At 67.5% G+C, this 55,502-nt stretch carries 52 protein-coding genes (2 of these 52 cut by a window edge); 31 read left to right on the top strand and 21 right to left on the bottom strand.

Going from position 1 to position 55,502, the window contains the following annotated elements; all coding sequences use genetic code 11:
- Window positions 1–232: the beginning of a CDP-6-deoxy-delta-3,4-glucoseen reductase gene (locus B9N43_RS11770; protein WP_145842383.1), read on the bottom strand. Its footprint begins 782 nt before the window's first position; the window shows 232 of its 1,014 coding nt (coding positions 1–232); it begins with the start codon at window positions 230–232; its stop codon lies off the left edge, out of view.
- Between the two features lie 14 nt (window positions 233–246).
- Here B9N43_RS11770 and B9N43_RS11765 point away from each other — a divergent pair, with 14 nt between their 5' ends.
- From B9N43_RS11765 to B9N43_RS11730, 8 genes are all read left to right on the top strand, one after another.
- Complete coding sequence (locus B9N43_RS11765) at window positions 247–1,140, top strand: NAD-dependent epimerase/dehydratase family protein (RefSeq protein ID WP_145842382.1); 894 nt, start codon at window positions 247–249, stop codon at window positions 1,138–1,140.
- Between the two features lies 1 nt (window position 1,141).
- Window positions 1,142–1,558: a CopD family protein gene (locus B9N43_RS11760; RefSeq protein ID WP_145842381.1), complete on the top strand. Its 417-nt coding sequence runs from the start codon at window positions 1,142–1,144 to the stop codon at window positions 1,556–1,558.
- Entirely contained in the window at window positions 1,555–2,862 is a 1,308-nt protein-coding gene (locus B9N43_RS11755) for a class I SAM-dependent RNA methyltransferase (protein WP_261379317.1), read from the top strand. The genes B9N43_RS11760 and B9N43_RS11755 overlap by 4 nt, the downstream gene beginning before the upstream one ends.
- A complete protein-coding gene (locus tag B9N43_RS11750; RefSeq protein WP_145842380.1) occupies window positions 2,859–3,512 on the top strand; it encodes a cell division ATP-binding protein FtsE in 654 nt (217 codons plus the stop codon). The genes B9N43_RS11755 and B9N43_RS11750 overlap by 4 nt, the downstream gene beginning before the upstream one ends.
- Window positions 3,509–4,417, top strand: a complete 909-nt coding sequence (gene ftsX / locus B9N43_RS11745; RefSeq protein WP_145842379.1) for a permease-like cell division protein FtsX — start codon at window positions 3,509–3,511, stop codon at window positions 4,415–4,417. Before B9N43_RS11750 ends, ftsX begins: the two co-directional genes overlap by 4 nt.
- A gap of 301 nt (window positions 4,418–4,718) precedes the next feature.
- The gene (locus B9N43_RS11740; protein WP_186453798.1) at window positions 4,719–6,908 is read left to right on the top strand and encodes a TonB-dependent receptor plug domain-containing protein; all 2,190 of its coding nucleotides are present in this window, start codon (window positions 4,719–4,721) and stop codon (window positions 6,906–6,908) included.
- 124 nt (window positions 6,909–7,032) lie between these two features.
- Complete coding sequence (locus B9N43_RS11735; protein ID WP_145842377.1) at window positions 7,033–8,160, top strand: sialidase family protein; 1,128 nt, start codon at window positions 7,033–7,035, stop codon at window positions 8,158–8,160.
- A 9-nt stretch (window positions 8,161–8,169) separates the two neighbouring features.
- Window positions 8,170–8,646 carry a TlpA family protein disulfide reductase gene (locus tag B9N43_RS11730; protein WP_145842376.1) on the top strand — a complete coding sequence of 159 codons (477 nt, stop codon included), beginning with the start codon at window positions 8,170–8,172 and terminating at the stop codon, window positions 8,644–8,646.
- A 23-nt stretch (window positions 8,647–8,669) separates the two neighbouring features.
- Here the strand turns inward: B9N43_RS11730 and B9N43_RS11725 are convergent, their stop codons facing one another.
- The 4 genes from B9N43_RS11725 to B9N43_RS11710 are packed head-to-tail and all read right to left on the bottom strand — an operon-like array spanning window position 8,670 to window position 13,427.
- Entirely contained in the window at window positions 8,670–9,353 is a 684-nt protein-coding gene (locus B9N43_RS11725) for a sulfite exporter TauE/SafE family protein (protein ID WP_145842375.1), read from the bottom strand.
- Window positions 9,346–10,398, bottom strand: a complete 1,053-nt coding sequence (locus tag B9N43_RS11720; RefSeq protein ID WP_145842374.1) for a 4Fe-4S binding protein — start codon at window positions 10,396–10,398, stop codon at window positions 9,346–9,348. Before B9N43_RS11720 ends, B9N43_RS11725 begins: the two co-directional genes overlap by 8 nt.
- The gene (locus B9N43_RS11715; RefSeq protein ID WP_145842373.1) at window positions 10,399–11,310 is read right to left on the bottom strand and encodes a DUF4198 domain-containing protein; all 912 of its coding nucleotides are present in this window, start codon (window positions 11,308–11,310) and stop codon (window positions 10,399–10,401) included.
- 8 nt (window positions 11,311–11,318) lie between these two features.
- Entirely contained in the window at window positions 11,319–13,427 is a 2,109-nt protein-coding gene (locus B9N43_RS11710; protein ID WP_145842372.1) for a TonB-dependent receptor, read from the bottom strand.
- Window positions 13,428–13,616: 189 nt separating this feature from the next.
- Here B9N43_RS11710 and B9N43_RS17415 point away from each other — a divergent pair, with 189 nt between their 5' ends.
- Both B9N43_RS17415 and rpoH read left to right on the top strand, forming a co-directional pair.
- Entirely contained in the window at window positions 13,617–14,300 is a 684-nt protein-coding gene (locus B9N43_RS17415; RefSeq protein WP_222428719.1) for an energy transducer TonB, read from the top strand.
- Between the two features lie 83 nt (window positions 14,301–14,383).
- Window positions 14,384–15,256, top strand: a complete 873-nt coding sequence (gene rpoH, locus B9N43_RS11700; protein ID WP_145842371.1) for an RNA polymerase sigma factor RpoH — start codon at window positions 14,384–14,386, stop codon at window positions 15,254–15,256.
- Window positions 15,257–15,527: 271 nt separating this feature from the next.
- Here the strand turns inward: rpoH and aroE are convergent, their stop codons facing one another.
- From aroE to B9N43_RS11680, 4 genes are all read right to left on the bottom strand, one after another.
- Window positions 15,528–16,343, bottom strand: coding sequence for a shikimate dehydrogenase (gene aroE, locus B9N43_RS11695; protein WP_145842370.1), 816 nt, complete (start codon window positions 16,341–16,343; stop codon window positions 15,528–15,530).
- A 19-nt stretch (window positions 16,344–16,362) separates the two neighbouring features.
- On the bottom strand, window positions 16,363–17,187 hold the full coding sequence (locus B9N43_RS11690) for an energy transducer TonB (RefSeq protein ID WP_261379316.1): 825 nt from the start codon (window positions 17,185–17,187) through the stop codon (window positions 16,363–16,365).
- Between the two features lie 67 nt (window positions 17,188–17,254).
- On the bottom strand, window positions 17,255–19,243 hold the full coding sequence (locus B9N43_RS11685; protein WP_145842368.1) for a ribonuclease catalytic domain-containing protein: 1,989 nt from the start codon (window positions 19,241–19,243) through the stop codon (window positions 17,255–17,257).
- Window positions 19,244–19,375: 132 nt separating this feature from the next.
- Window positions 19,376–20,200, bottom strand: coding sequence for an undecaprenyl-diphosphate phosphatase (locus tag B9N43_RS11680; protein ID WP_145842367.1), 825 nt, complete (start codon window positions 20,198–20,200; stop codon window positions 19,376–19,378).
- Between the two features lie 233 nt (window positions 20,201–20,433).
- Between B9N43_RS11680 and B9N43_RS11675 the strand changes: the two genes are divergently transcribed.
- Window positions 20,434–20,853: a hypothetical protein gene (locus B9N43_RS11675; protein ID WP_145842366.1), complete on the top strand. Its 420-nt coding sequence runs from the start codon at window positions 20,434–20,436 to the stop codon at window positions 20,851–20,853.
- A 26-nt stretch (window positions 20,854–20,879) separates the two neighbouring features.
- On the opposite strand, the gene B9N43_RS11670 is transcribed toward B9N43_RS11675, so the two are convergent.
- On the bottom strand, window positions 20,880–21,383 hold the full coding sequence (locus B9N43_RS11670) for a MarR family winged helix-turn-helix transcriptional regulator (RefSeq protein ID WP_145842365.1): 504 nt from the start codon (window positions 21,381–21,383) through the stop codon (window positions 20,880–20,882).
- Between the two features lie 128 nt (window positions 21,384–21,511).
- Here B9N43_RS11670 and B9N43_RS11665 point away from each other — a divergent pair, with 128 nt between their 5' ends.
- The 3 genes from B9N43_RS11665 to B9N43_RS11655 all read left to right on the top strand — a co-directional run bounded on the left by B9N43_RS11665 (window position 21,512) and on the right by B9N43_RS11655 (window position 25,751).
- Window positions 21,512–22,825 carry an IS1380 family transposase gene (locus tag B9N43_RS11665; protein WP_145840817.1) on the top strand — a complete coding sequence of 438 codons (1,314 nt, stop codon included), beginning with the start codon at window positions 21,512–21,514 and terminating at the stop codon, window positions 22,823–22,825.
- A 275-nt stretch (window positions 22,826–23,100) separates the two neighbouring features.
- Window positions 23,101–24,084, top strand: a complete 984-nt coding sequence (locus B9N43_RS11660; protein WP_145842364.1) for an IS481 family transposase — start codon at window positions 23,101–23,103, stop codon at window positions 24,082–24,084.
- A 185-nt stretch (window positions 24,085–24,269) separates the two neighbouring features.
- Window positions 24,270–25,751 (top strand): protein adenylyltransferase SelO, encoded by a 1,482-nt coding sequence (locus B9N43_RS11655; protein ID WP_145842363.1) that lies wholly within the window; start codon window positions 24,270–24,272, stop codon window positions 25,749–25,751.
- Window positions 25,752–25,776: 25 nt separating this feature from the next.
- On the opposite strand, the gene B9N43_RS11650 is transcribed toward B9N43_RS11655, so the two are convergent.
- Window positions 25,777–26,223 carry a lipocalin-like domain-containing protein gene (locus B9N43_RS11650; RefSeq protein WP_145842362.1) on the bottom strand — a complete coding sequence of 149 codons (447 nt, stop codon included), beginning with the start codon at window positions 26,221–26,223 and terminating at the stop codon, window positions 25,777–25,779.
- A gap of 242 nt (window positions 26,224–26,465) precedes the next feature.
- Here B9N43_RS11650 and B9N43_RS11645 point away from each other — a divergent pair, with 242 nt between their 5' ends.
- Window positions 26,466–26,918 (top strand): MaoC/PaaZ C-terminal domain-containing protein, encoded by a 453-nt coding sequence (locus B9N43_RS11645; protein WP_145842361.1) that lies wholly within the window; start codon window positions 26,466–26,468, stop codon window positions 26,916–26,918.
- Between the two features lie 45 nt (window positions 26,919–26,963).
- Here B9N43_RS11645 and B9N43_RS11640 read toward each other — a convergent pair whose 3' ends face one another.
- From B9N43_RS11640 to B9N43_RS11630, 3 genes are read right to left on the bottom strand one after another with little or no spacing between them, the layout of a single operon-like run.
- Complete coding sequence (locus tag B9N43_RS11640) at window positions 26,964–28,883, bottom strand: ATP-binding cassette domain-containing protein (protein ID WP_145842360.1); 1,920 nt, start codon at window positions 28,881–28,883, stop codon at window positions 26,964–26,966.
- Window positions 28,880–29,431, bottom strand: a complete 552-nt coding sequence (locus B9N43_RS11635) for a 1-acyl-sn-glycerol-3-phosphate acyltransferase (RefSeq protein ID WP_145842359.1) — start codon at window positions 29,429–29,431, stop codon at window positions 28,880–28,882. Before B9N43_RS11635 ends, B9N43_RS11640 begins: the two co-directional genes overlap by 4 nt.
- Window positions 29,431–31,062: an ABC-F family ATPase gene (locus B9N43_RS11630; RefSeq protein ID WP_145842358.1), complete on the bottom strand. Its 1,632-nt coding sequence runs from the start codon at window positions 31,060–31,062 to the stop codon at window positions 29,431–29,433. The genes B9N43_RS11635 and B9N43_RS11630 overlap by 1 nt, the downstream gene beginning before the upstream one ends.
- 70 nt (window positions 31,063–31,132) lie before the next feature.
- Here B9N43_RS11630 and B9N43_RS11625 point away from each other — a divergent pair, with 70 nt between their 5' ends.
- The 7 genes from B9N43_RS11625 (at window position 31,133) to B9N43_RS11595 (ending at window position 39,543) form a co-directional block, all read left to right on the top strand.
- Complete coding sequence (locus B9N43_RS11625) at window positions 31,133–32,302, top strand: class I SAM-dependent methyltransferase (RefSeq protein WP_145842357.1); 1,170 nt, start codon at window positions 31,133–31,135, stop codon at window positions 32,300–32,302.
- A gap of 46 nt (window positions 32,303–32,348) precedes the next feature.
- A complete protein-coding gene (locus tag B9N43_RS11620) occupies window positions 32,349–32,996 on the top strand; it encodes a TetR/AcrR family transcriptional regulator (RefSeq protein WP_145842356.1) in 648 nt (215 codons plus the stop codon).
- Window positions 32,997–33,018: 22 nt separating this feature from the next.
- On the top strand, window positions 33,019–34,047 hold the full coding sequence (locus B9N43_RS11615) for an efflux RND transporter periplasmic adaptor subunit (RefSeq protein ID WP_145842355.1): 1,029 nt from the start codon (window positions 33,019–33,021) through the stop codon (window positions 34,045–34,047).
- Window positions 34,048–34,057: 10 nt separating this feature from the next.
- Window positions 34,058–37,129, top strand: coding sequence for an efflux RND transporter permease subunit (locus tag B9N43_RS11610; RefSeq protein WP_145842354.1), 3,072 nt, complete (start codon window positions 34,058–34,060; stop codon window positions 37,127–37,129).
- Window positions 37,130–37,198: 69 nt separating this feature from the next.
- Window positions 37,199–37,852 (top strand): protein-L-isoaspartate O-methyltransferase family protein, encoded by a 654-nt coding sequence (locus B9N43_RS11605; protein ID WP_145842353.1) that lies wholly within the window; start codon window positions 37,199–37,201, stop codon window positions 37,850–37,852.
- Between the two features lie 18 nt (window positions 37,853–37,870).
- Window positions 37,871–38,194 (top strand): rhodanese-like domain-containing protein, encoded by a 324-nt coding sequence (locus B9N43_RS11600; protein WP_145842352.1) that lies wholly within the window; start codon window positions 37,871–37,873, stop codon window positions 38,192–38,194.
- Between the two features lie 11 nt (window positions 38,195–38,205).
- Window positions 38,206–39,543, top strand: coding sequence for a TolC family outer membrane protein (locus tag B9N43_RS11595; RefSeq protein WP_145843546.1), 1,338 nt, complete (start codon window positions 38,206–38,208; stop codon window positions 39,541–39,543).
- 323 nt (window positions 39,544–39,866) lie between these two features.
- Here B9N43_RS11595 and B9N43_RS11590 read toward each other — a convergent pair whose 3' ends face one another.
- The 4 genes from B9N43_RS11590 to waaC form a co-directional block, all read right to left on the bottom strand.
- Window positions 39,867–40,463, bottom strand: coding sequence for a mobile mystery protein B (locus B9N43_RS11590; protein WP_145842351.1), 597 nt, complete (start codon window positions 40,461–40,463; stop codon window positions 39,867–39,869).
- 5 nt (window positions 40,464–40,468) lie between these two features.
- A complete protein-coding gene (locus B9N43_RS11585) occupies window positions 40,469–40,936 on the bottom strand; it encodes a mobile mystery protein A (protein ID WP_145842350.1) in 468 nt (155 codons plus the stop codon).
- 250 nt (window positions 40,937–41,186) lie between these two features.
- A complete protein-coding gene (gene waaA / locus B9N43_RS11580) occupies window positions 41,187–42,698 on the bottom strand; it encodes a lipid IV(A) 3-deoxy-D-manno-octulosonic acid transferase (protein WP_222428717.1) in 1,512 nt (503 codons plus the stop codon).
- A complete protein-coding gene (gene waaC, locus B9N43_RS11575; RefSeq protein ID WP_145842349.1) occupies window positions 42,695–43,675 on the bottom strand; it encodes a lipopolysaccharide heptosyltransferase I in 981 nt (326 codons plus the stop codon). The genes waaA and waaC overlap by 4 nt, the downstream gene beginning before the upstream one ends.
- Before the next feature lie 243 nt (window positions 43,676–43,918).
- Here waaC and B9N43_RS11570 point away from each other — a divergent pair, with 243 nt between their 5' ends.
- The 4 genes from B9N43_RS11570 (at window position 43,919) to B9N43_RS11555 (ending at window position 48,726) form a co-directional block, all read left to right on the top strand.
- Entirely contained in the window at window positions 43,919–44,680 is a 762-nt protein-coding gene (locus B9N43_RS11570; protein WP_145842348.1) for a glycosyltransferase family 2 protein, read from the top strand.
- A 182-nt stretch (window positions 44,681–44,862) separates the two neighbouring features.
- Entirely contained in the window at window positions 44,863–45,867 is a 1,005-nt protein-coding gene (locus B9N43_RS11565) for an NAD-dependent epimerase (protein WP_145842347.1), read from the top strand.
- Between the two features lie 46 nt (window positions 45,868–45,913).
- Window positions 45,914–46,891, top strand: coding sequence for an MraY family glycosyltransferase (locus B9N43_RS11560; protein WP_145842346.1), 978 nt, complete (start codon window positions 45,914–45,916; stop codon window positions 46,889–46,891).
- The gene (locus B9N43_RS11555) at window positions 46,888–48,726 is read left to right on the top strand and encodes a nucleoside-diphosphate sugar epimerase/dehydratase (protein ID WP_315904544.1); all 1,839 of its coding nucleotides are present in this window, start codon (window positions 46,888–46,890) and stop codon (window positions 48,724–48,726) included. Before B9N43_RS11560 ends, B9N43_RS11555 begins: the two co-directional genes overlap by 4 nt.
- On the opposite strand, the gene B9N43_RS11550 is transcribed toward B9N43_RS11555, so the two are convergent.
- Window positions 48,686–49,729, bottom strand: coding sequence for a glycosyltransferase family 9 protein (locus B9N43_RS11550; RefSeq protein WP_145842345.1), 1,044 nt, complete (start codon window positions 49,727–49,729; stop codon window positions 48,686–48,688). The genes B9N43_RS11555 and B9N43_RS11550 overlap by 41 nt on opposite strands.
- A 17-nt stretch (window positions 49,730–49,746) precedes the next feature.
- On the opposite strand from B9N43_RS11550, the gene B9N43_RS11545 reads away from it, so the two are divergent.
- The gene (locus tag B9N43_RS11545; RefSeq protein ID WP_145842344.1) at window positions 49,747–50,574 is read left to right on the top strand and encodes a symmetrical bis(5'-nucleosyl)-tetraphosphatase; all 828 of its coding nucleotides are present in this window, start codon (window positions 49,747–49,749) and stop codon (window positions 50,572–50,574) included.
- Between the two features lie 171 nt (window positions 50,575–50,745).
- On the top strand, window positions 50,746–51,093 hold the full coding sequence (locus B9N43_RS11540; protein ID WP_145842343.1) for an FKBP-type peptidyl-prolyl cis-trans isomerase: 348 nt from the start codon (window positions 50,746–50,748) through the stop codon (window positions 51,091–51,093).
- Window positions 51,094–51,259: 166 nt separating this feature from the next.
- Here the strand turns inward: B9N43_RS11540 and B9N43_RS11535 are convergent, their stop codons facing one another.
- The gene (locus B9N43_RS11535; RefSeq protein WP_145842342.1) at window positions 51,260–52,396 is read right to left on the bottom strand and encodes a PilT/PilU family type 4a pilus ATPase; all 1,137 of its coding nucleotides are present in this window, start codon (window positions 52,394–52,396) and stop codon (window positions 51,260–51,262) included.
- 100 nt (window positions 52,397–52,496) lie between these two features.
- Window positions 52,497–53,540, bottom strand: coding sequence for a type IV pilus twitching motility protein PilT (locus tag B9N43_RS11530; RefSeq protein WP_145842341.1), 1,044 nt, complete (start codon window positions 53,538–53,540; stop codon window positions 52,497–52,499).
- A gap of 124 nt (window positions 53,541–53,664) precedes the next feature.
- Here B9N43_RS11530 and B9N43_RS11525 point away from each other — a divergent pair, with 124 nt between their 5' ends.
- The 3 genes in view from B9N43_RS11525 to B9N43_RS11515 are tightly spaced (at most 19 nt apart) and all read left to right on the top strand, a layout consistent with a single transcriptional unit that may run on beyond the window.
- On the top strand, window positions 53,665–54,345 hold the full coding sequence (locus B9N43_RS11525) for a YggS family pyridoxal phosphate-dependent enzyme (protein ID WP_145842340.1): 681 nt from the start codon (window positions 53,665–53,667) through the stop codon (window positions 54,343–54,345).
- A gap of 19 nt (window positions 54,346–54,364) precedes the next feature.
- A complete protein-coding gene (proC, locus tag B9N43_RS11520; protein WP_145842339.1) occupies window positions 54,365–55,189 on the top strand; it encodes a pyrroline-5-carboxylate reductase in 825 nt (274 codons plus the stop codon).
- Window positions 55,189–55,502, top strand: the 5' portion of a protein-coding gene (locus tag B9N43_RS11515; RefSeq protein WP_145842338.1) for a YggT family protein. 256 nt of this gene lie beyond the right edge of the window; the window shows 314 of its 570 coding nt (coding positions 1–314); the start codon lies at window positions 55,189–55,191; the stop codon falls past the right edge of the window. Before proC ends, B9N43_RS11515 begins: the two co-directional genes overlap by 1 nt.

Below are 55,502 nucleotides of genomic sequence, written 5' to 3'. Positions count from 1 at the left end.
AGCACATCAGGGCCATGCCGGCGGCGCGTTCGTCGGCCGGGAGGGCGTGCTCCTGAGAGCTGCCGTGATCCACCTCGCCCGCGACCACCTTGGCCTTGCAGGCGCCGCAGGCGCCGGCGCTGCAACCGTAGGGCAGCTTGAAGCCGGCCTGGTCCGCCGCGTTCAGCAGGGTCTCGTCGGCCGGCGCGTCGAAGCTATGGCCGCTGGGCGTGAGGGTGATCTTGTAGGCCATGAGATAATTCCGTCATGAGAAGATTGTTGATCGTCGGTTGTGGCGACGTGGTGCGCCGGGCATTGCCCCGCCTGCGCGGACAGTGGCGCCTGTATGCGCTGGTGCGGGAATGGGACCCGGCCCTGGCCGCCCAGGGGGTGACCCAGTTGCAGGGCGATCTCGATCGACCCGCCACGCTGCGTCGTCTGGCCGGGCTGGCCGACGCGGTGCTGCACAGCGCGCCGCCCTCCGCTACCGGTGCCGCCAGTGCCGGCGATCCCCGCACCAGGAGGCTGATTGCGGCCCTGCGGCGGGGCCGGAGTCTACCACGGCGCCTGGTCTACATCAGCACCAGCGGCGTGTATGGCGACTGCCGCGGCGCGTGGGTGGCGGAGACCCGGCCGCTCGCCGCGGCGGGGGCGGCCAGCGCCCGCGGCCAGCGGCGGCAGGCGGCGGAAAGGCTGCTGCGCGGCTTCGGCCGCGACTCCGGCTGCGCGGTGAGCCTGCTGCGGGCGCCGGGCATCTACGCCGCCGACCGCCTGCCCACCGAGCGCCTGGGCGGGCGCCTGCCCCTCTTGCGGCCCGAGGACGACGTGCATACCAACCACATCCACGCCGAGGACCTGGCCCGCGCCTGCCTGGCGGCGTTGCGGCGCGGCCGGCCGGGGCGGGCCTACAACGTCACCGACGACAGCGAACTGGCGATGGGCGAGTGGTACGACCGGCTCTGCGACGCCTTCGGCCAGCCGCGCCTGCCGCGCGTCTCCTGGGCGGAGGCGCAGGCGCGCCTGCCGGCGGTGCAGTTGTCCTTCATGGCCGAGTCGCGCCGCCTCGACAACCGGCGCATGAAGCGGGAACTGGGCCTGCGCCTGGCCTACCCCACCGTCGAGGCCGGGCTGGCGGAAATCACGACAAAGGAAAATCGCTGACATGCTCTGGCTCAAATCCTTCCATATCGTCTTCGTGGTGAGCTGGTTCGCCGGCCTGTTCTATCTGCCGCGAATCTTCGTCAACCTCGCCATGGTGCCGGCCGACAGCCGCGCGGAACGGGAGCGGCTGCTGCTGATGGCGGGCAAGCTGTACCGCTTCGTCACGCCCATCGGCGTGCTGGCGGTGGGCCTGGGCTTGTGGCTGTGGTTCGGCTTCGGTTTCTCCGGCGCCTGGCTGCACCTCAAGACCCTGCTGGTGGCGGGCCTGGTGGCCTACCATTTCTGGTGCGGCCGGCTGCTCGCCGAGTTCCGCGCCGGCGCCTGCGCCCGCAGCCACGTCTGGTTCCGCGTGTTCAATGAAATCCCTGTTCTGGCCCTGATCGCCGTGGTGATCCTGGCCGTGGTGAAACCGTTTTGAACTCTTCCCGCAAACCCCACGCACCCTCCGCGGCGGGCGCCAAGGTCCGGCATGTGCGCGGGGCCGACGCGGCGCCGCGCGCCGGCGGCAATACCGGTACTGGCGACGTCGGCGACTTCCTGCGCGGTTGGCATTTCTTCGCCCCCTGTCCGCGCGGCCTGGAGTCGCTGTTGGCGGAGGACCTGGCCGCCGCCGGCGGCAAACAGATCGTATCCGCGCCCGGCGGGGTGCACTTTCGCGGCGACCGGGAGGCCTGCTACCGCGCCAACCTGGAGTCCCGCATCGCCACCCGGGTGCTGTGGCGGGTGGCACAGGGCGGCTACCAGGACGAGGAGGACGTCTATCGCCTCGCCCACGGCGTGCCCTGGCATCAGCTGTTCGCGGCGGAGCGCACCATCCGCGTCTACGTCACGGCGCAGCGCTCGCCGCTGCGCAGCCTGGAGTACATCACCCTCAAGGTCAAGGACGCGGTCTGCGACCGCTTCCGCGCCGAGACCGGGCAGCGCCCCAACGTCGACACCAGGGCGCCGGAGATCCGCATCCATCTGTTCCTCACCGACCGCGAGGCCACGCTCTACCTCGACACCTCGGGCGAGCCGCTCTACCTGCGCGGCCACAAGATCGCCAAGGTGGGCGCGCCGCTGAAGGAGAATCTCGCCGCCGGCATCCTGCGCCTGGCCGGCTGGAAGCCCGGCATCCCGCTGCTGGACCCGATGTGCGGCAGCGGTACGTTCCTGATCGAAGCCGCCCAGATGAGCCTGGGCGACGCGCCAGGCCTGTCGCGCGGGCCGGGAGAGTTCGGCTTCGAGCATTTCCTCGATTTCGACGCCGAACTCTGGCGCCGCCTGCGCGGCGAGGCGGCCGCGCGCCGCGTGGCGGCGCCCACGTCGACGGGCGGACTGCCGATCTGGGGTTCGGACATTTCCCGCGACGCGGTGGCCCGCACCTGCCAGAACCTGGCGCATGCCGGGCTCGACGACCTGGTCACGGTCGAGCAGGCCGATCTGCTCCAGCGCCCGGCGCCGGCACCGAGCGGCCTGCTGGTGACCAACCCGCCCTACGGCGAGCGCCTGGGCGACAACGACGAACTGGCCGCGTTCTACCCCCTGCTGGGCAACGCTCTGAAGCAGCACTTCGTCGGCTGGCACTGCTGGTTCCTCTCCGCCGACCCGCAACTGGCGAAGCTGGTGCGGCTCAAGGTGACGCGCCGCATCCCGCTGTTCAACGGCCCGCTGGAGTGCCGGCTGTTCGGCATCCCGATGGTCCAGGGGCGCATGGAGGAGCGCATGAAGGAGCGCGCATGATCCGCTTCGATCAGGTCGGCAAGCGCTACCCGCCCGGCATCGACGCGCTGACCGGGATCAGTTTCCAGGTCGAGCCGGGGGAGCTGGCGATCGTCAGCGGCCACTCCGGCGCGGGCAAGAGCACCCTGCTGAAGCTGATCGCCGCGATCGAGGCGCCCACCTCGGGCACGGTGCTGGTCAATGGCCAGAACGTCGGCGCCCTGCGTCGCAGCGCGATCCCCTATCTGCGGCGCAACCTGGGCCTGGTGTTCCAGGACCAGAAGCTGCTGTTCGACCGCAACGCCTTCGAGAACGTGATGCTGCCCCTGACCATCGCCGGCTTTCCCCGCCGCGAGGCGGAAAAGCGCGTGCGCGCCGCGCTCGACAAGGTGGGGTTGCTGGCGCGCGAAAAGGCGCTGCCCATCGCGCTGTCCGGCGGCGAGCAGCAGCGCCTGGCGATCGCCCGCGCGGTGGTGGGGCGCCCCGGCCTGCTGCTGGCCGACGAACCCACCGCCTACCTGGACCCGGAGAACGCCCGCGCCGTGGCCGACATCTTCCTCGAATTCCACCGGGTCGGCGTCACCGTGCTGCTGGCCACCTACGACGAGGCCCTGTTCCTGCCTCACGGCGCCCGGCGCCTGGCGCTCGATCACGGCAGGATGACGGCATGAAAACCTGGCTCGCCCACCATCGCCACGCCCTGGCCCTGGCCTTGCGGCGCCTGGCCCAGGCACCGCTCAATACCCTGCTTTCGATGCTGGCGATCGGCGTCGCCCTGGCGCTGCCGGCCGGCGGCCAGATGCTGCTGGGCAACGCGGCGCAGCTGGCGAGGAACGCCGCCGCGCAGCCGCAGATCTCCCTGTTCCTGGCGCTGGACGCCGACGCCCGCGCGGTCGGCGCGGTGGAGGCGGCGCTGAAGGCGCATCCCGCGCTGCGCTCGTATCGCTACCTGCCCCGGGAACAGACGCGCCAGCGGATGCGCTCGGCCGAGGGACTGGGCGACGTGATCGACGCGCTGCCCGAGAATCCCTTCCCCGACGCGTTCGCCGTGCTGCCCCGCGACGACAGCCCGGCGGCGATGGAGACCCTGGCCGGTGAACTGGCCAGGCTGCCGCGGGTGGAGCACGTGCAGCTGGATTCGGCCTGGGTGCGGCGGCTGGACGCGCTGCTGCGCCTGGGCCGCGGCAGCCTGGCCCTGCTGACGCTGCTGCTGGGGGTGGGGCTGGTGGCGATCACCTTCAACACCATCCGCTTGCAGGTGCTGACCCAGCGCGCCGAGATCGAGGTGAGCCGCCTCCTGGGGGCGACCGACGCCTTCATCCGCCGTCCCTTCCACTGGTTCGGCGTACTCCAGGGCCTGGCCGGCGGGCTGCTGGCCTGGGCCATGGTGCAGGGCGCCGCCCTGGCGCTGCGCGGCCCGATCGCGGAGCTGGCCCAGCTCTACAGCCTGAATTTCACGCTGCGCCTGCTCAATGGCTGGGAATCCCTGGCCCTGCTGGTCCTGGCCGCCGCGCTCGGCTGGCTGGGCGCGGCCCTGTCCCTGGGCCAGTTCCTGAACCGGGCGACGTCGAACTGACTCGCCCAAGGCTGCGGCGATACGTCGCAGGGAACGGGCGGGTACCCCCTCGTAAAATTCGCATCGCCCCGTAATTGCATGTTTTGTCGGGATTTTTTTGCCCTTAAAACCTCGGCTCGAACCACGGCGAACACGGCGACGCGGCGGAGCCCCTCGATTTCCTGGCTTTCTCGCTTCATCCCATTTCACCCATTGGGTGATTCATCAAAACGATGGAAGTCTTCGTGGTTTCGCCGTGCTCGCTGGCCGTGTCGTCGTGTTCGCCGTGGTTAACTACTTTTTTTTTTCAAGGATGAACACAATGCTGCGCCCCACCACCATGGTCCTCGCCCTCGCCTGCGCTTTTCCGGCCCACTCGGCCGAAAAGGAGTTGACGGAAGGTACCAAAGTCAAAATTGCCGATTTCGGTGCCATCACCGTCACGGCGGGGCGGGGATCCAATCTGCAAGAGATGGACATGAGTACGACGATCATCTCCAGAGAGGAAGTCCGCCTTTTTCCGGAGACCAGTGTGGATCAGATTGTTAACAAGATCCCCGGCGTGTTTGCATCCCAGCGTCCTGCGGGCCAGATTCATCCCACGGGCCAAGTGTTCAGCATTCGCGGATTCGGTACGACTACGAACGTGAATACGCTCGTGATGGTCGATGGCATTCCGATCAATGACCCCTATTTCCGCACCCTGGACTGGGCCCAGGTGCCGAAGGATGCCGTTGAGCGGATCGAGGTGATTCGCGGCGGTGGCGCCACCAGCATGTGGGGCAACCTCGCCATGGGCGGGATCGTGAATATCGTGACCCGGGAGCCCGCGCCCAATGAAAACCGCGTCCATGCGAGCTATGGAAGTTTCAATACGAAAATCTGGGATGTGGCGGCAACCCTGTTTTCTTCGGAGACGCTGACGGTCGGTATCGGCGTCGGTGGCGCCAACAGCGATGGCTATCAGCTCACCCCCGGTCAGTACCGCAACTCGAAGATGTCGGCGACGGCATCGGAGACGGGTTATGCGGCATTGTCAGCCTATTACCGTCCATCCCGGGATTCAACGTATTACGTGAAGCTGAATGGCCACACGACAAAGCAGTCCGGCCAAGTTTGGGATATCGCCAAAAATTCCTGGGAAAAAATCCAGATCAGTGGCGGCGGGTCCACCCGGTTTGCCGACGGGGGCAGCATCAACATGCACGGCTGGTACAACGAGGGCGAGATGACCACGGCCAACGCCAATACCACGCCGGCATTCAGCATTTTGTCGCCCAACGCGGTCGTGGTGCCTTACTACTCTCAGATCGAACAGGCAAAATACGACAGCCTTGGCGGCTCGCTGTTCTACCAGAAGGATTTTGGCAGTCTCAAGGATGTGAAGGTCGGTTTCGACTTCCGCAACATCAAAGCGCATGACAACAATAATTTCTATAAGGTCAGCGGCATCAGCGCTCACATCATCGCTCGCGCCGAACACGGGTTTTCAGGTGTCTTTGCCCAGGGAACCTATCGCCCGGTCGGCATGCCGCTGGATATCACCCTGGGGTTGCGCCAGGATCATTTCCGCACGCTGAATGGCAACGTGAGCAACGAAATCGGAAATTTCGCGGCGACGAGCAGACTGGAAAACAAGTCCTACAGCCAATTCGATCCCCGTCTCGGTGCCAAGTATTACTTCGCCAACGGGTTGGACGTGCGTGCCGCGGTGTACCGCAACTTCGCCGCCCCCGGCATGAATCAGATGTACCGCAGCACACAAAGCGGTACCAACTATCTGGCAACGAATGAGGCGCTCACGCCCCAGGCCAATCTGGGACAGGAAATCGGCTTCGATTACGTTCGTCCCGGCCTTGACGTCGCCTTCACCATGTTCCGCAACAAGCTGAAGAATTACATCGACTATGTGCCCGTATGCCGAGGCGCCGCCGGGGACTGTGACTATCTGGTGACCGGCGCCGGCCTTCCCGCCAATTTCATCACCAACGTGAACCAGTACGTCAATGCCGGTGATGCGATTCTCAAGGGCGCCGAACTCCTGGTGAATTGGGAAGCCAGCAAGACCGTGAAATTCACGGGCGGCGTCACCCGCACCATTGCGTACCTCACCAGTTCCGATTACGCGCAAAAGCCGTCCTTGGCAGCACCGGCGGCACCGGTCAATGCCCAGCTCGGTCAAGTTCCCCAATGGATGGCAACCCTGGGCTCAAGCTGGCAGACCTCTCCTGGCCTGACCCTGTCACTGCAATTCAAGGCTTTTCCTTCCTACTGGAACAACACGGCCCATACGCAGCGCAACAGTTCCGCCACGCTGGCTGATCTCGGGGTGAGCTACAAGGTCAGCGAAGCACTGGAGGTTTACGGCGCAGTCCAGAATCTGGGCAACAAGCGCTATTACGACCAGGGTCTGGCGGTGACCACCAAGGAAGGAACCATCCTTTCGACAGGGACTATTCCTGCGCTGGGCATGCCGTTCAACATGACCATGGGGGTCAGGGCGTCATTCTGATCAATGCCGGATAAACAACCTTGCCACGACAATGAAGAACCTTGTTCTTGCCCTGCTCCTGATTGCCGCGATTACCTCCGCCAGGGCAGAGCCCGCTGCCCGTTCTGTTGACGCACTCCAACCGGTGGCGTCTTCTCCCGACCGGGAGGCGCTCTGGCGCAGGACCCTGGCCAAACCTTCCCTGGCCATCGCCGCGGCCTTCGACGATCAGGGACGGCTGTGGACCGTGTCGTACCGGGAGCAGCATCTCTACGCCCGTTACTCGGACGACCTGGGCGCCACCCAGAGCACGCCGGTGCGGATCAACCCCGAGCCCGAGGCCGTGCTTGGCGACGGGGAAAACCGCCCCAAGCTGGTGGTGCGTGGCGAACGTCTGTTCGTTTCCTATACCCGAGGTCTGGACAAACCCACGACAGGAGACATTCGCTTCAGCCGTTCCCTGGATGGCGGGAAAACCTTTTCGGTGCCGATAACGGTAAATGACAATCGGGAGGTGATCAGCCATCGTTTCGATGATCTGGTGGTCGACACCCGGGGCCAGGTGTCCCTGGCCTGGCTGGACAAGCGCGACCTCGAGGCCGCCCGCCGCGCCGGCAAGCCCTATGCGGGTGCGGCGGTGTATGTCGCCCGCTCCACCGACGGCGGCAAGAGCTTCCTGCCCAACCGCAAGCTTGCCGACCACTCCTGCGAGTGCTGCCGGGTGGCACTCGCCGCCGACCGCGACGGCATGCCGGTGGCCTTCTGGCGGCACGTGTTCGCCGGCGGCATCCGCGATTTCGCCCTCGCCCGCTTCGACGCGCCGTTGCGGCGCGCCACCGACGACGGCTGGCGCATCGACGGCTGCCCGCATCATGGCGGCGCGCTGGCGATCGACGACCGCGGCGCCCGGCATCTCGTCTGGTTCACCGGCGCCGCCGGCAAGGCCGGCCTCTACTACCGGCGTATCGACGGGGATGGCGAATCGGCGTCGCCGCGCGCCCCGCTCGCCTTCGGCAACCTGGACGCCCAGCCCGGGCATCCGACCGTGCTGGTCCATGGCGACAGCGTGTTCCTCGCCTGGCAGGAATTCGACGGCCGGCAGACCCGCATCCAGCTCATGGCCTCCGCGGACCGCGGCCAGCACTGGACCGCCCCGGTCTCCCGCGCCGCCACGGCCGGCGCCGCCGACTACCCCTTGCTGCTGGAGGGCCGGGGCAAGGCCTGGCTGGCCTGGAACACGGCGGACGAGGGTCTGCGTCTGTTCGAACTGTAGGAAATCCGGATGAAACGTTTCAGCCTGCTCGCCGCCTGCGCCTTCCTGCTCGCCGCCGCCCCGCTCCACGCCGAAGTCCGTCCCTTCGAGAGCGGCAGCGTGGCGAGGATTCGCGCCCAGCACGAGGGGCGCCCCTTCATCCTCAGTTTCTGGTCGCTCGACTGCGTCCACTGCCCCAAGGAACTCAAGGCCCTGGGCGAATTGAAGAGGCGCCACCCCAAGGTCGAGATCGTCCTCGTCTCCACCGACACCCCGGCCGATGCCGATGCCCTGGCCGACTTCGCCGCGCGCCAGGGGCTCGCCGCGAGCGAGCAGTGGGTGTTCGCCGCGCCCCAGCCGCAGCGGCTGCGCTTCGAGGTGGACCCGCGCTGGTGGGGCGAACTGCCGCGCACCTATTTCTACGATGCCGCCCACCGCGTCGAGGCGACTTCCGGCATCGTGTCCGGCGAACGCCTGGCGCGCTGGGCGACGGAGCAGACAAGGTAGCGGCTCGTCACGACCCGCCCCGTTCAACCCAGTAGCGGCCAGAGGCGTCGCAATCCCAGCATGATCAGCACCCCCGCCGCGCCCAGGTTGAGCCAGCGGGTGATCCAGAAGCGGCCGGCGCGCAATTCGCGCCCCAGGCGTCCGGCCAGCGGCACCAGCACCAGAATCGGCGTCACGGCCGCACCCAGGCCGAAAGTCAGCCCATACGTCGCGCCCTGAGCCGCGGTACCGCTCTGTGCCGCCAGCGCCAGCAGCGAGGCCAGCGGCGCGCAGGGCGTGAGGCTGAGTGCGCCGCCGAGCAGCAGGGGCGGCAGCGCATCGAATCCGCGGGCGCCGCGAGGATGGAACCGGACCGGCGCGTCGCGAGGCGGGATGCGGCGCCGATCGCGCTGTGGTGGCTGCCACAGCAGCCACAGGCCCGCCAGGATGCTGGCCGCGCCGATTGCCGCATTGCCCAGGTTGCCGCCCAGGGCGCGCGCCAGTCCCTGCCCCGCGAGGCCGGCCAGGGCGCCGAGCAGGGCGTAGGTGGCGATCCGTCCGGCGAGAAAGGCGCTGGTGTGGGTGAACGCCTCCGCACTGCCGCTGATCCGTCCCAGGGTCCAGGTGCCGATGAAGGGCAGGCAGGTGACGGTGCAGGCCGTCATGCCCATCGACACGCCGAGCAGCCAGATCGACAGCAGGCCGACGGGTGCCGCGCTCTCAGGCATCGGTCTTGACCTTGTTGACGAATTTGATCGGCTTCACGGTGCCATCCGGCAGTTCGGCCTGGACCCGCTGCTTGTAGTACTCGCGGCGCGAAGAGAACAGCGCCAGCGGTCCCCACTGCAACTTGATGATGCCGTCCTGGGGGCAATATTCGGCGCAGCGTCCGCACAGTGTGCAGTCTTCGTGAAAGGCGCGGCGGCCCTCCTCGGTCGCGATCTCCGGGATGTCCATCGGGCACGCCTCGCTGCAGACCCGGCACTTGCCGCAGTTTTCATGCCGCTTCTTCACCAGTCGCAGCGGCGACAGGCGCTGGAACAGGGCATTGAGGGCGAGCAGCGGACAGATGCGGCAGAAGGGCTGGCGGATCGCCAGCGCGCCGACGACGATGAAACCGAACAGGGTGTTGGCGGCGGCGCCCAGCGCAAAGCTGACGTTGTCGCCGATGTTGAGTGCCAATTGCTCGGTGCTGCCGGTGAGCAGCGTGGTGGCGATACGGGAGGGACAGACATCGCAATAGGGATTGCCCAGGCTGTGCGGCGCTACGCCGAGGCCCGCGAGCAGTGGCAGCACGAACACCAGGCCGAGCAGCAGCAGCCATTTCACCGGTCGCAGGCGGTGCACCGGCGCCAGGTCGCCCGGCTCGACGCGGCGCAGGCCGACGTTGAAGCGTCGGCCCACGCGCCCGACCAATTCCTGCAAGGTGCCGAGCGGGCAGACCCAACCGCAGAAGGCCTTGCCGAGCACGAAGAAGAAGGCGAAAAAACTGAGGAAGGTCATGAGCAGGGGCAGCACCATCTGAACCGTCAGCTGCTGGGCACGCACCATCGCCTCGCCGATGCGGTGATGAATTTGATGTTGGGTCGGGATCAGGATGCAATACGCCGCGTCCTGCTGGTCGTAGGCGCAGGACAGGGCGGGCAGAGCGTTGCTGATCTTCTCCGCGGCGTAATAGCCGAACAGATTGCCGCCATACACGGTCACCACCAGCATCAGCAGTTGGACCGTCAGGCGCAGGCGCCCCAGGGTCGGAAACCAGGACTTAAGCATTTACGTCTCCTTGCGCATGCCGCCGGACCTGCGCAGCAGCAGGGGCGTGGCCGCCGCCATGCCGATCAGGCCGAATACGGCGCCCCAGGCCAGGCTCTGGCGCCGCCCGGGTTCCTCGGTGTAGTGGTAGTTGAAGGCGGTCAGGTAGTGCTTGTCCTGATCGTTTTTGTCCGTGGACAGGACGAACTGGGCGCGCCGCCGCCCATGGCTCTCCCCTTGGCCGCGGCTGCGGGAGGCGGCCTCCGGCGGCGGGAAATCGCGCGGGAAGAGCACCAGCAGCTGTCCCTGGGCATCGGTCGTCAGCGTGCTGCGGCTGCCGAATTCCGTCTCCAGCGTGACGCGCTGGCCGGCCAGCGGGGCACCCTGATAGCGCACCTGGAACGGCCATTTCTCGCTTTCCCGATAGCTGCCGTGCTCCCTCGGCAGCCGCAGGGGCACGATCTCCAGTTCATGCTTCACCTGTTGCAGCAGCAATTTCGGCGCGGTGCCGGGATTACTGAAATACCAGGCGCTGGAGGCGATGTTGACCGCGTTGCCCACCTCCTGGCGCGCCACCAGCCAGTGGTAGTTGCCGGTGGCGGCCGTGGTGGGCCGGATGCTGGCGCGGCCGGCTTCCACCGGAAAGTCCGCCTCGCGACGCTGCGGCGGACCGTCGGGGGCGTAGACCCGGACTCCGGCCGACGCCAGGTTTACCATCCGCAGCCGGGCCGTGTTCCGCTCGCCGCGCCCGGCCATGGCCGGCAGCAGCAGGGGGAAACGGGTCCATTGCACTGTCGCGGACTGGGCGGGGCGGTCGCCGTCCGCGGCGGCGCCATGCGTGTGATGGCCGGCGTGGCCGGCATCCTGGGCCGCGACAAGTGGGGACGACAGGGCGAGCGCGCCCAGCAGGATGAGGATCGGTCGATGCGCCATGGCCTCGCTCACTGGAAGTCGTAGCGGTAGGTCAGGTTCACCGAGCGTGGTGCGCCAGCGGTATAGGTCACCCGGCCGCTGGTGTCCTTCTTGGTTTCGAAGGCGTAGTGCTTGTCGGCCAGGTTGTCCACGTTCAGGCTCAGGGAGTGGCCGTTCCGCTCATACGCCAGGGAAAGGTTGGTCACCCATTCCCAGCCCTGGTACTTCTCGGTGTTGGCGTTGTCCAGCCAGTATTCGCCCCATGAGTTGGCGCTCAGGCGAGCGCGCCAGGAGCCGCCTTTCCAGCCCATGAAGACACCGTATTGACGCTTGGGAACAAAGGGCAGGTACTTGCCGGCGCGGTCCAGGTTGGCGCCGCCGACCAGTTCGGTGAAGTCCTGGTACTTGTAGTCGGCATAGGCATAGTGACCCCCGCCTTCCCAACCGCCGCCCAGTCCCAGGGTCGCGGCGAGTTCGAAGCCCTTCTTGGCGGTGCGCCCGGCGTTCAGATAGCTGGTGACACCGCCGTTGTACTGCTGCACGATCTCCTTCCGCACCGGGTTGGAATACAGACTGGCGTCCAGTTGCCAGTCCGACCCCCGCCCCTTCAGTCCCAGTTCATGGTTGCGGGCGATGGGCGCTTCCAGGCGTGGATTGTTGGAAATCTCGCTGGTCGAGGGGATCTGGCCGGCCTGGGTGACCATCGCAAAGGCGTTGAAGGATTCGTTCAGCTTGTAGCTGACCGCCAGCTTGGGCGCCGGCAGGTCGAAGGTCTTGGTCAGCGAACTCCGTCCCGCTCCGGTCACATAGCGGCCGCTGGCGTAGTCGAATTTCCAGAACTGCTGATTGCGATCCTCGAAGCGCACCGTGTCGTAGCGCATGCCCAGGTCGACGATCCAGCGCGCGTCGGGGCGCCAGGATTCCTGGACATAGACGCCGGTGAGCAGCGTCTTGCTGTCGTCGACTTCGGCCAGGACGCCCTTGCGGTCCGACAGCGTGGCGGTGATGCGTCCCGCCTGGGGGCCGCCGACGATCCGCGCGACGTCGCCGTACTGGTATTTGCGCGAATCCGGCTGCCGCTCCTGGCGCAGGGTCAGGCCGCCGACCAGGCTGCCCTGGTCATGTTTGTACTGGGCTTCCAGGTCGGTGCCCAGGTTCCAGACCCAGGAGGCGGTTTCGTTGATGATGCCGGTCACCGGGTGGTAGTGGTACCAGGTGTTGAAATACACCCGCGGCTTGAAGGTGAAGGCGCCGCGCTGCATTTCAAGCTTGGAATTCAGGAACCAGACCTTGGAATAGCGCCCCGAATGCTTCCATGCCTCCGAGGTGCCCGTCTGTTTGCCGCTGTCGCGGAAGCGGTCGAACATGTAACCATTGGCGGCGCCGTTGTCCATCGCGCCGGGCAATTGCATGTTCGCCTCGGAATAGGATATCTCGCTCTCCAGCACGTCGCCGCCGCTCAGCGCCAGGCCGTGCTTCAGCGAGCTCTGGGTGGTGTCGAACCTGTTCCGGTAGCGCCAGTCGTTGTCCATTTTGCGGTGGGTCAGGGTCACCGCCAGGGCCTGGTCGTCGCCCAGCTTCCAGCCGTAGCGCAGATGGTAGTTCTCGGTGCCGTCGTTGCCGTAGCCCACGCGCAGGCTGTTGGCGCGCTGCTCGAACACCGACTTGGAAAAGATCTGGATCGCGCCACCGCTGCTGCCGCTGGCGAACAGGTTGCCCGGTCCCTTGGCCACTTCGATGCGCTCGATGTCGAGCGTGTCCACGAAGTCCAGGCGGGTGAAGCTGTCGGGATCGCTGAGGGGGACGCCGTCGCGCAGCACCATGATTTCGCGGATGCCGTAGGGTGCCTTGAGGCCGGCGCCGCGGATGATCAGGCGAGCGTCGAAGCCGCCGTTCTTGCTGTCGATCAGCACGCCCGGAATGCCCTGCAGCGCATCCTTGATGTTGAACATCTTCTTCTCGTCCAGCGTCTCCTGTCCGACCACGGCGATCGCCTGCGGCACGTCGGCGGTGGATCTCGCCTCACGCGTGGCGGTGACGCTGATCTTGTCCAGTCGAACCTCCTGAGCGGCTGCCGTCGCCGGCCCGAGCGCCACGACCGTAAGCAGGAACAGAGGGCGCATGTTTGCGGATTGCATTTAGAACTCTCCCTTTCAACGAACGCCGCGCCCGGGTACGGTGCCGGGGCGGAGGGGGGGAATGCTATGGCCGGCATATGTCACCGTCCTGAGTCAAAACGCCGCATGGGACATTCCGCCGCATTCCATTGGATTGGGGCGGGAACCTAGAATCCGCAGCGGGATTTGAAGGGGAAAAGGGAGAGACCGGTGAGCCATGCAGTCGCATTTCCACTTGCCGGCGCGGTCTGCCACCATCGTGCGTTGCTGGTCAGGCCCAGGCCATTCTGGCGCCGCCCGTGCTTTGGGGCGGTGCTCCTGCTGCACGCGGCGGTGGTGGCGGCGCTGCTCCAGGGGCGGGGGCCACAACCCGACGAGCCGGCCGCACAGGTCGTACCGGTCCAGGTGCTTGCCACGGTCGCGGCGTCGGCGCCCGAGCCGGCTCCGGCCAAGGCCCAGGCGCGCGAGTCCGCCAAGATTCCCCGGTCCGACGTGATGGCCCCGCTGGTGCCAGCACCTTCGGAACCCATGGCCATCCACCATGCCCCTCAGCCGCCCGTTGCCGCAACGTCCGTGGCGAGGCAGGCGGACGCGGCGTCGGCGCCGATCGTCACAGCCGCACGCTTTGATGCCGACTACCTGCGCAATCCCACACCGGCCTACCCCCCTGCCTCGCGGCGCTTCAACGAGGAGGGCAGCGTGCTGCTGCGCGTCCTCGTCAGCGCCGGCGGCAGTCCGCTGCGGGTGGAGGTCAGGCAGGGCAGCGGCTATCGGCGTCTCGACGAAGCGGCGCGGGAAGCGGTCGCGCGCTGGCGCTTCGTGCCGGCGCGGCTGGGCGCGGAACCGGTCGAGGCCTGGGTGGAAGTCCCCGTGGAGTTTTCCCTGGCCAGTTAGCCGCCCGGTCGGGAACTTCGGCAGGCTTTAGCACTCTCTTGCGGAGAGTGCTAAGATTGATCTCATAAAGGAGGTGATGTCTTATGAGCCATGCCCTGACCGCCGCGAATTTCTCCCTTCCCGCCGCGACCGGCAGCCTGGAGGCCTATATCCAGGCGGCGAACCGGGTGCCGATGCTGTCCGAGCAGGAGGAGCATGAACTGGCCTTGCGCTTCCATGATGAGAATGATCTGGAAGCCGCGCGCCGGCTGGTGCTTTCCCATCTGCGGCTGGTGATCGCCATCGCACGCGGCTACGCGGGCTACGGTTTGCCGCAGGCGGACCTGATCCAGGAAGGCAGCGTGGGCCTGATGAAGGCGGTGAAGCGCTTCGACCCGGAGCGCGGCGTGCGCCTGGTCTCTTTTGCGATGCACTGGATCAAGGCCGAGATCCACGAATACATCCTGAAGAACTGGCGCCTGGTGAAGATCGCCACGACCAAGGCGCAGCGCAAGCTGTTTTTCAACCTGCGCAGCCTCAAGCAGAACCTCGCCGCCCTGGGCCAGGAGCAGGTGCGCGCGGTGGCCGCGCAGCTGGGTGTCAAGCCCGAGGAAGTGATCGAGATGGAAACCCGCTTCGCCGGCGGCGACGTGGCCCTGGAGCCGGTCGGCGCGGAGGACGAGGAGCACTTCGCGCCGATCGCCTATCTGGCGGCGGACAACAGCGTTGATCCCTCGATGCAGCTGGAGCGGAAGCAATACGACCGGCTGCAGGGCGAGGGCCTGCGCAGCGCCCTGGCCGGGCTGGACGAGCGCAGCCGCGCCATCGTGGCGCGGCGCTGGCTGGTCGATGAAGGCTGCGAAGCGGCCACCCTGCACGAACTGGCCGCCGAATTCGGCGTCTCGGCGGAGCGCATCCGCCAGATCGAAGCCAAGGCGCTGCAGAAAATGAAGGCGCTGCTGGCCGATCAGGTTTGATTGCCACCACGAAGCACCCTCAAAACCACGGCGACGCGACGGGCACGGCGAAAACCCTCCGCGTCGCGTAGGAGCGGGCTTCGACCAGCTCAGCCCGAACGGGTGGTGATTGGTCAGCGCTGCCCCAACAGAGCTTTTCCGCCGCGCCGCCGCAAGGAAAAGCGGCATGCGGCGCCAGCCGCATCCTATCGGTGCCAGCTACAACGTTCCCCCAAACACCCGAGCGCAGCGAGCCGTATCGAACCCCCCACGGGGGGCGAAGGGGGGAGCGTCACTCATTTTTGCGCAGTGCGGCCAGCACCGGCGCCGTCGCCGGGCGCAGGCCGCGCCACAGCAGGAAGGCTTCCGCCGCCTGCTCCACCAGCATTCCCAGGCCGTCGGCGCAGCGCGCGCCGGCCGTGGCGGCCAGCGTCAGGAACGGCGTTGCCTTGCCATAGACCATGTCGTAGGCCAGCGCGCCCGGCGCGAACAAGCCGGGCGGCAGCGGCAGGCCGGTGTCGGCGAGGCCCGCCGACGTGGCGTTGATCACCACGTCGAAGCTTTGTCCCGACAATTCGTCGAAGCCGCAGCCGTCCACGTTGGCCCCGTTGGCACTGAACTCGCGGGCCAGGCCGCGGGCCTTTTCCGCCGTGCGGTTGGCGATCAACAGCCGCGCCGGCCGCTCGCCCAGGAGCGGCAGGATGCAGCCGCGCGCCGCGCCACCGGCGCCGAGCAGCAGCACCCGTCGTTCCGCCAGCGCGCGGTCCAGATTGCCGGTGATGTCCGCCACCAGGCCGGCGCCGTCGGTGTTGTCGCCGAGGATGCGGCCCTGCTCGAACGCCAGGGTGTTGACCGCTCCCGCCGCCCGCGCGCGCGGCGTCAGGGTATCGGCCAGGCGAAAGGCCTCCTCCTTGAAGGGCACGGTGACGTTCATGCCGCGTCCGCCGTCGGCGATGAATCCGCGCACGGTGGCGGCAAAGCCGTCCAGCGGCGCCAGCAGCGCCTCGTAGCGCATGTCCTGGCCGCTTGCGGCGGCGAACAGGGCATGGATGCGGGGGGATTTGGAGTGGGCGATCGGGTTGCCCACCACGGCGTAACGATCTGTCATGGAGTGGTCATGGCGCGGGTCATTGCGCTTTCAGCATATCGGCCTGGGTGAAGCTCCAGGTGCGGGCGAAGGCGAGGATGTCGAACTGGGATTTGAGGTTGTCGGGGAAGCGGGCGAAGGGCGCGGCCAGGCGCAGGATGCGCAGCGCCGCCTGGTCCAGGATCTTGTTGCCCGAGGAGCGCTGGATCTCGGCGCGCTCCAACTGGCCCTCGGCATTGATTTCCAGATACACCACCAGGCTGCCGTAGAGCTTGCCGCGCGCCTCTTCCGGATAGTTGAGGTTGCCTACCCGCTCCACCTTCTGCCGCCAGTCCTCCAGGTACTGGGCCGGCAGGTATTCCTCGGTGCGGGCGCCGATGAATTTCTTGCGCGGACGCTTGTTGTAGTCGTCCATCTGTTTTTCGATCTGGGCTTCCAGGCGCGCGATGGCCATTGAGCGGCTGTACAGGTCCTGGCCCGGCGCGGTGTCCGGCGGCAGCGGCTGGGCCGGCGCGGCGCCGGCATTGAAGGCCCGCTTGCTGCGCATTTGGCTGAGCAGCTGGCGGGTCTGGCTTTCCAGCTGCGCCACGCGGCGCCGGGTCTGCGCCAGATCGTCGCCTTCGCGGGTCTGCGCCGAGGGCGGCAGCGGCGTCGCGGCGCGCCGCTCCTGGTCGGTATTGCCGCCACCGTCGAGATTGGCCTGGGCCTTGGCCTGGGCGTGGGTGGGGCGGGCGGCGTGCTTGCTATTGACCAGCACCACGTCCAGCGCCCGCGTCGTCACCCGTTCCAGGGTGCCGGGGAAGGTGAAGTGGATGGTCAGCAAGCCGGCGTGCAAGGCGACCGAAACCGCAATGGCCAACGCCATTGTCGGTAGGTGCAACAGGGCTGTGATGAAAACAGGCCAGGTCGAGCGCTTCCCCATGGCCTGGATTTTACTCTGGGGCTTCTTCGTCGCCCTCTTCGCCGCGCTCTTCGTCAAAAACCCCGTCAGGTGCGGGTGATGTCAGCATCTCAACGAATCGCGGGCGGATCTCGGCGTCCAGCAGGTCGATGCCTTCCACCGCCAGCGCCACCGCCTGTCCCGGATCGCAGGCCGGCAGGGACGGTACCCTCAATACCAGGGGCAGGTCGTCGCAGCGCACCAGGTTTTCCCGGATCACCTGGCCGGTCAGCGTGGTGCGGCCCTGCTGCAACAGCCAGCGCAGGCACCAGTAACGCTCCATGCCGCGCTGGAAATCGGCGTAGGCGGAATAGGTGGCGTCGAAATCCCGCATCGCCGCCAGCAGTTCCGCCGACTTGAGCGGGAAGGGCGGGGTCTCCTGGCGCAGCAGGGCGATCAATTGCCACTGGTTCACCAGGTCGGCGTAGCGCCGCAGCGGCGAAGTGGTCCAGGTATAGCAGTCCACGCCCAGGCCCTCGTGGGGCGCGGGCACGGTGGTCATCCGCACCTTGCCGGTGGTCTGGGCGCGGTACAGGGCGCCGACCTTGGCGGCCGCCAGCTGGCTGCCCCAGGTGGCGTTGGCGACGATCATCAATTCCGCCACCAGCGTGTCGAGCGGGCTGCCGCGCGGGCGTTCCTCGATCTCGATCCAGCCCGGTCCCTGCGGCGAGGTGCGAGCCCAGTCCACGTGGAAGTTGTAGTCCTTGCGCTGGTTCTGCTTGCCGGCCTTGCCGCGGCCGGCTTCGAGCACCGCGGCCAGCTCCCAGAGGCGCTTCAGCTCGTCGCGGAAGGGGAACTCGCCCAGCCCCGCCTGCAGGGTCTGCTCGTTGAACAGCGGCTCGATATCGTGGTGGCGCAGGTTGGCCACCACCGGCACCCGCTCGATGCGGCTCTCATGGCCGAGGATGCGCAGATCGGGCGCCACTTCCAGATACATCGAGACGGCCGGCACATCGCGGCCCGCCGACAGCGTGAAGCGCTCCACCACCGGATCGGGCAGCATGGTGATCTTGCGGCCGGGCATATAGACCGTCGACAGCCGTTCCCGGGCGATCCCGCCAAGCTCGGAGTCGAGACCGAAGCCCAGGCCCGGCGCGGCGATGTGGATGCCGACGCGCAGGCCGCCGTCGGGCTGGAACACGACCGAGAGGGCGTCGTCGATCTCCGTGGTGTGGGCGTCGTCGATGGAAAAGGCTTGGACTGCCGCAAGCGGAAGTCCCGCGAAATCGGCAGCACCTTCCCCCCCAGCCTCCCCCGCTTGGCGGGGAAGGCTGGGGGGGGCCGTTTCGGTTTTCCCCGGCAGGGCAGGGAATTCCGTTCCCTTGGGAAAGAATTCGAACAGGAAGCGGCCCAGGTGGTACTTGTGGGTGTCGGTGATCGCGCCGCACTTTTCCAGCAGGCGCGGCGCCGACAGACCGGTCTCGGCGCAGGCGGCTTCCAGGGCCTTGGTCTCGATCCGGTTGCGGTCCGGTTTGTAGAGCATCTCCCGCAGCAGGGGCGGAAATTCGGCGGGCAGGCGGCCGGCCTTGAGTTCCTCGGCCATGCGTTCCTGGGCTTCGGCCTGGAGGCGTTTTTTTTCCAGGCCGGCCTTGGCGGCCTGCAGGATCTCCGGCGGCGCCTTGCGGAAACGCCCCTTGCCCTTGCGGTGGAAATACATCGGCGCCGCGTGCAGCCGCAACAGCAGTGCCGCCGCCTCGGCCGGCGCCGGGCTGTGGCCGTAGTAGTCGGCGGCCATCTCCTCGAAGCCGAATTCGCCGTCCGGACAGGCTTCCCAGAGGAAGTCGGCGTCCATCGCCGCCGCCTCGCTCTCGGCCCGGGCCAGCAGTTCGGCGGCGCTCGGGGCGGCGAAACGCAGCAGTACGTTGGCGGCCTTCACCTTGCTGCGCTTGCCCGAGGGCAGCTCCACTTGCAGCGAGGTGGTGTTGTCGGCGAGCACGCTGCCGGCCTTGAAGCCGCCTTCTTCTTCGAACAGGATATTCATGAGTCGAGTGCGGCGAAGTCGATCACTTCGTCCGGATGTATGACGCCCTCGCCTTCGAGGGGAGGGTTGGGGTGGAGATGGGATTGTTTCCTGCCTCCCCAAAGGAGGAAGAAGCGCCGCGCGGGGAAAGGATCATGCGGCGGTCCAGTCCACCAGGCCGTAATGCGCGGTGGCCAGCACCACCAGGCCGAAGGCGATGCGGTACCAGGCGAACGGGGTGAAGTCGTGGCTGGCGATGTAGCGCAGCAGCCAGCGCACGCAGAGGAAGGCGGAGATGAAGGCGGCGACGAAACCCACCGCCCACATGCCGATGTCGTCGGCGTTGAGCAGTGCCCGCTCCTTGTAGAGCTGGTAGGCGGTGGCCACCAGCAGCGTGGGAATGGCGAGGAAGAAGGAGAACTCGGTGGCGGCCTTGCGCGACAGGCCGAACAGCAGGCCGCCGACGATGGTGGCGCCGGAACGGGAGGTACCGGGAATCAGCGCCAGGGCCTGGGCCAGTCCGAGCTTGAAGGCGTCGATGATGTCCAGTTCCTCCACCGTCTCGACCCGGATGCGGTGTTTGCGCCGCTCGGCCCAGAGAATCACCAGGCCGCCGACGATGAAGGCCAGCGCCACGGGAACGGGCTTGAACAGGTGGGCCTTGATCGCTTTCTGGAAGGCCAGGCCCAGCAGCGCCAGCGGCAGGAAGGCGATGAACAGGTTGAGGACGAAGCGCTGGGCTTCCCGGTCTCGTGGCAGGCCGGCCAGCACCCGGCCGATCCGGGATCGGTACTCCCAGCAGACGGCGAGGATGGCGCCGGACTGGATCACGATCTCGAACAACTTGCCGCGCTCGTCGTTGAACTCGAGCAGGTCGCCGGCCAGGATCAGGTGGCCGGTGCTGGAGATGGGCAGGAATTCGGTGAGGCCCTCGACGACGCCGAGGATCAGGGCATGCAGCAGGAGGATGGGGTCCATGGTGGGAATTATACCCTCGCCCCCCTTCGCCCCCCTCCGGGGGGTTCGATACGGCTCGCTGCGCTCGGATGTTTGGGGGAACGTTGTAATGGCACCGATAGGATGCGGCTGGCGCCGCGTGCCGCTTTTCCCCATCGTGGGAAAGGTGGCGCGGCGGAAAAGCTCGTTTTTCACGCTAGACTTGAAAGTATCTGGAAAAGCCTGACATCGTTTTCCGCGACGAGGAGATTGCCATGAACAGACTGATACCGCTCGCCCTGGCCGCGCTGCTGGCGGGTTGCGCCAGCCAGTCCCAGGTGCAGTTGATGGGCCGCGACAGCGGCAAGATCTACGGCGGCCTGGTGCAAAGCGACGGCTACGGGGCATCGATCCTGTCGGTGACCATCGAAGGCGTCGGCTACAGCGGGCCGATGATACGGACGGCGTCGTCCGACAGCTACGGTTTCATCGAAACCTACTCCTACGGCAGGCGTCATTCCCAGTTCGGCGCCATCCAGTCCTATGGCGACAGCACCGCCTACAAGGCCTTGCTGACGTCCCCCGACGGCAAGGGTCTGCGCTGCGACCTGAGCAGCGGCGGCGGCGGCCAAGGCGGCGGGGTGTGCGTGGACGACCAGTCCCGCAGCTACGATCTGGTCTTCAAGGGCCAGTAGCGGCGGTCCGGCGGGACCCGCTGAGGCTACTCCTCCTCGTCGGCGTCCTCGCCGATCAACTGCACGTAGGCCCGCAGCACGAAGTCCTTGAACAGGCTCACCTCTTCCTCGGTGAAGCCCTTGATGGTGCGGGTGCCGACCCGTCGCACGCTGGGCAGCGATTCAGCGATCAGTGCATGCCCCTGATCGGTGACCTTGATATCCATCCGGCGCTGGTCGTCGGGGCTGCGTTCGCGCCGGATCAGGCCCTTCTTCTCCAGGGCTTGCAGAATCCGGGCGATCGCGCCGGAATCGTAGCCGTAGATGCGGCAGAGGTCGGCCGCCGTGCTGCCCAGGCCTTTCTGAATCATGCGGCAGACGCCCCACTGCGAGCCGGTGATGCTCCACGGAGCCAGCGCCATGTCCACGCGATGGATCAGCGCGTTGTTCACCATGCCCATCAGAAACCCAAGCGGCATCTTGTGTTGGGTCTGATAGGACTCGATATCCATTCCAGCGGGCGGCACGGTCGGGTTCTTTTTGACGGACATGGCGGCTTCCTGGCGATCCGGGCAGGCCGGCGAGTCTAGCCCGAATATTTCACGAAAGTAGGTCGGCGGAATCGCCGTGAGGCGCGTTAATACTGGTGTCGAGACAGGGTTAACGGAGTATTCCGCCGATGCCAAATTGTACGCGTGGGGACATGGAGTTTGGGCGCCTGGGTCGTTGCACGATTGAGGCGAATTTTGAGGGTGGCGCGCTCAGTTCCGATGGCGGCCTGATGCTGCTGCGGCAAGTCGACCGGCGCATTGGATTGTCACGTGCGGTAGCGGAAGCACTGCACGACCCACGGGATCAGGATCGCATCACGCATGGGATGCGCGACCTGGTCGCCCAGCGCCTGTATGCCCTGTGCTGCGGGTACGAGGATCTGAACGACCATGCCGCCCTGCGCAACGACCCGCTGATGCAAACCGCCGTCGGCACGGGTGATGAATTGGGCAGCAGCCCGACCCTGTGTCGGCTGGAGCAGCGGGCCACGCGATCGGACATCGTGGCCTTGAACCGGGTACTGGTCGACCAGTTCATTGCTAGCCAGGCGACCTGTCCGGAGGAACTGGTGCTGGACATCGACGCCTCCGACATCCCGCTGCACGGGGAACAGGAACAGACCGAGTTCCACGCCTACTACGACCACTACTGCTACCTGCCCCTGTATGTGTTCGCTGGCAAGGCCATGCTCGCCTGCGTCCTGCGCCGCAGCCGGATCGACGGTGCCAAGCATGCGGCCGCCGTAATCAAGCTGATCGTGACCCGGCTACGCCAGACCTGGCCGGCCCTGCGGATCATTGTGCGCGGGGATTCGGGATTCTGCCGCCAGCGCCTGATCCGCTGGTGCGAACGCCACGGCGTCGGCTACATCATCGGGATGGCGAGGAATGCCCGTCTGCATCGCCACGTAGCTGACTGGGAGCAGACGATGGCGCAGGCTTTCCACGACACCGGGGTCAAGCAGCGACTGATCCGGCAATTCTCCTACGCCGCCAAGAGCTGGGATCGGGAACGACGCCTGATCACCCGCCTGGAGTTTGGCGTCCAGGGCACCAATCCGCGTTTCATCGTGACCAACCTCGACCGTCCTGCCGAGGAGCTGTATGACGACCTCTACTGCCAGCGGGGCGAGGCCGAGAACCGGATCAAGGAAACCCAGTTGGATCTGTTCGGTACGCGCGCCAGTTGCCACAAGTTCCTGGCCAACTGGCTGCGCATCTTGTTCTCGGCATTGGCTTACACGCTGATGCAACGCCTGCGCGAGATCGCGCTCCGGCACACCGATCTGGCGAAGGCCACGGCGGCGACGATTCGCGTAAAACTGCTCAAGATCGGGGCGGCGGTGATTCGCAATACGCGGCGCATTCGCATCCTGCTGGCGTCGCACCATCCGCTGCGCGATATCTACTTCATCGCCGCCAACGCCTTGGCGTCTCCATAGCCGCAACCGAGTGCGTCCCCGACATGGTGAGCTTCGGGGGTTGGGGGAAGTCCGTCTGAAATTCGCTTATTTGATCAAGATTTGATCAAATGCCTCCACACGCATCACGATCAACCCGTCCAGCATATCTACGCGCCCAAATCATAGGGCTGGTGAAATATCCGGGCTAGTTGTTGCATCCCGTGTGATCATATCCCGCTTCGTAGCTGGCCACTCTTTCGAGCAAGAGAAGTGATGCGTGGTCTGATTGAAACCTTGAAAGCGAAGCAAGCGACATGAGTGAAGTCCACGCCCAAGCCCGAACGACCCCTCGAACGCGAACAGAGATCAAGCAGTCATCCGCATCGCTGGCTGAGTTGGCAGAACGCTACAACATCAGCGTAGCGACCGCGCGTAAGTGGAAGCGGCGCGATAGTCCGGAGGATTTATCGCACCGCCCGCACAAGCTCTGTACCACGCTGACGCCTGCGCAAGAGGCGATTGTCGTGGCGTTACGGCGCCTGACGCTGCTGCCGTTAGATGACCTGGTGGCTGTGGTGCGCGAATTCATCAATCCGGAAGTCTCGCGCTCGGGACTGGATCGCTGCTTGCGCCGCCATGGCGTGGCCAACCTGCGCCAACAACAAGCCGAGGCACTGGCCGATGCAGGCGAAATCCAGCCCTCTGTCAAAACCTTCAAGGATTACGAGCCAGGCTTCCTGCACATGGATATCAAGTACTTACCGCAGATGCCCGACGAAAAAGAGCGGCGCTACCTGTTTGTGGCTATCGATCGCGCCACACGCTGGGTGTTCATGCATATCTATGCCGATCAAAGCGAGCGTAGCAGCGTGGATTTTTTGAACCGCCTGGAACGCGCCGCACCGATGAAGATCGTCAAACTGCTCACGGACAACGGCAGCCAGTTTACCGACCGCTTCACAAGCAAAAAGCGTGAGCCCACAGGACGCCACGTCTTTGATGTACGCTGCGCGGCGCTGAACATCGAGCACCGCCTGTGCCCGCCACGCCACCCGCAGACCAACGGGATGGTCGAGCGTTTCAATGGCCGAATCAGTGAGGTGGTGAGCCAGACCCGATTTGCTTCAGCCGCTGAGTTGGAGACGACGCTTGCGCGCTATGTAAAAACCTACAACCAGCAGATTCCGCAGCGCGCACTCAACCATCGTTCTCCCATTCAGGCGCTCAAGGAATGGCAGCAGAAAAAACCAGAATTGTTCAAAAAACGTGTTTATAACCAGGCGGGACTAGACATCTAGTTCATTCCCTGCCTCCTGAACATCCCGCCAGAGGAGATCGACCGCGCGAGCGCGCCTCATCGAATCTCAGGGGCGGAAAGAAGGACCCTTTGCCCCTGGCCGCAATGGGGTTGGCACTTTCCCGATAAGCTTCGGGTCAAATGGGCCAAATGGCCTGAACCTGTCCGAACCCGCGTCGACCACCGATGACTTCTCCCGCATTCTTCACTTTCGACAACAGCTATGCCCGCGATCTGGCAGGGTTCTACGTGCGCTGGCAGCCGACACCCGCCCCTCGGCCCGCCTTGATCTGCCTGAACCGTCCCCTGGCGGAAGAACTTGGGGCCGACCCGGCGGCGCTGGCCGGGCCGGATGGCCTGGCCGTGCTGGCCGGCAACACGGTGCCCTGCGGCGCCGAACCTCTGGCCCAGGCCTACGCCGGCCATCAGTTCGGCGGTTTCTCGCCGCAACTGGGCGACGGCCGCGCCCTGCTGCTGGGCGAAGTGATCGACCGCCATGGCCGGCGCCGCGACATCGCCTTCAAGGGCTCGGGCCGCACCCCCTTTTCCCGCAACGGCGACGGCATGTGCGCCCTGGGCCCGGCGCTGCGCGAATACCTGATCGGCGAGGCCATGTCCGCGCTGGGCATTCCCACCACCCGCGCCCTGGCCGTGGTGGCCAGCGGCGGCGTGGTGCGCCGGGAGCGGCCGCTGCCCGGCGCCGTGCTGACTCGCGTGGCCGCGAGCCACGTGCGCGTCGGCACCTTCGAATACTTCGCCGCCCACCATGGTCCGGAGGCCGTGAAGCGCCTGGCCGACTACGTCATCGCCCGCCATTACCCGGAACTCGCCGGACATCCCGCGCCCTACCTGGCCCTGCTCGAAGGCGCCGTGGAGCGGCAGGCCCATCTGGTGGCGCGCTGGCTCGGTGTCGGTTTCATCCATGGCGTGATGAACACCGACAACATGACCCTCTCCGGCGAGACCATCGACTACGGTCCCTGCGCCTTCATGGAGGCCTACGATCCCGCCGCCGTCTTCAGTTCCATCGACCACCACGGTCGCTACGCCTATGGCAACCAGCCCGCGATCGCCCAATGGAACCTGGCGCGGCTGGCCGAAACCCTGTTGCCGCTGATCGACGCCGACAGCGACCGCGCCGTCGAACAGGCGTCGGCCGCGGTGAGCGCCTTCAGCGAACGCTTCGAGGCGCATCATCTGAAAATCATGCGCGCCAAGCTGGGTCTGGACGACACGGGTCGGCCCGAGGACGACCGTGCCCTGGCCGAGGATTTCCTCGCCCTGCTGCACGCCCGGCAGCGGGATTTCACCAATGCCTTTCGTGCGCTTCACGACCTTGCCGTCGGCGTCGCCGAGACGGAGCGCCACCTCCACGACGCCGACGATGCGGCATTCGCTGCATGGCACGAACGCTGGCGGCAGCGCCAACCCCGGCGCGGCTCCGAGCTATTGGCGGCCATGGCCCGGGCCAATCCCTGGGTGATTCCCCGTAATCATCGGGTGGAAGAGGCGCTTGCCGCCGCCGTGGAATCCGGCGACCTGGGCCCCTTCGAACGCCTGCTGGACGTGTTGCAACGACCCTTCACGACCCGGATCGAGGATGCCGCCTATACCGAGCCGGCCCCCGCCGAAGTGACGGCCGCCTATCGCACCTTCTGCGGCACGTGAGCCGGCGCGGCGGCGGTCCGGGACTTCAGGACTCCCGTTCCCAGAGGAGGATGCCCCGGCCCATCTGCTCCGGCTGCGCCGGGTTGGGCGCCCAGGCCGAGATCAGTTCCAGTCGTTCCCCGACGAAGCGATAGGTGCGCAACTGCAGGCTGCCCACCCAGCCGGCGTGCCAGGCCAGATCGACGTCCGTCATGAACTGGTCGCCCTCGATGCGATAGCGCCCCGAGTAGGCGATCATCGTGTTGAAGGCCGCCGCCTGGTCCGCGGCGGTCTTGGGCAGCGGACCAGGCGCCAGGGTGATGAGGGCCATCATGATCCCCTCCGGCAGCACGATCAGCCGGCCCCGGCTCGGGCTGGGGAACGCCGGCCTGCGCTCGCCCGTGGCCTGCGCTTCGACCTCGAAGGCGACGAGGTTCCAGGTACCCAGGACAGCGTTGGCATCGTGCGCGGAGGAAGACGGGGACGTATTCATGATGACCTTGGTGACGTGGTGAAACCGCGATGATAAAGGCGAGGCATGCCTGATCGTTCAATCTTGAGAAAGTAGATAACCACGGCGACACGGCCCGCCCCAAGGAAGTGCGGCCCGCGCCGGAGGTGCAAACGGCACACTTTTGCCACGAAGTTCCCCGTAACATCGAGCGCAGCGAGCCGACTCGCCCCCCCGAGGGGGCGAAGGAGGCGAGCCTAAATTTCCATTCCAGCGGAGGATATATGGTGTATTTCGAAGACATCGCCCAAGACGGAAGTTGGCTGTCGCAGGAGATGTTCGAGCTGACGGCGGAGGACATCAAGGCGTTCGCCCGGCAATGGGATCCGTTCCCCATCCATCTGGACGAGGCCGCGGCGGCCAAGACGCCCGCCGGCAGGCTGTCGGCCGCCGGCGCGCAGTTGTTGAGCATTGCCATCCGGCTCAGCCACACGGCGCCGATGCCGAAATTCGCGGTCATCGCGGCGGGCGGGTGGGATCAGGTGCGCTTTCATCGCCCGGGCCTGCTCGGCGATCGGCTGCGGGTGCGATTGACGCTGGGAGAACGGCGGCGCTCCAGCAAACGCCCGGACCGTGGCGTACTGGGGCTGGACGTGGAACTCTTCAACCAGCGGGGTGAAACCGTGGTGAGCTTCATCAACCAGCTGGTGGTACAAGCGCGCAGCGACGGCGCTTGAGTGTCCGGAGCGTCCGGAGCGCCTGATGCGCAGCGCGGACCGCCCTCAATCCACCGCCGGCAGGGTTTCCAGTGAAGCCTGCACTTCCAGCCAGCGCAGTTCGGCCGCCTCGATGCCGGCGGCGAGCTCCGCCTGGCGCTTGAGCAGGGATTCCATCAGGGTGCGGTCGGGACCGCTGTAGAGGCCGGGGTCGGCCAGGCGCGCGTCGAGCAGGGTTTTTTCGCCTTGCCAGCCGGCCAGCTGCTTTTCCAGTTTCTCCGCCTCCTTCGCCAGGGGGCGGCGTTGTGCGAGCAGGGCCTGGCGTTGGGCGGCGCTCTCCATCCGCGCTTCCTTGCGGGCGGTCCTGTCCGCGCTGTCGGTGCCGGCCATGGCGGTCGTGACGGCTTCATTGCGCAGCTTCTCCAGCCAGCGGGCGTAGTCGTCGAGGTCGCCGTCGAAGGGCTCGGCCACGCCGTCGTGCACCCGCCACAGCTCGTCGCAGGTGGTGCGCAGCAGATGGCGGTCGTGGGAGACCAGCACCACGGCGGCCTCGGTCTCCTGCAGCGCCAGGGTCAGGGCCTCGCGCATTTCCAGATCGAGGTGGTTGGTGGGTTCGTCCAGCAGCAGCAGGTTGGGCCGCTGGCGGATCAGGAGCGCCAGGGCGAGCCGCGTTTTTTCGCCGCCGGAGAAGCGGCCGCAGGGCTCGGTGGCCATGTCGCCGCGGAAATCGAAGCCGCCCAGATAGTCGCGCAGGTCCTGCTCGCGGCTTTGCGGTTCCAGGCGCAGCAGATGTTGCAGCGGCGATTCGTCGGGGCGCAGTTGCTCCAGCTGGTGCTGGGCGAAGTAGCCGATGGCCAGGTGGCGGCCTTCGAGGCGTTTGCCGGCCAGGGGCGGCAAGAGGCCGGCGAGGCATTTGACCAGGGTGGATTTGCCGGCGCCGTTGCGGCCCAGGAGGCCCAGGCGCATGCCGGGACGCAGCCCGAGGGTGATCCGCCGCAAGAGCGGCGCGGCGGCGTAGCCGATGTCGGCGGCTTCCAGTTGCAGCAGCGGATCGGACATGCCGGCCGGCTCCAGGAAGCCGAAGCTGAAGGGGGCATCGACGTGGGCGGCGGCGATCAGCTCCATCCGGTCCAGCGCCTTCAGGCGGCTCTGCGCCTGGCGCGCCTTGGTGGCCTTGGCGCGGAAGCGGTCGATGTAGCTGTGCAGGTGGGCGATCTGGCGCTGCTGCTTGTCGAAGCTGGCCTGCTGCCCCGCCAGGCGCTCGGCGCGGGTGCGCTCGAAGGCGGAGTAGTTGCCGGCGTAGAGCGTCATGCGCCGCTGCTCCACGTGCAGCACCCGCTCCACCACCGCGTCGAGGAAGTCGCGGTCGTGCGAGATCAGGATCAGGGTGCCGGGATAGCGGCGCAGCCAGTCCTCCAGCCAGAGCACGGCGTCGAGATCGAGGTGGTTGGTGGGCTCGTCCAGCAGCAACAGGTCGGAACGGCACATCAGCGCCCGCGCCAGGTTCAGGCGCACCCGCCAGCCGCCGGAGAATTCCGCCACCGGGCGGGCGAGATCGGCGTCGGCGAAGCCCAGGCCATGGAGCAGGGCCGCGGCGCGGGCGCGGGCGCCGTAGCCGTCGATTTCCTGCAGGCGGCCGTGGAGGGTGGCGATGCGCTCGCCGTCGGCATGGTGGGCGGCATCCATCGCCGCCAGCTCGGCGGCGATGGCGGCGTATTCCTCGTCGCCGCCGATCACGAAGTCCAGCGCGGCATCTGGCAGCGCGGGTGTGTCCTGGGCCACGTGCCCCACCACCCAGGACCGCGGCATTTCCAGGTCGCCCCGGTCGGCGTGGAGCTGGCCCCGCAGCAGGGCGAGGAAGGAGGATTTGCCGCAGCCGTTGGCGCCGGTGAGGCCGACGCGCCAGCCCGGATGGACCTGCAGCGAGGCGCCTTCGACCAGGAGCTCGCCGCCGCGGCCGAAGCCGAGATTGCGCAGCTGGATCACAGCAGCCTCACCGGCGAAGCCAGTTCCGGACGCCGGCCGCGCCGGCCCTGCAGGCTGGCGGCGATGTGGGCCATGTCGGCGGCCTCGTCGCCGCTGAGGGTGAGGTACTCGGCGATGCCCGCTTCCCGCCGGGCGTAGTCGATGAAGGCCAGGGCCAGGGGGACGCCGGCTTCGAGGGCGATGCGGTAGAAGCCGCTCTTCCAGCCCGGCGTGAGGCTGCGGGTGCCTTCGGGGGCCAGCACCAGATAGAAGCGGTCCTGGGTGTCGAAGGCCGCGGCCATCTGCGTGACGAAGCCGGTGCGTTCGCGCCGGTTCACCGGGATGCCGCCCAGGGCGCGGAAGAGGGGCCCCAGGGGGCCGCGAAACAGGGTGTCCTTGCCGCCCCAGTGGGCGGGCAGATCGATGGCGGCACGGGTCAGGATGCCGATGATGAAATCCCAGTTGGAGGTGTGGGGGTAGAGCACCACCACCGCCTTGGGCGGCGGCGGCGGGAAGACGACGCGCCAGCCGAATGCGCGGAGGATCCGGACGGCGAGCCGGGACTTCATCACTCGATGCCCTGGCTGGCCAGATACTCCTCGTAGGTGCCGCGGTAATCGACGATGCTGCGATCCTGCCGGATGTCGATGATGCGGGTGGCGAGCGAGGAGACGAATTCCCGGTCGTGGGAAACGAAGATCAGGGTGCCGGGGAACTTGTCCAGGGCCGTGTTCAACGACTCGATGGATTCCATGTCCAGGTGGTTGGTGGGCTCGTCCAGCAACAGCACGTTGCGGCGCAGGAGCATCAGCTTGCCGAACAGCATGCGGCCCTGCTCGCCGCCGGAGATCACCTTCACCGACTTCCTCACCTCGTCGCCGGAGAACAGCAGCCGGCCGAGGGTGCCGCGGATCAGGGTCTCGACGTCGTTGCCGTCGTAGCCGCCTTCGCGCACCCATTGCACGATCCAGTCGGTGAGGCTCTCGCCGCTGGCGAAGTCGTCGGCGTGGTCCTGGGCGAAGTAGCCGGGCTTGGCCTTCTCGGCCCATTTGATGCTGCCGAAGTCGGGCGCGAGGCCCCCCAGCGCCTCGCCGGCCAGGAGGCGCAGCAGGGTGGTCTTGCCGACGCCGTTCTCGCCGATGATGGCGACCTTGTCGCCGGCCTCGATGGCGGTGGAGAAACCCTTGATCACGGGCTGCTTGGGGTCGTAGCCGAAGCTGACGTTGTCCAGTTCCACGGCCAGGCGGTGGAGCTTGTCCTTGTCGTCGTACTCGAAGCGGATCCAGGGGTACTGGCGGCTGGAGGGCTTCACGTCCTCGGGTTTGATTTTCTCGATCAGCTTCAGGCGGCTGGTGGCCTGGCGCGCCTTGGACTTGTTGGCGGAAAAGCGGCGCACGAAATCCTGCAGATCGGCCACCCGCTCCTTGGCCCGGGCGTTGGCCGCCTGCTGGCGTTCCCGGGCCTGGGTGCTGGCTTCCATGAAGTCGTCGTAGTTGCCGCCGTAGACCTTGATCGTGCCGTAATCCAGGTCGGCCATGTGGGTGCACACCTGGTTCAGGAAGTGGCGGTCGTGGGAGATGATGATCATGGTGGACTCGCGCTGATTCAGCACATCCTCCAGCCAGCGGATGGTGTTGATGTCGAGGTTGTTGGTGGGCTCGTCCAGCAGCAGGATCTCGGGGTTGGCGAACAGCGCCTGGCACAGCAGCACCCGCAGCTTCCAGCCCGGCGCCACCTCGCGCATCGGGCCGTTGTGCTGCTCGGTGGGGATGCCCACGCCCAGCAGCAGCTCGCCGGCGCGCGATTCGGCGGTGTAGCCGTCGTACTCGGCGAACTTGCCCTCCAGTTCGGCGGCGTGCATGTAGTCCTCTTCGCTGGCCTCGGGGTTGGCGTAGATCGCATCCTTCTCCTGCATCACCGCCCACATCTCGGCGTGGCCCATCATCACCACGTCCAGCACCCGCATGTCCTCGTAGCCGAACTGGTCCTGGCGCAGGAAGGCCATGCGCTCGCCCGGATCGATCGAGACGTTGCCCGCCGAGGGTTCCAGCACGCCGGCGAGGATCTTCATGAAGGTGGATTTGCCCGCGCCGTTGGCGCCGATCAGGCCGTAGCGGTTGCCTTCGCCGAACTTGACGGAGACATTGTCGAACAGGGGCTTGGCCCCGAACTGCATGGTAATATTTGACGCGACCAGCATCTGTTGCCTTCCTCGCTGAATTGCTCCGGTGGATGCCGGAAAAACACGCGATTCTACCGCTTTCGCTGCCATGCCCCCTGTTCTGGATATCGACCGCCGCGGCCAGGTGTTCACGCCGCCGGCCATCGTCCTGCGCATGCTCGGCCTGATCCGAAACCGGGGCCGGGTGCTGGAGCCGTCCTGCGGCGACGGCGCCTTCTCGTCGCGGCTGCCCGGCTGCGTGGCGATCGAGCAGGACGCCCGGCAGGCGCCGTCCCAGGCGCTGGTGGCGGACTTCTTCGCCTACCCGGCGGCGGAGCGCTTCGACACCATCATCGGCAATCCGCCCTACGTGAAGGCGCGCGACATCCTGGCGGAAACCCGCGGTCGCCTGGACTCGCCGCTTTTGGACGGCCACGCCAACCTGTATCTGCATTTCATCGAGAAATGCGTGCGCCACCTGAACCCCGGCGGCGAACTGATCTTCATCACGCCGCGCGACTTTCTCAAGGCCACCGGCGCGGCGCGGCTCAACGCCTGGCTGTTCGAGCAGGGCACGATCACCGACTTCGAGGAACTGGGCGATGCCCGCGTCTTCGCCGGCGCGACGCCGAACTGCGCGATCTGGCGCTTCGAGAAGGGCGACGCCGCGCACCGCACCCGCGACGGCCGCCGCATGGTGCTGGCCCAGGGCCAGCTGCTGTTCACCCGCGGCAGTTACGGCGTGCCGCTGTCCGGCGTGTTCAGCGTCAAGGTGGGGGCGGTCTCCGGCGCCGACCGGATCTTCGCCCACGACACCCTGGGCAACGCGGACTTCGTCTGTTCCCACACCGCCCGCACCGGACGCACCCGGCGCATGATCTACGACCAGTCCCTGTCCTACCTGGAGCCCTTCAAGGAAACCCTGCTGGCGCGGCGTGTGCGCAAGTTCGACGAAAGCAACTGGTGGCAGTGGGGGCGGCGCCACCCGGCCTCGGCCGCGCCGCGGATCTACGTCAATCACAAGACCCGCAACGCGGCGCCCTTTTTCACCCACCCCAGTCCCCATTTCGACGGCGCCGTGCTGGGCCTCTTCCCGCATCGCGCCGAGGCGGACGTCGCGCATCTGGCGCGGCTCCTGAACCAGGTGGATTGGGCGGAACTGGGCTTCGTCTGCGACGGCCGCTTCCTGTTCACCCAGCGCAGCCTGGAAAACGCGCCCCTGCCGCCGCGCTTCGCGGCATTCGTCGCGGACCATCTCGCAGCAGACAACCCTTTGTAACCAAATAAAAAACGCCCTTACTGACCGTTCGGTTATAATTCGTCGCATGGTTACCCGACCCACCCCATCGCCCCGTCCCCGTCAACGCCGCAAGGAAGCGCGGCCGGGCGAACTGGCCGCCGCCGCCCTGACCCTGTTCGTGGAAAAGGGCTACGCCGCCACCCGCCTGGACGACGTGGCGGCGCGCGCCGGCGTTTCCAAGGGAACCCTGTACCTCTACTTCGACAACAAGGAAGCCCTTTTCAAGGCCGTGATCCAGGAGGATGTGCTGCGGGGCATGGAAAACGTCGAGCAGATGCTGGCCCAGCACCAGGAGTCGGCCCGGGAATCCCTGGCGCGCTTGCTCAGGGCGTGGTGGCAGGATTCCTCCCAGCATGCTTCCGTCGGCATCCTCAAGCTCATGGTGGCCGAGGCCGGCAATTTCCCCGAGGTGGCCCGCTACTACCACGACAAGGTCACGGCCCGGGCGCGGGAGCTCCTGCGCGGCATCGTGGCCCGGGGCATCGCCTCCGGCGAATTCCGCCCGGTGGACCTGGAAAGCACCACCGACGTGCTGATCGCGCCCCTGCTCATGCTCTCCATCTGGCAGTATTCCCTGGGCAGCCTCAGCGCCCTGGAGCAGGACAGGGAAAGCTATCTGAGCGCTTTCCTCTCCCTCCTGTTCGACGGCGGCCTGCTGGCCCCGCCGCGCTGACCTTCTTGCCCGACGACTCCCCATGCGGCCCTGGCTGATCCCCCTGTTGTGCGTCCTGCTCGCGGCCTGCGGCAAGTCGGTGCCGGCGCCGGAAGTGGCGCGCGCGGTGGAAACCGTGGTGGTCGGTGGCGGCGCGGCGGCGAGCCGGCGCGATTACGCCGGCGAGGTGCGGGCACGCCATGAGGCCGTGTTGTCTTTCCGTGTCGGCGGCAAGCTGCTGGCCCGCCTGGTGGATGCCGGCGCCCAGGTCCGCGCCGGCCAGCCGCTGGCTCGCCTGGACGAGGCCGACGCGGCGCAGCAGCTGGCCCAGGCCGAGGCCCAGCGCGATCTGGCGGCGGCCGATTTGAAGCGTTTCCGCGAGCTGCGGGAACGCAATTTCGTCAGTCCCGCCGCGCTGGAGGCGAAGGAAGTCGCCTTCCGCCTGGCGCAGGCGCAGGCGACCCTGGCGCGCAACCAGCACGCCTACGCCACCCTGAAGGCCGACAGCGCCGGCGTGGTCGCGGCGGTGCTGGCGGAACCCGGCCAGGTACTGGCGCCCGGCCAGCCGGTATTGCGCCTGGCGCCGCAGGGCGAGCGCGAAGTCGCCTTCCAGATCCCGGAGTCCGAGCGGACCCGCCTGCATCCCGGCGATGCCGTCCAGGTGACGCTCTGGGCCGTGCCCGGCCGCGTCTATCGGGGCCGGATCCGCGAGATCGCCGGCACGGCGGACGCCGCCACGCGCAGCTACGACGCCCGGGCGACCCTGCTCGACGGCGATGGCGCCGTGGGTCTGGGCATGACGGCGACGGTGAGCCTGGACCAGCCACAGGATGGCGGGCTGCGCCTGCCGCATACGGCGATCTTCCAGCAGGAACCCGGCAAGAGCGGCGTGGCGGTGTGGGTCGTCGCGGCCGACGGCGCCGTGAGTCTGCGTCCGGTCCAGGTGCTGCGCTGGAGCGACGATGCGGCCTGGGTCGGTGCCGGCCTGACGGCGGGTGAGCGGGTGGTGGCGGCAGGCGTGTACAAGATTCACGCCGGGGAGAAGCTGCGCTACGCCGATAGAAGATTCTGAACGGCCGGCGATGAGGACTCCGAACCTGTCCGCCTGGGCGCTGCGCCATCCGCAGATGGTGCTGTACCTGATGGCCGTGCTGCTCATCGGCGGCGTCATCTCCTACCTCACCATGGGGCGCGACGAGGACCCGGTGTTCTCCCTCAAGGTGATCGCGATCCAGACCTACTGGCCGGGCTCCACCGCGCGCGAGATGGAGCAGCAGGTCACCAATCGCATCGAACAGGCCCTGCAGGAAGTGTCCTACGTGGAGGAGATCAACTCCATGTCGCGGCCCGGCGAATCGCAGATCATCTTCCAGCTCAGCGGCAGCGTGCCGACCAAGGACGTGGCGGCGATGTGGACCCGGGTGCGGCAGAAGCTGGACGATCTCAAGCCCAGCCTGCCCGAGGGGGTGATCGGGCCCTTCCCCAACGACGAGTTCGACAACACCGACGTGCTGATCTACGCCCTCACCGGCGAGGGTTTCGATCTGGCGCAGTTGCAGCACCATGCCGACCGGCTGGCCCGCGAACTGAAGCGCGTGTCGGCGGTGAAGAAGGTGCATCTGATCGGCGTGCGCTCGGAAAAGATCTACGTCGAGGCGTCGGCCAGCCGGCTCGCCGCGCTGGGAATCTCCACCGGCCAGATCTCCCAGGCTTTGGTGCGGCGCAACGCCGTCGCCCCGGCCGGTTTCGTGGATACCGCCGCCGACCGCGTCCGCCTCGATGTCGGCGGCGCCCTGACGAGCGTGGAGGAGGTGCGGGACAGTCCCCTCGCCATCGGCGGACGCCAGTTCCGCCTGGGTGACATCGCCACGGTGCGGCGCGGCCTGGCCGAGCCAGGCGAGCCGCGGATGCGCATCGGCGGCAAGCCCGCCATCGGCATCGCCGTGGTGATGACCGAGGGCGCCAACGTGGTGACGTTGGGCGCCGACATCGCCCGCCAGATGAAGACGCTGGAGGCGATGCTGCCGCGCGGCATCGAGGTGCGCGAAGTCGCCAACCAGGCCGACATCGTCAAGAACTCGGTGAGCCTGTTCATCCAGTCCCTGTTGGAGGCGATCCTGGTGGTTCTGGCGGTGTCCTTCTTCAGCCTGGGCTGGCGCACCGGCCTGGTGGTGGCGCTGTCGATTCCGCTGGTGCTGGGCGGTACCCTGATGCTGATGCAGTATTTCGACGTCACCCTGCACCGCATCTCGTTCGGCTCCCTGATCATCGCCCTGGGCCTGCTCGTCGACGACGCGATCATCGCCGTCGAGATGATGGTGGTGAAAATGGAACAGGGCCTGGACCGTTTCAAGGCGGCCACCTTCGCCTACACCAATACCGCCTTCCCGATGCTTTCCGGCACCCTGGTGACGGCTGGTGGCTTCCTGCCGATCTTTCTCGCCAACTCCAACGTGTCGGAATACGCCGGCTCGATGTTCGTGGTGGTGACCGCGGCCCTGCTGATGTCCTGGATCGTCGCGGTGGTGTTCACGCCCTACCTGGGCTATCGCCTGCTCGACCCGGAGAAGCTACGCGCCCGCGCCCAGGCGCACGGCGAGGACATCTACGACACGCCCTTCTACCGGCGCCTGCACCGCGTGGTCTCCTGGTGCGTGCGGCGCCGCTGGTGGGTGATCCTCGCCACCGTGGCCGCCTTCGCCGTCGCCATGGCCGCCTTCTCCCTGGTGCAGCGGAATTTCTTCCCCGCCTCGTCGCGGCTGGAGCTGCTGGTGCATTTCTATCTGCCCCAGGGCTCGTCGCTGCAGGCCACCGAGGCCGAAGTGGCGAAGCTCGAAAAACTGGTGGCCGACGACCCGGCCGTGGACCGCGTCGCGTCCTATGTCGGGGTGGGGGCGCCGCGCTTCGTGCTGACGCTGGAACAGCAGTTGCCCAGCAGCGCCTACGCCCAGATGGTGATCACCGCGCGCAGCCCGGAACAGCGCGAAGCGTTGATGCGCCGCCTGCAGGCGCGCGTCGCCGCGGCCGATGGCGGTTTCAGCCACATCCGCGTCCGCATCAACCGCCTGGCCGCCGGCCCGTCGGTGGGTTATCCGGTGCAGTTTTCCGTGTCCGGCGAGGAGGTGGACGAGGTGCGCCGCATCGCCGAACGCCTGGCCGCGAAAATGCGCGCCAGCGGCCTGGTGCGGGACGTCAATTTCGACTGGAACGAAAAGGCCAAGAGCTTCCGCGTCGAGGTGGACCAGAACCGGGCGCAGGCGCTGGGCATCTCCAGCCAGGACGTGGCGCAGACGCTCCAGGGCTGGCTGCAGGGCGCCGTGATCACCCGCCTGCGCGAGGACGACCGGCTGATCGACGTGGTCTGGCGCGCGCCCGAGGCGGAGCGCAATTCCCTGGACCGCCTGCCGGCGCTGGATCTGCTGACCCGCGACGGCCGCCACGTGCCCCTGGCCCAGGTGGCGCGCCTGGTGCCCACGCTCGAGGAGGCGGTGATCGGCCGCCGCGACCGCCTGCCCACCATCGCGGTGCGCGCCGACGTCGCCGACGAGCGCATGGAAGGGCCCACCGCCTCGAATCTGCTCAATCCCCAGTTCGACGATCTGCGCGCCACACTGCCGCCCGGCTACCGGATCGATGTCGGCGGCGTGATCAACGAGTCGGCCAAGATGGAAAAATCCCTGTCCGCCGTGCTGCCGATCGCCGCCTTGGTGATCTTCTCCCTGGTGATGATCCAAACCCAGAGCCTCGGCCTTTCCTTTCTGGTGATCCTCACCGCGCCGCTGGGCATGATCGGCGTCACCGCCAGCCTGCTGCTGTTCCAGGCGCCCTTCGGCTTCGTCGCCAACCTGGGCGTGATCGCCCTGACCGGCATGATCATCCGCAACGCGCTGATCCTGGTGGACCAGATCCAGCGCGACGAGCGTGAAGGCAAGAGCCGCCACGACGCCATCGTCGGTGCCACGGTGCGGCGCTTCCGCCCCATCGCGCTGACCGCCGTCGCCGCCATCCTGGCGATGCTGCCGCTCACCCGGCAGTTGTTCTGGGGTCCGATGGCCGTCGCCCTGATGGGCGGCCTCTTCGCCGCCACGGCGCTCACCTGCCTGTTCCTCCCCGCGCTGTACGCGGCGTGGTTCCGGGTCGGCCGGGAAGACTAAAATACGCTCTGGAGCGCAGCCCGTCCCGCCTGTATATTAGAATATACTTATGTAAAAATCGGAGTCGTCATGAACCTGGAACAAGCCCGATTCAACATGATTGAACAACAGGTCCGCCCCTGGGAGGTGCTCGACCCGGAGGTGCTGGAGACCCTGTCCGAACTGCGGCGCGAGGATTTCGTGCCCGCCGCCTATCGCAATTTCGCCTATGCCGAGGCCGAGATTCCGCTGGGCCATGGCGCTGTGATGCTGACGCCGGCGATCGAGGGCCACGCCCTGCAGGCCCTGCAATTGAAAAAGCACGACAAGGTGCTGGAAGTGGGCGCCGGTTCCGGCTACATGGCCGCCCTGCTGGCGGTGGTCGCCGACCATGTGTGGAGCGTCGAGTGCAATGCCGAACTGGCCGCCGGCGCCCGCGCCAATCTGCAACGGGCCGGCGTCGCCAACGTCACGGTGGAGCAGGGCGACGGTCTGGCCGGCCTGCCCGGCTGCGGCCCCTACGATGCGATCATGCTCTCGGGCTCCGTGGCCGAAGTGCCGCGTGCGCTGCTGGAGCAGTTGAGTCCGGGCGGCCGCCTGTTCGCGATCGTCGGCAGGGGCGCCGTGATGCAGGCGCGGCTGATCACCCGGACCGGCGCCGACAGTTTTTCCACCGAACCCCTGCTGGAGACCGTGGCGCCGCCCCTGGCCGGCGCCGTCGCGAAACCGGCGTTCCAGTTCTGATACCGGCGCAGGCGGCCCATGCAGCAGATCTCCCCGATCCACCTGGCGCAGTGGCTGGCCGATCCGGCCCGCGAGCAGCCCGTGCTGCTGGATGTGCGTGAACCCTGGGAATTCGAGAAATGTCGCATCGAGGGTTCCCGCTCGATGCCGATGCGCACGGTGCCGCTGCGGGTGGCGGAACTCGACCCCGAAGCCGAGATCGTGGCGATCTGCCACCACGGCGCGCGCAGCTTCCAGGTGGCGATGTTCCTCGAGCAGCAGGGTTTCTCCCGCCTCCACAATCTCCACGGCGGCGTCGCCGCCTGGGCGCAGACGGTCGATCCGGCCATGCCCACCTACTGACGGAATCCATGATGAAAAACGCCCGCCCCTTGCTGCTTGTCCTCAGCCTCGCCGCGAACGCCGCCCAAAGCGAGGACCTGCTGGCCGTCTACCGCGACGCCGCGGCCTACGACGCGCAGTTCGCCTCCGCGCGGGCCGGCCTCGACGCGGGCCGGGAAGCGCTGACCCAGGGCCGGGCGGGCCTCCTGCCCAGCATCGCGGCGACCGCCAACAACGGCCGCACCGACCTGGATTACCACCGCCATTCCGCGATCCCCGCACCCCAGGACATCAAGACCAACTACCACACCAGCGGCTGGAGCGTCAGCCTCAGCCAGCCGCTGTTCCGCTGGGACCGCTGGGCCGGCTACACCCAGGCCCAGTACCGGGTCGCCCAGGCCGAGGCCCAGTTCGGCCTGGCCCGGCAGGACCTGATCCTGCGCGCCGCCCAGGCCTACTTCGACGTGTTGCAGAGCGAGGATGCGCTGTCCGCCGCCGAAGCCAACAAGAAGGCGATCGGCGAGCAGCTCGAAGAGGCCAAGCGCTCCTTCGAAGTCGGCACCAAGACCGTGGTCGAGGTCCATGACGCCCAGGCCCGCTACGATCTGGCCAACGCCCAGGAAATCGTCGCCCGCAACGACCAGGTGGTGCGTCGCCAGCAGCTGCGGCTGCTGACCGGCAAGACCTACGCGAGCCTGAAGAACCTGCGCTCCGGCACGCCGCTGGCGGCGCCGCAGCCGGAGAACATCGACAAGTGGGCGGAAGGCGCCGAGCAGGGTTATCCGGGGGTTGCGGCGGCCCAGGCCCAGTTGGGCATCAGCGAACAGGAAATCTCCCGCCAGCGCGCCGGCCACCTGCCCGCGCTGGACCTGGTGGCGAACCGCGGCCGCAGCTCCCAGACCGGCGCCTTCCTGTCCGGCAGCGTCGGCCCCGGCTACGACACCACCACCACCACCGTCGGCGTGCAACTGACCCTACCGCTCTACGCCGGCGGCGCCGTGTCGTCGGCGGTGGACCAGGCCGTGGCCCTGAAGAACAAGGCCCAGTCCGACCTCGACAACGCCCGCCGCGGCGCCGCGCTCCAGGCCCGCCAGGCCTATCTGGGCGTGAGCGCGGGGCTGTCCCAGGTGAACGCCCTGGAAGCGGCGCTGAAGTCCTCCCAGTCCGCCCTGGACTCGAACAAGCTGGGTTTCGAGGTGGGGGTGCGCACCAACATCGACGTGCTCAACGCCCAGAGCCAGTTCTACGACACCCGCCAGCGCCTGGTGAAGGCCCGCCTCGACACCCTGGTCGCGCAACTGCGCCTGAAGGCCGCCGCCGGCACCCTGGCCGAGGCAGACCTGGCGGCGATCAACGCCTTGCTGGAGTGAAAGTTAGTCCGCGGTGCTGGCAACCAGAGGAAAGTTTTCAGGGTCGCGAATGGACTGGACCGAAAGATCAATGCAAGGTGGGTTTCGATAACTGATTGGCCTTCGCGAAGAACAGTGGGCGCCATGCCGATACTCTACACGGAGTGCGATCAGCGGGAAGAGGATAAGGAAGATCACTTCCCCCGTACCAACACCGTTTCCACCCATGCCAGCGTCCGCGCCGTCGCCCCGCGATGGGCAGCGGCCTCGGATAGGTTGTAGAAGGGAAAACCGGTCAGCACGAGCGTACCCACGGCGCAGGCTTCGATGAGGTTCTGGCTTGATCAGCTCCGCGCAAAGGCGAGCAGTGGCGCAATGTCGCGGGTGTCGGCGGCTCGCAGGGCGGCGATGTAATTGCGCCGGGTGTCGCTGGCATCCGCCAGGTTGTGACTGCCCCAACTGAAGCGCGGCTTGCCCAGGCGCTCAACGAGCAAGTCGGCCATCATCCGGGCATGGCGCCCATTGCCGTTGGCAAATGGGTGGATGGCAACCAGGCGATGATGGAAGCGGACGGCGATTTCATCCGCCGGAAAGCTGCCGTGCTCGACCTGGTAGCGCACGTCATCGAGCAACTTTCGGAGCTCGACGCCGATGTAGAGCCAATCGACACCGATGTTCTTGTCGGATTTGCGGAAATCTCCGGCCCAGCGCCAGGTTTCGCCAAACATCCGTTCATGGAGTTGGCGCAGGAAGGTCTCAGTGAGGATTTCCTTGCGCTGTCTGCGTGCCCATTTGTCGCCCTCGACGATGTTGAGCTGTTCCCACTCGTTGAGCTCGGCCTGGGTGGCGAGGTGGTCCGGGATCAGGCTGGCCAGTTCGTCGGCATCAAGCGGTGTGGCGCCGGGCGGGTAGTCAAGATTGACGGGAGGGTTGGCGGCCATCGGTCTCAACTTTCCCGCCACAGCGCGCGCCGCGAACCCTTGAGCAGACTTTCGGCCAGGGCGCGGGTTTGCGCCTCGACGGCGTCCGGCGAAGTGGCTTGCGCTTCCAGCGCCATGGTGTGGCTGACGGCCGCCATCTGCTCATGGGCCAGGGCGGCGGCGCGCGCTTCCAGCGTATCGGCCAGCGTTTTTTTCGGTACCAGCGCGTATTGCAGCTCGCAGCCCAGCGCCTCGGCGGCGCGACGCAGGGTGCCGAGACTGATGGCATCGTCGGCTTCGGAGGTTTCGAGGCGCGTGACGGTGGAAGTGGACACGCCGAGTTTGTGGGCCAGATGGGTTGCGGTCATGCCCAGGGCCTCTCGAATGGCTTTCAGCCAACCCGATGGGGGACGCGGCGGTAAATCGGCGGCGCGCCAGCGGCTGAGCATGGCGTCGAGTTGGCGGAGCTTGAGTTCGGTGAAGTTCGATCCCATTATTTTGCGCTTTGATGCAATGTGTCAACCCAATTTATTGCATTATATAGCAATAAATATAGATTTATAATTGCGTCTTAATGCAAAATCAAGCCAAACGGATTCATCCTTAAAACCCCGGTTGGCCGCATCACCGTGCGGGTGAGCGATCCAGCGTTGGCAATCCATGGTTTTTCTCTGTGATCTCTGTGGCTTGCAGTCCGGTTTTCAGGTTCTATTGGCTCGCTTTGCGAGTGCTTCGGCCAGCGGTTTACTTCCCCCGCGCCAACACCTCGTCCACCCATGCCAGCGTCCGCGCCGTCGCGCCGCGATGGGTGGCGGCGAAGCGGCTGCCGGCGGCGCCCATGGCCGCGCGGTCGGATTCGTCCTTGAGCAGCGCAGACGCGGCGGCCACCAAGCCTTCCGCGTCCGCCACCTGCCGCGCCGCGCCGGTGGCAAGGGCGTTGGCGGCGGCCTCGGCGAAGTTATGGGTGGACGGGCCGATCAGCACGGGCTTGCCCACGGCGCAGGCCTCGATCAGGTTCTGGCAGCCGAAGTCGAGCAGGCTGCCGCCGACGAAGGCGACGTCGCAGGCGGCGTAGTAGGCGAACATTTCGCCCAGGCTGTCGCCGATCCAGACGTCGGTGTCCGGCGCCACGGCGGCATCGTCGCTGCGGCGCTGGACGCGAAAGCCCTGGCTGCCCGCCAAGGCCGCCGCTTCATCAAACCGTTGCGGGTGGCGCGGCACCAGCACCAGCAGGGCATTGTCTGTGCGGGGTGTCGTGCGCCAGGCCGCCAGGATCAGGGCTTCTTCGCCCTCCCGGGTACTGGCGCAGAGGAACACGGGGCGGGAGCCGATGCGGCGGCGGAAGTCCTGGCCCAAGGCCAGGCGCTCGGGCGGCGGCGTGATGTCGAACTTCACATTGCCCAGCACGGTCACGTCGGCGGCGCCCAGGGCGCGGAAACGGTCGGCCTCGGCCTCGGTCTGGACGGCGACGCCGGCCAGATCGCGGAGCGCCCCGGCCACCAGCCCCGGCAGGCGGGCGTAGCGCCGCGCCGAGCGGGCGGAAAGCCGCCCGTTGGCCAGCACGAGGGGGATGCCCCGATCCCGGCAGGCGGCGATCAGGTTGGGCCACAGCTCGGTTTCCATCACCAGGCCGAAGCGGGGCGCCCAGCAATCCAGGAAGCGGGCCACGGCGCCGGGGGTGTCGTAGGGCAGGTAGCAGCGTTCGATGCCGTCGCCGAACAGTTCCTCGCCGGTCTGGCGGCCCGTGGGCGTCATGTGGCTGATGAGGATGCGGTGGCCGGGATAGCGCTGGCGCAGGGCCGCCACCAGCGGCTGGGCGGCGCGGGTCTCGCCGACGGAGACGGCGTGGAGCCAGATCAGTGGAGTCTGCCCATGAGCCCTCCCCCCGGCCCCCTCCCCGGGGGAGGGGGTTCGCGGGGCGAACCCCGTGGGGAACTGGGAAGCCCTCCCCCCGACCCCCTCCCCGGGGGAGGGGGTGACGGCGGTTCGGCCACTGGCGTGGCCTCCGGTCGATACGCTGCCGCGCCTTTGGGCGGCCATGCGGCGCGGCGTCCTTTCCTCCGTCTCCTCTCCGCTGACAGGGACCACGGGCGGTTGCCCGGCGGCGCGGGCCGGCTCCGGCGCATGACGGTAGCAGCCGAAGCGTTCCATCCAGTGGCGGCGGTATTCGGGCTGGCGCCGGCTGCGCAGCAACAGGTGCAGCAGGGCCCAGGGCAGCAGCAGGAAGACGGCGCAGGTGTAGAGGCGGCGCGTCATGCCGTGACGGGCGTCAACAGGCGCCGGGCGGCCTCGATGGCCTCGGCCGGGGTCGGTGCGGCGCCGGGGCGGCCGAGGTTGACGGCGCGGGGGCCGGCATGGACCCCGGTCAATTCCGGATCGGAACCGGCGAACAGCGCCACGGTGGGGCGGTCGAGGGCGGCGGCGAGGTGGGTGAGGCCGGTGTCCAGCCCCACCACCAGGGCGGCGCCGGCGAACAGGCCGGCCAGTTGCGCCACCGCCAGCGGCGGCGCGGCCAGCGCGCCGGGCACCGCGGCGGCCAGGCGCGCCGCGCGCTGCCGCTCTTCGCCGCTGCCGGCCGGCAGCACCGCGCGCAGTCCGGCGCCAGCGAGGGCGCGCATCAGTTCCACCCAGTGGGCCTCGGGCCAGAGCTTGTCGGCGCGCGAGGTGCCGGTCAGCAGCACCGCGTAGGCGCGCGCGGCGGGCAGCCAATCGGCCGCCAGGGGCGGCGCGGCGATGCCGTAGTCGAGCGGCAGGTCGGGGGTGTAGCCGAAAGCCGCGGCCGCCAGCCAGCGGTTGCGTTCCACGGCGTGGGCGTTCCTGGGGATGCCGAAACCCCGGTCGTAGGCGCGTGCCGCCAGCGGTTCGCGGGCGGCTTCCCGGCCATAGCCGCAGCGCGTGCCGCCGGGTGCGAGGCGTGCCTGGGCGGTCAGCAGCGCGCTCTTGATCAGCCCCTGGCTGTCCAGCACCACGTCGTAGGCTTCGGCGCGCAACAGCGCGCGGAAGGCGGCGATTTCGCGCCAGGTGTCACGGCGCAACAATTGCCCGCGCCAGCGCCGCAGCGCCACCGGAATCACCCGCCGCACCGCCGGGTGGAGCCGCGGGATGTCCACGAAACCTTCCTCCACCATCCAGTCGATCCGCGCGTCCGGCCGCCGCCGCGCCAGGTCGGTGACCAGGGGCAGGTTATGGACGACGTCGCCGAGGGAGGATGTTTTGATCAATAGGATACGCATGGGCCAGGCCGGTGTATTGGTTCCCTGTGGGCTACAATGTGAGGCGTCATGGAAAGTCATGAATCTATGCGTCAGACAGGGAGCGGGATCGCATTTTTGGTCTGAGTCGATGTTCGATGATTGTATCCTTGAGAGATACAATTATTTCCCTGACTCGCGACCCGTGTGACTTGCGACCGGTGGCCGAATGGGAACAGACCCTAGAATGACGTCCTCGTGCAACCCGCCGGATTATAGCCAGCCATGCTTTCCCGCCGCGTCCCCCTGTCCGCCGTCCTGATCGTCCGCGATGCGGCTTCCCAGTTGGCGCCCTGCCTGGACAGCCTGGCGTTCTGCGACGAGATCGTGGTCGTCGACTCGGGCAGCGCGGACGGCACCGTGGCCCTGGCCAGGGACCACGGCGCGCGGGTGATCGAGGAGCCCTGGCGCGGCTTCGGCCCGCAGAAACAGTTCGCGGTGGAGCAGGCGGCGCATGACTGGGTGCTCTGCCTGGACGCGGACGAGCGGGTGAGCCCCGCGCTGGCCCGAAGTATCGAGGCGGCGCTGGCGGACCCGGACCACGGCGCCTATCGCTTCCCCCGCTGCAACCGCTTCATGGGCCGCTACCTGCGTCACGGCGAGGGTTACCCGGACTGGAGCCTGCGCCTGTTCGACCGCCGCCAGGCGCGCTGGTCCGACGACGCGGTGCATGAGAAGGTGCTGACCGGCGTCCCGGTCGGCGAGCTGCGCGGCGACCTGCTCCACGATTCCGCCGAGACCCTGGAGGGCTACCTGGCCAAGCAGAACCGCTACACCACCCTGGCCGCGCGCGAGGCGCTGGCCCGCGGCAAGCGTCCCGGCGTGGCGCGTCTGCTGCTCGGTCCGCCGCTGCGTTTCTTCAAGTTCTATTGTCTGCGCCGGGGCTTTCTGGATGGTCTGCCCGGACTGGTGCACATCGTGATCGGCTGCACGAACACTTTTTTCAAGTATGCGAAAATGTTGGCCTTTCGGTCAGAACGGCAGTAATGCCGCGGGTATTGGCGCGTTAACGTGAAACAGCAAATTGAAACAGCAGATCAAACATACGAGCGCAGCGAGCCGATACCGTCACCTCCCCCGGAGAGGGGGAGGCTGGGAGGGGGAGGGCTTTCCTGCCCTTCGCGTATTTCATGCACCGGTGCGGAAATCTCCTTTCCATGAGCGTTAGCATGAAAATCCTGGTCACCGGCTGTGCCGGCTTCATTGGCATGTACGTCTGCGAGCGCCTGCTGGCGGCGGGCGAGGACGTGGTCGGCATCGACAACCTCAACGACTACTACGCGGTGTCCCTCAAGGAGGCGCGCCTGGCGCGCCTGGCGCCGCACGCCAACTTCCGCTTCCAGCGCCTGGACCTGGCCGACCGCGAGGGCATGGCCGCGCTGTTCGCCGCCGAGCGGCCGCGGCGGGTGATCCACCTGGCGGCCCAGGCCGGCGTGCGCTATTCCCTGAAGAATCCCAATGCCTACGCCGACAGCAACCTCACGGGCTTCGTGAATGTGCTGGAAGGCTGCCGCCACCAGCGCGTCGAGCATCTGGTGTATGCCAGCAGCTCCAGCGTCTATGGCGGCAACACCCGGATGCCCTTCGCCGAGGGCGACAACGTCGATCATCCGGTCAGCCTCTACGCCGCCACCAAGAAGGCCAACGAACTGATGGCCCACGCCTACAGCCATCTCTACGGCCTGCCCACCACCGGGCTGCGGTTTTTCACCGTGTATGGCCCCTGGGGCCGCCCCGACATGGCCTATTTCGGCTTCACCAAGGCCATCCTGGAAGGCCGCGCCATCGACGTGTACAACGAGGGCCGGATGCAGCGCGACTTCACCTACATCGACGACATCGTCGAAGGCGTGCTGCGCATCGCCGAGCGCCCGCCGGCGGCGAATCCGGCGTTCGACAAGGAACGCCCCGACCCGGCCGGCAGCTGGGCGCCCTACCGGGTGATGAACATCGGCAACCACCAGCCGGTGGAGCTGATGGAATTCATCGCCACCCTGGAGCAGGCCCTGGGCCGGGAGGCCGTCAAGAACTTCCTGCCGATGCAGGACGGCGACGTGCCCGCCACCTACGCCGACACCGCCGCCTTGCGCGCCGCCACCGGCTTCGCGCCGTCCACCCCCCTGGCCGAGGGCATTGCCCGTTTCGTGGCCTGGTACCGGGCGTACTACGCCTGATGGCGGCCTCTTGCGCCGACGGTCCGGGCAGGAAGGTCGCGGTGCGATGACGGAGCACGAACTGCTGCTGATTCCGGTGCCGGCGCTCCTGACCGCCGCCGCTCTGGGGTTTTTGCTGAAAAGCGGTCGGGCCCTGGCGATCGCCGCCGACATTCCCAACGACCGCTCCCTGCACAGCCGGCCGACGCCGCGCATCGGCGGCCTGGTGCTGCTGCCCGCCGCGCTGGCCTGCGCCGCCGCGCTGATGCCTGCGGCGCGCGGCCTGCTGCTGCTGGCCCTGGCGCTCGGCCTGCTGTCGTTTGCCGACGATCGCCGCAGCCTGCCCGTGATGGTGCGGCTTGCCGCCCATCTGGGCGCCGCCGCCGTCGCCGCCGGGCTGCTGCTGGCCGGCGCCGACGGGTGGCGGGTGGCGCTGCTCGCCCTGGTCATCGCCTGGTGCGCGAACCTGTTCAACTTCATGGACGGCGCCGACGGCCTGGCCGGCGGCATGGCCCTGTTCGGCTTCGGCGCCTACGCGCTGGCCGCCTGGCCGCAGCAGCCGGGGCTGGCGGCCGTGTGCGGAAGCCTGGCCGCCGCCAGTGCCGGTTTCCTGGTGTTCAACTTTCCGCCGGCGCGCTGCTTCATGGGGGACGCCGGCTCGGTGCCCCTGGGTTTCCTGGCCGCCGTCCTCGGGCTGTGGGGCGTTCGCCTCGATCTGTGGCCGGGCTGGTTTCCCTGCCTGGTGTTCCTGCCCTTCCTGGCCGACGCCACGATCACCCTGGGGCGCCGGGCGCTCTCCGGGGAGCGGGTGTGGCAGGCCCATCGCGAGCACTACTATCAACGCCTGGTGCGCATGGGCTGGAGCCATCGCCGCCTGGCCGGCGCGGCCTACGCGCTGATGGCGGGCTGCGCCGCGGCCGCCCTGGCGTTGCGCCAGGCATCGCCGGCCCTGCTCTGGCCCGCGCTGGGTGTCTGCCTGGGCGGGTTTCTGGCGCTGCTGGGGTGCGTCGACCGCATGTGGCGGCGGCATCGGAGCCAGTCGTGAAACAACGCATCAATTGGCGCATGCTGGTCGCCATGACCTACGACCTCGCCGCCGCGGTCCTGGCCTGGATGTCCGCCTACGGTCTGGCCTACGATTTCTCGATTCCCATCAACCAGGTTCCGACCATGCTGCTGGATCTGGCCTGGGTGCTTCCCCTGGAAGGGGCCATTTTCATGTACTTCGGCCTCTATCGCGGCATCTGGCGGTTCGCCAGCATTCCGGACCTGCGCCGCATCATGCTGGCTTCCGGCACCGCCGCCCTGGCGGTGCCGGCGCTGCTCTGGCTGCAGGGCCGGCTGGCGAATCTGCCGGCCGGCATTTCGGTGCTGAACCCGATCCTGCTGGTGATCCTGATGGGGGGCAGCCGTTTCCTCTACCGCGCCTGGAAGGACGGCGACCTGCTCACGCCGCGTCCGCCGGACGCCACGCCGGTGCTGGTGATGGGCGCCGGCGAGGTGGCGGTGACCCTGCTGCGGGCGCTGACCCAGAACATCCGCTGGCAGGTGCTCGGTCTGCTGAGCGACGACGGCAGCAAGCTGGGCCGTCAGATCCACGGCACCACGGTCCTCGGCCGCCTCGACCAGGTGGCGGCGCAGGCCAGCCGCCTCGGCGTCGGCCATGTCATCGTCGCCATTCCCGGCGACAACAGCGACGCCCGCCGCCGCGCGATCGAACTGGCGGTCGACGCGGGCCTCAACGTGATGACCATCCCCGCCTTGACCGACGTGCTGGCCGGCAAGGTGTCGGTGTCCGAAGTGCGCCACGTGGACCTGGAGGACGTGCTGGGCCGGGCGCCGGTGCAACTGGACAGCCCGGGCCTGCACGGGCTGCTGGAAAATCGCACGGTGCTGGTGACCGGCGCCGGCGGCTCGATCGGCGCGGAACTGGCGCGCCAGGTGGCCCGCTTCGACCCCGGCCGGCTGGTGTTCCACGAGTTGTCCGAATTCGCTCTGTACATGATCGAGCAGGAGTTCTCCGTCGCCTATCCGCGCCTGCCCATCGCCTGCGTGGTGGGCGACACCAAGGACGAGATCGCCCTGCGCCATGTGATGGCCCGCCACCGCCCCGAGGTGGTGTTCCATGCCGCCGCCTACAAGCACGTGCCGCTGATGGAGGGTGAGAACGCCTGGGCCGCGGTGAAGAACAACGTGCTGGGCACGCTGGGCGCGGCCCGCGCCGCGATGAGCCAGGGCGTGGGCAAGTTCGTGCTGGTCTCCACCGACAAGGCGATCAATCCCACCAGCGTCATGGGCGCCAGCAAGCGCCTGGCGGAGCGGGTCTGCCAGGCGCTGCAGCACCAGGGCGGACACACCACCCGTTTCGTCACCGTGCGCTTCGGCAACGTGCTCGGTTCCAGCGGCAGCGTGATTCCCAAGTTCCGCGAGCAGATCGCGCGCGGCGGTCCGGTCACCGTCACCCACCCGGAGATCGTGCGCTATTTCATGCTGATTCCCGAAGCCGCCCAATTGGTGTTGCAGGCGGCCCTGATGGGCGGCGGCGGCGAAACCTTCGTGCTCGACATGGGCGCGCCGATCAAGATCGTGGACCTGGCGCGCGACATGATCCGGCTCTCGGGCTTCAGCGAGCGCGAGATTCCGATCGAATTCACCGGCCTGCGCCCCGGCGAGAAGCTCTACGAGGAGTTGCTGGCCGACGGCGGGACCACGCTGCCGACGCACCACGCCAAGCTGCGCATCAACAAGGAAAACGGCACCCCCGGCGCCGACTGGCTGCGCGGCGTGGAGGAATGGCTGGCGGCGCCGACCCGCACCGAATACGAGGTGAAGGCGGGTCTCAGGGGCTGGGTGCCGGAATACCGCCCCGCAGAGCATTGAAGGCGGCGGCCACTTCCTCCACCGCGATGTCGGTCACCTGACGCGAGGGTTTTTGCAGCACGCGGCAGGGCACCTCCCAGGGGCGCCAGCGCTCGGTGCTCGAATCGCCGAACAGACAGACGATGGGCAGGCCCAGGCCCGCCCCCAGGTGCATCGCGCCGCCGTCGGCGCAGATCAGCGCGCCGCAGCCGGCCAGGGCCTGGATCAATTCCGGCAGGGTGCGGGTGGCGACCGGCTCGATCGGGCGTTCGGTGTCCGGGGCGTCCGGAGCGCCCTGGGCGTCCAGCGCCTGGAGAATGCTGCGGGCCTTCTCGTCGTCCCCCGGATGGCGCGGGTCGTCGGCCGGGCCGGGCGCCCACAGCAGGCGGAAGCGCAGGCCGGGATGCGTCTGGCGCAGCATCCGGATCAGGGCCACGAAGCGTTCCGCCGGCCAGCGTTGCGACGGTTTGCGGGCGCTGATGTGGATCGCGATGCGGTCGGCGTCGGCCCCATGGGTTTGGGCGGCGGCGGATTGGATGCGGCAGGCCGGCGGCGCGCCCTCGATGCCGTACTCGCGGGCGACGCGGAACACGTGCTCCACTTCATGCAGCGGCTCCGTGGTCAGCGGCAGTTCCAGGTCGGCGCCGCAAGGGCCGAAGGCGATCACCCGCCGCGGCTTCAGCCAGCGGGCCAGGCGCACCATGCGCGCCTGCGGCAGCGGCGTGGCGATGATCACGTCGTCCAGGCCCATCCGCCGCAGGCGGCGCAGCATCCGCAGGCGCCGCCAGAAGATGCCCGGCAGGCTCTCCCCAGTCTCGCGATGCTTGGCCTTGGTGTAGACGAAGAGCTCGTCGAGATCGGGGCTGCCGCTCAGCACCGGGGCGTTGTAGCTATTCACCAGCGCCCCCAGCCAGCCCTGGGGAAAGCGCTGGCGCAGCGCGTGGATCAGCGGCGTGGTGCATACCAGATCGCCGATGTTGTCGCGGCGGATCACCAGGATGCGGGGCGTGGGCAGGATAGTCACGGTAGACTGCGGGAACTATGGCGACGTATGCGATCGGTGACATCCAGGGCTGTTTCGATGCCCTGACCCAACTGCTGGACGAATTGAATTTCGATGCCCGCAACGACCGGCTCTGGTTCGTCGGCGACCTGGTCAATCGCGGCACCCAGTCCCTGGAAACCCTGCGCTTCGTGCATTCGCTGGGCGAGAGGGCCGTGGTGGTGCTGGGCAATCACGATCTGCATCTTATCATGCAGGCCGAAGGCCACGGCCGCACCAACAGCGACGACACCCTGCAGGCGGTGCTGGCCGCGCCCGACCGCGACGAGCTGCTGGACTGGCTGCGCGGCTGTCCGCTGTTCCACGTCGAGGGCGACTACGCGATGGTGCATGCCGGCCTCCTGCCCCAATGGTCCGTGGCCCAGGCCGCCGAGCTGTCGGCGGAAGTGAGCCGCGCGCTGCGCGCGCCCGACTACCGCCAGTTCCTGGCCCGCATGTGGGGCTCCGAACCCGCCGCCTGGCGCGACGATCTGGCGGGCTGGGAGCGGCTGCGGGTGGTGGTCAACGCCATGACCCGGATGCGCTTTTGCAGCGCCGAGGGCGTGATGGATTTCCGTTCCAAGGGCGCGCTGGATTCGGCGCCGCCCGGGCAGATGCCCTGGTTCGCCGTACCGGGACGGGCCAGCGCCGACCACACGCTGATCTGCGGCCACTGGTCGGCGCTGGGGCTGCGCGTCGAACCCCGCTTGCTGGCGCTCGACACCGGTTGCCTGTGGGGCGGCTCCCTGACCGCGGTGCGGCTGGAGGACCGGCGGGTGTTCCAGTTGCCTTGCCGCGTCCATGTGCAGTCTGGCGACTGGGGGTGAAAAGGGCTCGCCCCCCTTCGCCCCCTCCGGGGGGTTCTCTCTGGCTCGCTGCGCTCGATATTACGGGGAACGTTGTGGCGGCACCGATAGGATGCGGCTGGCGCCACGTGCCGCTTTTCCTTGCGGCGGCGCGGCGGAAAAGCTGTTTTTTAACCTAAAGAGAAAGACACCATGGATACGAATACCAACGACATTAGCGAACTCGGCATCGAGGACATCAGCGTCGGCGATGGCGCCGAAGCCGCCGCCGGGCAGTGGGTGCTGGTCCATTACACCGGCTGGCTCACCGACGGGCGGAAGTTCGATTCCAGCCGCGACCGCAACGAGCCTTTCGAATTCCACCTGGGCGGCCGCCAGGTCATCGCCGGCTGGGACCAGGGGGTGCAGGGCATGAAGATCGGCGGCGTGCGCCGCCTCACCATCCCGCCCCATCTGGGCTACGGTCCGCGCGGCGCCGGCGGCGTGATTCCGCCCAACGCGACGCTGGTGTTCGAGGTGGAACTGCTGGAGATCGACTGAGCGAACTGACGCTCGCCCCCCTTCGCTCCCCTCGCGGGGGGTTCTCATCGGCTCGCTGTGCTCGAAAGTCACGGGGAGCTGCCGTGGCGGCAGCATCCCGTTTGCGCCTGGCGGCGCGTGCCGCTTTCCCTTGCGACGGCGCGGCGGAAAAGCTACGTTTTCACACTCAGACGATGTCCAGATTCTGGATGCCGGCGTTGACGTCCTTTTCCTTGGCGTCCTTGCCGTTGAGTTTGATCATCAGCCGCACCTCGTTCATCGAGTCGGCGAAGCGCAAGGCGTCCTCATAGCTGATCTTGTCCGCTTCGTGCAGGTCGAACAGGGCCTGGTCGAAGGTCTGCATCCCCAGCTCGCGGGATTTCTTCATGATCTCCTTGATGCCGTGGACCTCGCCCTTGCCGATCAGGTCGGAAATCAGGGGCGAGTTGAGCAGGATTTCCACGGCCGCCGCCCGGCCCTTGCCCTCCTTCAGGGGGATCAGGCGCTGGGACACGACGGCCTTGAGGTTCAGCGACAAGTCCATCAGCAGTTGCGGCCGGCGCTCCTCCGGGAAGAAGTTGATGATCCGGTCCAGCGCCTGGTTGGAGTTGTTGGCGTGGAGCGTGCCCATCGCCAGGTGACCGGTTTCGGCAAAGGCGATAGCGTGCTCCATCACCTCCCTGTCGCGAATCTCGCCGATCAGGATCACGTCAGGCGCCTGGCGCAGCGTGTTCTTCAGTGCCGCCTCCCAGGACTCGGTATCCACGCCCACCTCGCGCTGGGTGATCACGCAGTTCCGGTGGTCGTGCACGTATTCGACCGGATCCTCGATGGTGATGATGTGGCCGTAGGAATTCTGGTTGCGGTAGCCGATCATGGCCGCCAGCGAAGTGGATTTGCCCGAGCCGGTTCCGCCGACGAACAGCACCAGGCCGCGCTTGGTCATCGCCACTTCCTTCAGCACCTGGGGCAGCTTGAGCTCGTCGAAATCAGGGATCGTGGTGTTGATGGTCCGCAGCACCAGGCCGGTGCGGCCCTGCTGGACGAAGGCATTCACCCGGAAGCGGCCGATGCCGGCCGGCGAGATGGCGAAATTGCATTCCTTGCTGGCCTCGAACTCGGCCGCCTGCTTGTCGTTCATCACCGCCCGCGCCAGTTCCATGGTGTGCTGGGGCGTCAGGGGCTGGGTGGTGGCCGGTGTCATCTTGCCGTCGATCTTGATCGCCGGCGGGAAGCCGGCGGTGATGAACAGGTCGGAACCCTTCTTCTGGACCATCATGGCCAGCAGCTGGTACATGAATTTGAGTGCCTCGTCGCGTTCCATTTTTAAATCCTTAGCCGCTTGCGGCTCTTACTAGAAGCCTCCCCGTGAGGGGAGGATGGGAGGGGCGGGCCGAGTTTCGACAAGGATAATTTCGCCGGCCTCAGCCGGCGAAATTATCCTTGTTGGCCGCCTTGCTGCGGGCTTCGGCCGCGGAGACGATATTGCGCCGGACCAGGTCCTGCAGGTTCTGGTCCAGGGTCTGCATGCCGTACTGCTGGCCGGTCTGGATCGCCGAATACATCTGGGCGATCTTGTTTTCCCGGATCAGGTTGCGGATCGCCGGCGTGCCGATCATGATCTCGTGGGCCGCCACCCGGCCGCTGCCGTCCTTGGTCTTCAGCAGCGCCTGGGAGATCACCGCGCGCAGGGATTCGGAGAGCATCGCGCGCACCATCTCCTTCTCGGCGGCGGGGAAGACGTCGACGATCCGGTCCACCGTCTTGGCGGCGCTGGAGGTGTGCAGGGTGCCGAACACCAGATGGCCCGTTTCCGCCGCCGTCAGCGCCAGGCGGATGGTTTCCAGGTCGCGCATTTCGCCCACCAGGATCACGTCCGGGTCCTCGCGCAGGGCCGAGCGCAGCGCGTTGGCGAACGACAGGGTGTGGGGCCCCACCTCGCGCTGGTTGATCAGGCACTTCTTCGATTCATGGACGAATTCGATCGGATCCTCCACCGTCAGGATGTGGCCGTATTCGTTCTCGTTGATGTCGTCGACCATCGCCGCCAGCGTCGTGGATTTGCCCGAGCCGGTGGGGCCGGTGACCAGCACGATGCCCCGGGGCTGGTTGGCGATGTCCTTGAAGCTCTTGGGGCAGTTGAGCTGCTCCAGGGTCAGCACCTTGGAGGGAATGGTCCGCAATACCGCCGCCGCGCCACGCTGCTGGACGTAGGCATTGACCCGAAAACGGGCCAGGCCGGGCACCGCGAAGGAGAAGTCGCACTCCAGGTTTTCCTCGTAGAACTTGCGCTGACCATCGTTCATGATGTCGTAGATCATCGCATGCACGTCCTTGTGCTCCATCGGCGGCAGGTTGATGCGCCGGATGTCGCCGTGGACGCGGATCATCGGCGGCAGGCCGGACGACAGATGCAGGTCGGACGCTTTGTTCTTGACCACGAAGGCCAGCAGTTCGGTGATATCCATGAAGACCTTCCGAAGATGGGGGCGGGTATACTTCGAAGAGACGCCGAACAAGCCGCCCGTTCGGGCTGAGCCTGTCGAAGGGCCTGGCACGAACGGACTCAATCAGCGTTTCCCCGAACAGTATATGACATCCATCGCCGCCAACCTGCAAGCCGTCAATGCCCGCATCGCCGCTGCCTGCGCGGCCGCCGGACGGGGACGGGAGTCCGTGAGCCTGCTCGCGGTGAGCAAGACCTGGCCGGCGACCGCCGTCCGCGCCGCCGCCGAGTGCGGCCAGCGGGCGTTCGGCGAAAGCTACGTGCAGGAGGCCGCCGCCAAGATCGACGCCCTGGCCGATGCCGGACTCGAATGGCACTTCATCGGCCCCCTGCAAAGCAACAAGACCCGGCCGGTGGCGGAACGCTTCGACTGGGTCCATTCCGTCGAGCGCCTGAAGGTCGCCCAGCGCCTGGCGGAACAGCGGCCGGCAAACCTGCCGCCGCTCAACGTCTGCCTGCAGGTCAATGTCAGCGGCGAGGCCAGCAAGAGCGGCTGCGCGCCGCACGAGGCGATGCCCCTGGCGCGCGCCATCGCGGCGCTGCCGGGTCTGCGTCTGCGCGGCCTGATGGCGATTCCCGAGCCGACGGACGATCTTGGGCTGCTGCGCGGCCGCTTCGCCTTGCTGCGACAATTGCGCGACGAATTGAACGCCGGTGGCCTGGCGCTGGACACCCTGTCGATGGGCATGTCCGGCGACCTGGAATGCGCCATCGCCGAAGGCGCCACCCTCGTGCGGGTGGGTACGGCGGTGTTTGGCGAACGGTGAGACACACTCTGGAGGTTCCATGAAAATCACATTCCTCGGCGGCGGCAACATGGCCAACGCCCTCATTGGCGGCTTGCGGCAACAGGGCTATTCGGCGGCCGGCATCCAGGTGGTGGAGCCGCAGGCGGAGGCCTGCGAGAAGCTGACCGCGGCCTACGGCGTGCGCTGCGTGGCGGGCGTGGACGCCGCCGCCCTCAATTGCGAGGTGCTGGTGCTGGCGGTGAAGCCGCAGGTGATGCGCGCGGCGCTGCAACCGCTGGCGGGCAAGCTCGGCGGGCAACTGGTGATCAGCATCGCCGCCGGCCTGCGCCTGGCCGACATTTCCCGTTGGCTGGGCGGCGCGGCATCCTATCGCCGCCTGGTGCGCTGCATGCCCAACACTCCGGCCCTGATCGGCGCCGGCCTGACCGGCCTCTACGCCGATCCCAGCGTGGATCGGGAGGGCCAGGGCATGGCGGAGAAAATCCTCGGCGCCGTCGGTCGCACCCTGTGGATCGACGACGAGGCCAAGATGGACGCGGTCACCGCCATTTCCGGCAGCGGCCCTGGTTACGTCTTCTATCTGATGGAAGCGCTGGAGAACGCCGCCCGCGATCTCGGCTTCGACGACGCCACGGCGCGCCTGATGACCGTCGAGACCTTCGTCGGCGCCGCCCGCCTGGCCGGGCAGAGCGCGGAGTCGGTCGCCGTGCTGCGCCAGCGGGTGACCTCCAAGGGCGGCACCACCGAGGCCGCCTTGAACAGCTTCGAGGCCGACGGCGTGATGGCCGCCATCCGCCGCGGCACCGCCGCCGCCAACCAGCGCGGCCGGGAGCTGTGCGAGCTGCTGGGTGCGGAGGAATAATGTTGATTCGCCTGTTCCTGATGGTGCTGGACGTCCTGGCGGGCTTTCTCAGCCTCGCCCTCCTGGCCCGCTTCGCCCTGCAATGGGCGCGGGCGCCCTACCGCAATCCGATCGCCCAGTTCCTGGTGGCGGTGACCGACTGGGCCGTGCGCCCGGCGCGGCGCGTGATCCCCAGCGCCTGGGGACTCGATCTCGCCAGTCTGGTGCTGGCCTGGCTTGCGCAGGGGCTCTACCTGGGCCTGGCCCATGGCCTGGGCGGCCTCGGTGGCGGCCCGTTGGAGGCGGTGGGTCTGGTGGCGCTGCTGGCCCTGCT

The organism is Denitratisoma sp. DHT3 (genome assembly GCF_007833355.1).
Taxonomy (GTDB): Bacteria; Pseudomonadota; Gammaproteobacteria; order Burkholderiales; family Rhodocyclaceae; genus Denitratisoma.
The sequence above is the reverse complement of the archived record's forward strand: the minus strand, read 5'-3'. Positions and strand labels throughout refer to the sequence as shown.

What these genes read in the sequence shown, in the direction of transcription:
- B9N43_RS11765 (WP_145842382.1), top strand. Translation starts at nt 247, where the DNA reads ATGAGAAGATTGTTGATCGTCGGTTGTGGCGACGTGGTGCGCCGGGCA.
- B9N43_RS11760 (WP_145842381.1), top strand. Translation starts at nt 1,142, where the DNA reads ATGCTCTGGCTCAAATCCTTCCATATCGTCTTCGTGGTGAGCTGGTTC.
- B9N43_RS11750 (WP_145842380.1), top strand. Translation starts at nt 2,859, where the DNA reads ATGATCCGCTTCGATCAGGTCGGCAAGCGCTACCCGCCCGGCATCGAC.
- ftsX (WP_145842379.1), top strand. Translation starts at nt 3,509, where the DNA reads ATGAAAACCTGGCTCGCCCACCATCGCCACGCCCTGGCCCTGGCCTTG.
- B9N43_RS11740 (WP_186453798.1), top strand. Translation starts at nt 4,719, where the DNA reads ATGCTGCGCCCCACCACCATGGTCCTCGCCCTCGCCTGCGCTTTTCCG.
- B9N43_RS11730 (WP_145842376.1), top strand. Translation starts at nt 8,170, where the DNA reads ATGAAACGTTTCAGCCTGCTCGCCGCCTGCGCCTTCCTGCTCGCCGCC.
- B9N43_RS11725 (WP_145842375.1), bottom strand. Translation starts at nt 9,353, where the DNA reads ATGCCTGAGAGCGCGGCACCCGTCGGCCTGCTGTCGATCTGGCTGCTC.
- B9N43_RS11720 (WP_145842374.1), bottom strand. Translation starts at nt 10,398, where the DNA reads ATGCTTAAGTCCTGGTTTCCGACCCTGGGGCGCCTGCGCCTGACGGTC.
- B9N43_RS11715 (WP_145842373.1), bottom strand. Translation starts at nt 11,310, where the DNA reads ATGGCGCATCGACCGATCCTCATCCTGCTGGGCGCGCTCGCCCTGTCG.
- B9N43_RS11710 (WP_145842372.1), bottom strand. Translation starts at nt 13,427, where the DNA reads ATGCAATCCGCAAACATGCGCCCTCTGTTCCTGCTTACGGTCGTGGCG.
- rpoH (WP_145842371.1), top strand. Translation starts at nt 14,384, where the DNA reads ATGAGCCATGCCCTGACCGCCGCGAATTTCTCCCTTCCCGCCGCGACC.
- aroE (WP_145842370.1), bottom strand. Translation starts at nt 16,343, where the DNA reads ATGACAGATCGTTACGCCGTGGTGGGCAACCCGATCGCCCACTCCAAA.
- B9N43_RS11690 (WP_261379316.1), bottom strand. Translation starts at nt 17,187, where the DNA reads ATGGCGTTGGCCATTGCGGTTTCGGTCGCCTTGCACGCCGGCTTGCTG.
- B9N43_RS11685 (WP_145842368.1), bottom strand. Translation starts at nt 19,243, where the DNA reads ATGAATATCCTGTTCGAAGAAGAAGGCGGCTTCAAGGCCGGCAGCGTG.
- B9N43_RS11680 (WP_145842367.1), bottom strand. Translation starts at nt 20,200, where the DNA reads ATGGACCCCATCCTCCTGCTGCATGCCCTGATCCTCGGCGTCGTCGAG.
- B9N43_RS11675 (WP_145842366.1), top strand. Translation starts at nt 20,434, where the DNA reads ATGAACAGACTGATACCGCTCGCCCTGGCCGCGCTGCTGGCGGGTTGC.
- B9N43_RS11670 (WP_145842365.1), bottom strand. Translation starts at nt 21,383, where the DNA reads ATGTCCGTCAAAAAGAACCCGACCGTGCCGCCCGCTGGAATGGATATC.
- B9N43_RS11665 (WP_145840817.1), top strand. Translation starts at nt 21,512, where the DNA reads ATGCCAAATTGTACGCGTGGGGACATGGAGTTTGGGCGCCTGGGTCGT.
- B9N43_RS11660 (WP_145842364.1), top strand. Translation starts at nt 23,101, where the DNA reads ATGAGTGAAGTCCACGCCCAAGCCCGAACGACCCCTCGAACGCGAACA.
- B9N43_RS11655 (WP_145842363.1), top strand. Translation starts at nt 24,270, where the DNA reads ATGACTTCTCCCGCATTCTTCACTTTCGACAACAGCTATGCCCGCGAT.
- B9N43_RS11650 (WP_145842362.1), bottom strand. Translation starts at nt 26,223, where the DNA reads ATGAATACGTCCCCGTCTTCCTCCGCGCACGATGCCAACGCTGTCCTG.
- B9N43_RS11645 (WP_145842361.1), top strand. Translation starts at nt 26,466, where the DNA reads ATGGTGTATTTCGAAGACATCGCCCAAGACGGAAGTTGGCTGTCGCAG.
- B9N43_RS11635 (WP_145842359.1), bottom strand. Translation starts at nt 29,431, where the DNA reads ATGAAGTCCCGGCTCGCCGTCCGGATCCTCCGCGCATTCGGCTGGCGC.
- B9N43_RS11630 (WP_145842358.1), bottom strand. Translation starts at nt 31,062, where the DNA reads ATGCTGGTCGCGTCAAATATTACCATGCAGTTCGGGGCCAAGCCCCTG.
- B9N43_RS11625 (WP_145842357.1), top strand. Translation starts at nt 31,133, where the DNA reads ATGCCCCCTGTTCTGGATATCGACCGCCGCGGCCAGGTGTTCACGCCG.
- B9N43_RS11620 (WP_145842356.1), top strand. Translation starts at nt 32,349, where the DNA reads ATGGTTACCCGACCCACCCCATCGCCCCGTCCCCGTCAACGCCGCAAG.
- B9N43_RS11615 (WP_145842355.1), top strand. Translation starts at nt 33,019, where the DNA reads ATGCGGCCCTGGCTGATCCCCCTGTTGTGCGTCCTGCTCGCGGCCTGC.
- B9N43_RS11610 (WP_145842354.1), top strand. Translation starts at nt 34,058, where the DNA reads ATGAGGACTCCGAACCTGTCCGCCTGGGCGCTGCGCCATCCGCAGATG.
- B9N43_RS11605 (WP_145842353.1), top strand. Translation starts at nt 37,199, where the DNA reads ATGAACCTGGAACAAGCCCGATTCAACATGATTGAACAACAGGTCCGC.
- B9N43_RS11600 (WP_145842352.1), top strand. Translation starts at nt 37,871, where the DNA reads ATGCAGCAGATCTCCCCGATCCACCTGGCGCAGTGGCTGGCCGATCCG.
- B9N43_RS11595 (WP_145843546.1), top strand. Translation starts at nt 38,206, where the DNA reads ATGAAAAACGCCCGCCCCTTGCTGCTTGTCCTCAGCCTCGCCGCGAAC.
- B9N43_RS11590 (WP_145842351.1), bottom strand. Translation starts at nt 40,463, where the DNA reads ATGGCCGCCAACCCTCCCGTCAATCTTGACTACCCGCCCGGCGCCACA.
- B9N43_RS11585 (WP_145842350.1), bottom strand. Translation starts at nt 40,936, where the DNA reads ATGGGATCGAACTTCACCGAACTCAAGCTCCGCCAACTCGACGCCATG.
- waaA (WP_222428717.1), bottom strand. Translation starts at nt 42,698, where the DNA reads ATGACGCGCCGCCTCTACACCTGCGCCGTCTTCCTGCTGCTGCCCTGG.
- waaC (WP_145842349.1), bottom strand. Translation starts at nt 43,675, where the DNA reads ATGCGTATCCTATTGATCAAAACATCCTCCCTCGGCGACGTCGTCCAT.
- B9N43_RS11570 (WP_145842348.1), top strand. Translation starts at nt 43,919, where the DNA reads ATGCTTTCCCGCCGCGTCCCCCTGTCCGCCGTCCTGATCGTCCGCGAT.
- B9N43_RS11565 (WP_145842347.1), top strand. Translation starts at nt 44,863, where the DNA reads ATGAAAATCCTGGTCACCGGCTGTGCCGGCTTCATTGGCATGTACGTC.
- B9N43_RS11560 (WP_145842346.1), top strand. Translation starts at nt 45,914, where the DNA reads ATGACGGAGCACGAACTGCTGCTGATTCCGGTGCCGGCGCTCCTGACC.
- B9N43_RS11545 (WP_145842344.1), top strand. Translation starts at nt 49,747, where the DNA reads ATGGCGACGTATGCGATCGGTGACATCCAGGGCTGTTTCGATGCCCTG.
- B9N43_RS11540 (WP_145842343.1), top strand. Translation starts at nt 50,746, where the DNA reads ATGGATACGAATACCAACGACATTAGCGAACTCGGCATCGAGGACATC.
- B9N43_RS11535 (WP_145842342.1), bottom strand. Translation starts at nt 52,396, where the DNA reads ATGGAACGCGACGAGGCACTCAAATTCATGTACCAGCTGCTGGCCATG.
- B9N43_RS11530 (WP_145842341.1), bottom strand. Translation starts at nt 53,540, where the DNA reads ATGGATATCACCGAACTGCTGGCCTTCGTGGTCAAGAACAAAGCGTCC.
- B9N43_RS11525 (WP_145842340.1), top strand. Translation starts at nt 53,665, where the DNA reads ATGACATCCATCGCCGCCAACCTGCAAGCCGTCAATGCCCGCATCGCC.
- proC (WP_145842339.1), top strand. Translation starts at nt 54,365, where the DNA reads ATGAAAATCACATTCCTCGGCGGCGGCAACATGGCCAACGCCCTCATT.